The sequence below is a fragment of the Tardiphaga sp. 709 genome, from assembly GCF_032401055.1.
GTDB lineage: Bacteria > Pseudomonadota > Alphaproteobacteria > Rhizobiales > Xanthobacteraceae > Tardiphaga.
The window spans coordinates 3,426,591-3,483,758 of sequence record NZ_CP135529.1 but is presented as its reverse complement, the minus strand read 5'-3'; the positions used below and the strand labels follow the sequence as shown (position 1 = coordinate 3,483,758).

Below are 57,168 nucleotides of genomic sequence, written 5' to 3'. Positions count from 1 at the left end.
TGGTCAAGTTCGCGTCCGACGTCACCGAACAGAAGCTGCGCACGGCGAACTTCTCAGGTCAGATTGAGGCCATCTGCAAGTCGCAGGCCGTGATCGAATTTAGCATGGATGGCATCGTTCTTAGCGCCAACGAGAATTTTCTGGGCGTGCTCGGCTACGCACTCTCGGAAATACAGGGCAAGCACCACAGTATGTTCGTTGTGCCGAGTGAGCGTGATGGTGCGGACTATCGCGAATTCTGGGCGGCGCTCAAGCGGGGTAACTATCAGGCAGCGGAGTACCAGCGGATCGGTAAGGGCGGCAAACAAGTCTGGATACAGGCTTCGTACAATCCGATCCTCGATCTCAATGGCAAGCCCTACAAGGTCGTGAAGTATGCCACCGACACCACGGCGCAGGTGATCGCGCGCATGAAGAGCGAACGCGTGCGCGCGATGATGGAATCGGTCGCCGCCGGCGCCGAGGAACTGAACGCGTCCGTGCGCGAAATCTCTGAAGCGATGATGAAATCAAAGACCACGGCGATGTCTGCCGTGGGCAAGGTCGAGTTGGCGGACGATCAAGCGCAGCGTCTTAGCACGGCAGCGCAGGCGATGAGCGGGATCGTTGAGCTGATTGGCAACATCACCGGACAAATCAATCTGTTGGCGCTGAACGCCACCATCGAATCGGCGCGTGCCGGTGAGGCCGGTCGTGGCTTTGCGGTCGTTGCATCGGAGGTGAAAAATCTGGCCAACCAGGCCAAGCAGGCGACCGATAAGATCGCCAGTGAGATCGGAAGCCTCAATGGCATTTCGAGCGATGTGGTCGATGCGCTGAACGCGATCAAGCAGGAAATCCAGAACGTCAGCGAATATGTCACTGCAACGGCCGCTGCGGTTGAAGAGCAGAGCACGGTGACGAACGAGATGTCATCGAGCATGCAGCGCGCCGCAGAAGAAGCCGCAAGCATCGGCCGCTAAGCGAAGGCTGGTTCCAGAAACGAAAATGCCCGGGATTGTCCCGGGCATTTTTATGTGTCGCGGTGCGACCGAACTTACATCGGGCGGACTTCGACAACGTCAGGCACGAAGTGCTTCAGCAGGTTCTGGATGCCGTGCTGCAGGGTCGCTGTCGATGACGGGCAGCCGGCGCAGGAGCCCTTCATGTTCAGATAGACGATGCCGTCCTTGAAGCCGCGGAAAGTGATATCGCCACCGTCATTGGCAACGGCCGGGCGCACGCGGGTCTCGATCAGGTTCTTGATCGTATCGACCGTCTCGGCGTCAGCCTCGTTGAAGAACTCGGCCTCGTCGTCGGAGATCACGTCGCCCTTCACACTGCCGTCGGCCATCAGCGGCGCGCCGGACATGTAGTGCTCCATGATGGCGCCGAGGATTGCCGGCTTGAGGTGCTGCCAGTCGCTGTCGTCCTTGGTCACGGTGACGAAGTCGGAACCGTAGAACACGCTGGTGACGCCCTTCACGGCGAACAGCTTTTCGGCCAGCGGGGAACGCGTGGCGGCTTCCGGTGAGGTGAATTCCATGGTGCCGCTGTCGAGCACGTCGCGGCCGGGAATGAACTTCAGCGTGGCGGGATTGGGGGTAGCTTCGGTCTGGATGAACATCGGTCTCTCCTGCGTCGCCGGTTCAAGGCCGGCGCGTGAGTATCCCCTAGCAGATGGCGACGAAAAACGCACGATCAAGGCGCCAAATCGCTGAATTCTGCCTATTTCGCAGTCCCTTAGCCGTCCGAAAGGGTGGTTACGACAGGGCGTCGATGTCGAGGTCGCTCAGGGCGCCCGACACGATGACGACCGGCACCGGAAACGAGCCGACTAGCTTGGCCATCATGGTGACGATCGGGCCGGGGCCTTCCGCGCCGGCCGATGCAGCCAGCACCAGCATGGAAATGTCGACGTCCTTGTCGATTACGTCGAGGATTTGCTCGGTGGGATCACCCTCGCGGATCACGCGTTCAGGGGTGATGGCGGCGATGCCATTGGCGCGGCCCGAGGCGCGGTCCAGCGCGGCATTGGCACCTTCTTCGGCTTCCGCTTTCATGACATCGGCAACGCCCAGCCACTGCTGGTTGCGATCTTCGGTGTCGATGATGCGCAGCATTACCACGCCGCCACCGACACGAATGGCCCAGCGACTGGCGTAATACACTGCGCGGTCCCATTCCTCGCTGTCATCGACGACCACGAGGCATTTTGGCTTGTGGCCGCTTTCATAACTACGTCGCTGGGTGCTCATGCATGTCCCGATGCTGTAGCGCGTCTGATGCGCCAGAATGTGAGCGGCTTGGCAATCGCGTCATGCTGCCACGGCGCAGCGGCGTTCGACAAGCGCGACGCAAGGATGACTTGCGTCGCGTCGATTGTGGCGGAGAAAAGGAATGCGATAGCGAATTTACCGCTTGTGGACGAAGCCGATGATGTCCTTCACGGACTTGATGGTTTCGGCGGCAATGACGCTAGCGCGTTCGCCGCCATCGGCCAGAACCTGATCGACATAGGTCAGATCGGATGTCGTCAGCCGCTTCATCTCGCCGGCGATAGGTGACAGTTTTTCGACAGCGAGATCGACCAGGCTCGATTTGAAGCCCGAAAACTGCGCGCCGCCGAATTCTGTGAGAATGTCAGCCTTCGACCGGTTGGACAGTGCCGCATAGATGCCGACGAGATTGTCGGCTTCCGGACGTGGCTCAAGGCCCTTCTCTTCTGACGGCAATGGTTCCGGATCGGTCTTCGCCTTGCGGATCTTCTGCGCGATGGTGTCCGCATCGTCGGTGAGGTTGATGCGCGAATTGTCCGACGCGTCCGACTTCGACATCTTCTTGGTGCCGTCGCGCAGGCTCATCACCCGAGTCGCCGGTCCGGTGATGACAGGCTCCGGCATCGGGAAGTAAGGGCCGTCATGCCCTTGCGCTGCGATGGATTCGGAGAAGTCGTTGTTGAACTTCTGCGAGATGTCGCGGCACAGTTCGAGATGCTGCTTCTGGTCCTCGCCGACCGGAACGTGCGTGGCGCGATACAGCAGAATGTCCGCAGCCATCAGCACCGGATAGTCGTAGAGACCCACGGACGCGTTTTCGCGGTCCTTGCCGGCCTTTTCCTTGAACTGGGTCATGCGGTTCAGCCAGCCGAGGCGGGCGACGCAGTTGAAGATCCAGGCCAGCTCGGCATGGCCGGAAACCTGGCTCTGGTTGAAGATGATCTGCTTCTTCGGATCGATGCCCGAGGCGATGAAGGCGGCGGTCACTTCACGGGTGTTGCGGCGCAATTCATCCGGGCCGCCCCACACGGAAATCGGCACGGTGACGGCATGCATATCGACCACGCAGTAGATGCAATTATGCGTCTCCTGCAGTTTGACGAAATTCACGATCGCGCCGAGATAGTTGCCGAGGTGCAGATTGCCCGTCGGCTGGACGCCCGAAAAGACCCGTTGAGTAAAAGCCATAACCAAGTTCCTGTGCGCCCGTGGTGGAATGCGGGCAAGGGGCGTGACTTGCCATAGGCGCCGGGCGGCGTCCATTGCCAATCTGCCCTAGCCGGCCGCCGGTGATCGCTTGAGGGCGCCGCGGACCTCGGCCCAGCGCACGGCCCCCGTCAGCGTCAGTAACGCGGCGTAGATTGCCAGCCCGCCAACGATCAGGAGGCCGAGCAAGCTCGCTCGTACCAGGCCGTGCGCCTGCGCCGTCCAGGGCAAGACAAGATGCGCGGCGAGCCATAGCAGGCCGCCCATCGCCAGCGACGACAGCACGATGATCGGCAGCCGGCGTTTTGCATCATGGTCGAGTGAGAAGCCGAAAGCTGCTGCACTCCGGACGATCAAAAAGGCCGCGCTGCTCCACGCCGCCAGAGCGATCGCCGCCGCGATGCCGCTCGCACCGAATGGCCTATTCAAAACCAGTGCGGAGATGATCGCGACGAGCAGGCCGACGAGCGTCGCCAGCAGCGGCGTCGTCGTGTCCTCGCGGGCGAAGAAGGCGGGCGACAGAGCTTTCACAAGCACCTGAGCGGGCAAGCCCAGCGCCAACCATATCAGCGCACTTGCAGTCGAGACCGTGTCGCTCGCGCCGAACGCGCCGTGTTGAAACAGGCACTGCACGATGAGATGGCTCAATATCATCAGTCCGAGCGTAGCCGGCAATGCGAGGCCGATCGCGAGTTCAAACCCGCGCGATTCCGCCTGCGCGATGGCGGCTTGATCGTCTGATCGCACGGCGCGCGTCAATGCGGGGACCAGCACAGTGCCCATGGCCGTGCCGACGATGCCGAGCGGCAGTTCAATCAGGCGGTTCGCGAAATACAGCCACGACACGGCAGCCGAAGTCGTCGATGCGATGATTGCGCCGGTGACGATGAGAAGCTGCGGCCCGGAATTGGCGACCATGCCAGGCAACGCCTTGCGGAAGAAGCCGCGCATCTCGCCATCGAGCGACAGCCGCAAAGGCGCCGCAAGATTGCCGCCAGATTTCCGCAAGATCAGCATCAGCAATTGCAGCAGCCCGGCAATGCCCATAGTGGCCGCCATGGCCATAGCGGCAGTGTCTGGCTCTTGCCGCCACACTAGCAGTAGGGCCATGACGGCGATCAGGGCGATGTTGAAGAGCAGCGGCGAAAATGCGGTCACCGCGAAGCGTTGTTGCGCGTTCAGCAGTCCCATCATGACAGTGACGGGGCCGGCAAAGGCCAGATAGGGCAGCATCAATCGCGCATTGTCGACGGCGAGTTGCAGCGTCGGTTGGCCGACGAAACCCGGGGCAAGCAGCGCGATCACGAGCGGCATCGCAAAGCCGATCAGGATCGTCGCGACCATCAGCGCAACGCTGATGGTGCCGAGCACACGACCCGCAAAAGCTGTGGCTGCGACAGCGCCCTGCGTCGTCTGGATGCGCAGCCAGGCCGGAATCAGCGCGGCGTTCAGCGCGCCCTCGGTGAGCAGCCGCCGGATTACATTGACGAGCTGAAATGCGACCAGAAAAGCATCCGCGATCGGGCCTGCACCGAGCAGCGCAGCCACCATTGCGTCGCGGGCAAAGCCCAGCAATCGCGACGCCAAAGTGCCCGTGGAAACGGTCAGGATGGAACGGATCATAGAACCATCGTAAGGGGCTGTCCTTGCTGGCGCGGGGCAGAACGTGATAGTCGCTGCAGCCATCAAACCGGCCTTTACCGACGGCTCAACTTGGGCGACCGCGAGACGAGTTGAAACGGATTTTCAGCCTCATCGCAATTGCCGCAACGGGATATTCTTAATGACCTCAGCAAAATATGACGTGCTCGGAATCGGCAACGCGATTTTCGATGTGCTGGTGCAGGCCGACGACAAGTTTCTCGCCGCGCATGAGATGACCAAGGGCGGTATGTCGCTGATCGACGAAGCCCGCGCCACCGCGATTTACAAGGCGATGGGCCCTGCCACCGAAATGTCCGGCGGTTCGGCCGCCAATACCATCGTCGGCCTCGCCAGCCTCGGCGCCCGCGCGGCCTATGTCGGCAAGGTCAAGGATGACCAGATCGGCACGCTCTATACCCACGACATCCGTGCGGCCGGCGTTGCGTTCGACACCAAACCCGCCACCGGCGGTCCGGCCACCGGCTGTTCCTACATCCTGGTGACGCCCGATGGCGAGCGCACCATGAACACCTATCTCGGTGCTGCGCAGGATCTGACGCCCGACGATATTGACGCCGCTGCGGTCGCGGCCTCGTCGATCGTCTATCTCGAAGGTTATTTGTGGGATCCCGCCAGCGCCAAGGAAGCCTTCGTGAAGGCCTCGAAGATCGCCCATGACGCCAAGCGTCAGGTCGCATTGACGCTGTCGGACGCGTTCTGCGTTGGTCGTTATCGCGCCGAGTTTCTCGACCTGATGCGTTCGGGCACCGTCGATCTCATCTTCGCGAACGAGGCCGAACTGACCTCGCTTTACGAAACCACGGATTTCGATGCGGCGCTCAAGCAGCTCGGCCAGGACATCAAGCTCGGCGTCGTCACCCGCAGCGAGAAGGGCTGTGTCGTGACATCGAGCGATGGCGTCGTTGCAGTGCCTGCACACAAGATCGAGAAGCTCGTCGATACCACCGGTGCAGGCGATCTGTTCGCGGCGGGCTTCCTGTTCGGCCTGGTGCGCAACGCCGGGTATGAGAATGCCGGCAAGCTCGGCGCGATGGCCGCCGCTGAGGTCATCCAGCATATCGGCGCGCGTCCCCAGGTTTCGCTGAAGGACCTGGCGGGCAAGAACGGGTTGCCGGTTTAAGTTTATTTGTCGAACGATGCGGCTCTTTCTATCCCTCCCCCGCTCTTGCGTGGGGAGGGTGGCCGGCCGATAGGCCGGTCGGGTGGGGGTGTCTCCCCACGAACAGTCGTGCGTGTGGCGCCCCACCCGTCACGTTTGTTCGCTGCGCTCTCAAACGCGCCACCCATGGCGGACGAATTCGTCCGCCAGACCCCACTGCGCGGCTACGCCGCTTGAGGGAGGGAGCAGGCGCCGCCTCACGCCGCCTTCTTCGCATGCAGCTCCGCATAAACGGCGCGTTCGAAATCCGAAAACACCTTTAAACAAGTCGAATCCGCAAACGGCAGCACCTGCATCATGATGACGCCGGTGATATCTCGCGCCGGATCTATCCAGTAATAGGTGTTGGCGAGTCCGGCCCAGGCAAGGCTGCCGGCGCTGCGGCCTTCGGCTGACTGCGCCGTATTGATCATGAAGCTGAGCCCGTATTTCTTGTCGATGCCCGGAAGGAAGTCGACATTGTTACTGGCGGTCGGTACCGCTGAAGCCATCGGCGTCATGTTGAGTTCGCCGATGTGGTTTTGGCTCATCAGCGCGACGGTCTCTGGCTTTAATATCCGATTGCCGTTTCCGGTCCCGTTATTCAGCATCATTTGCGTAAACTTGATGTAGTCGGGGGCAGTGCCATAGAGCCCCCCGCCACCGGCGAAGAATTCCGGATCCTGTTTGATCTCGAACGGGATCGGGCTCAGTGCACCGTCGGCGCCGCGGCTGTGCATGGCAACAAGGCGCTTGCGCTGGTCGCCGCCAATCACGAAGGCGGTGTCGGTCATCTCAAGTGGCGCCAGCAAATGGTTCTGGAAATAGGCGTCCAGGCGTTCGCCGCTAACGGCCTCGACGACCTTGCCGACGAAGTCGATATTGGTGCCGTACTCCCAGCGGGTTCCGGGATCGCGCATGATCGGCACCTTCATGGCGGCGTTCAGTCCGGAGCGAAACGGCGGAATGCCGGTTGTCTCAAGATAGCGCACCATGTCGCCGTTCCACATGTCGTAACAGAAGCCGGCGGTGTGGGTCAGCAGATGCCGCAAGGTGATCGGTTGGCGCGGCGGACGTAGTTTCGGAGTGCCTTCGCTGTCGAAACCATCCAGCACCTGCGTCTCCGCGAGATCCCGAAGCACGGTCGCCAGCGGTGCATCCAGCGTCAATTTGCCCTGCTCCACCAGCTGCATCGCTGCAGCAGCCGTAATCGCCTTAGTCATGGACGCGATCCAGAACACGCTGTCTGGTGTCATGGTGGTATCTTTGGATGCGTCACGCTTGCCCAGCGCCCCCTGGTAGATGACCTCGCTCGGCGTCGCAGCCACCGCCACAGCACCGGGAATGGCACCTGTTTCGGTGGCCTGCTGCAGAATCCGGTCAATCTCGACTTGAACTGACATCCGTTTCCTCTCCGATTTTCTTTGATCTTACCGATTTCCGGCGCGGACGTTCAACTTGGGCGCGAGGTCGTCGGTCTCGCGGATGTGATTACATTTGCGCTGGTTTTAACATTTGAGGGGAACCATATCGGGCATGGGAGCGAGTATAACGCGCCCTGGAACGAAATTGGCGCAGCTGTGTTCAAAAAATGACGTGAACGTCAAAGCGCCTTCCGACACTAATCCGTAAGACCATGAGTACCTGATGCAGCGTGTCAGCTGCGGAGACAGACGATGATCGCGAACTGGACCGACTGGAAACATTATCCCCGCGCTTCCCGTGGCGAGAGCATCGAGGCCCCGATCGGTCCAGGAATTTTCGAAGTTCGCGTGGCGCAGACCGGCGCCCTGTTCGCTTTCGATGCGGCTGAAAATCTGGCGCAGGCGCTGGCGAAGATTTCGGCCCCGCCCAAATCGTTTATTTCCTGGTTCGGTCGCAGCGACGCAGCGATGCTGCCGGAGCTGGAATACCGCACGTTCTCCACGACCACCCGTGCCAACGCCCGCATCGCTTTCGAGCGCATGATCGACCGGCGCGAGACCTATATGCGCGGCGCGGCCTGATCGGGCTTGCGGCGTTCTGCGACTGTTGAATTCGGGCGTTAAATACCCCTGCGGGCGATAGCTGCCATTCGCCGCCAAGGGGCGCTTTCGGGCCTATACTCCTCTACAAGTCCGCGGCTATACGTTCGCGACACTTTCCGCAGGAGAACCGCCCATGTCACCGACCTCAGCCGCACGCCAGTCCACCGCCCCTTCGCTGCGCGACCGCCTCAAGGACCCCTCGCTGCTGCGCGACAAGTGCTATATCGACGGCGCTTGGGTCGGCACCGGCGAGACCTCGGTGACCAATCCGGTCAATGAGATTGAAATTGCCAAGGTGCCCAATATGGGCGCCAAGGAAACGACGCAGGCTGTCGAGGCCGCCGAAAAGGCGTTTCCGGCCTGGGCCAAGTTCACCGCCAAGCAGCGCTCCAACATCCTGCGCAAGTGGTTCGAGCTGATCATCGCCAACCGCGAGGATCTCGCGCTGATCCTGACCACCGAGCAGGGCAAGCCGCTGGCGGAAGCGTTGGGCGAGGTCGATATCGGTGCCGCCTATATCGAATTCTTCGCTGAGGAAGCCCGCCGCGTCTATGGCGAGACCATCCCGACCCAGCGTGCCGATGCACGCCTGTTGGCGATCAAGCAGCCGATCGGCGTTTGCGGCGCGATCACGCCGTGGAATTTCCCGAACTCGATGATCACCCGCAAGGTGTCACCGGCGCTGGCCGCCGGTTGCACCGTGGTGATCAAGCCTGCCAACGAGACGCCGCTGTCGGCGCTCGCGCTGGCTGAACTCGCCGAGCGTGCCGGCGTGCCGAAGGGTGTGCTGAACATCATCACCGGCGACGCATCGGCGATCGGCCTCGTGCTCTGCGAACATCCTGCGGTGCGTTTCGTCGGCTTCACCGGCTCCACCAATGTCGGCAAGATCCTCTACAAGCAGGCTTCGGTCGGCGTGAAGAAGCTCGGCCTTGAACTCGGCGGCAATGCGCCCTTCGTGGTGTTCGACGATGCCGACATCGACGCCGCCGTCGAAGGCGCGATCGTGTCGAAGTATCGCAACATGGGCCAGACCTGTGTCTGCGCCAATCGCCTCTACGCTCAGGACGCCATCTACGATCGGTTCGTCGAGAAGCTGGCGAAGAAGGTTGCGGCCATGAAGGTCGGCGACGGCACCGAGCAAGGCATCACCCAAGGCCCGCTGATCAACGAAAAGGCGATCGAGAAAGTCGAGCGTCACATCGCTGATGCCGTGAAGGGCGGCGCAAGGATCGTCACCGGCGGCAAGCGCCATGCGCTCGGTGGTACGTTCTTCGAGCCGACGGTGCTCGCCAATGTGAAGCCGGATGCGCTGGTCTCGCAGGAAGAAACCTTCGGCCCGCTGGCGCCGGTGTTCCGTTTCAAGGACGAAGCCGACGTCATCGCCATGTGCAACGCCTCGCCGTTCGGTCTGGCATCGTACTTCTATTCGCGTGATCTTGGCCGTGTCTGGCGTGTTGCGGAAGCGCTGGAGTCCGGCATGGTCGGCGTTAATACCGGCCTCATCACCACCGAAGTCGCTCCGTTCGGTGGTGTGAAGGAGTCGGGTTTGGGCCGCGAAGGCTCGCATCACGGCATGGAAGAATATGTTGAGATCAAATACATCATGATGTCAGGGATCTGAGGCGTCACCTCCGACCCAATTAAAATTCATTATGCGTCATGCCCGGCCAGCGCGAAGCAAGCTTCGCTAGATGTGCCGGGCATTTGCATTTGGGCTGGCCGAGCCAGCGTCGCTCAGTAGCAGCGACGTACGCGTACGCCATTGACCCAGACGGTGCGGCACGCGACCGCCACCGGGCGGCGCACCACCGCGGCGCCACGATAGCCGGCGCAGCCGGCACGGTAAACGCCGCGTGCGCAGACGACGGCGTTGGCGTCGGTGGCTTCAAACGTCATCGTCGTGCCGAATGCGAGAACGGCTGCAACCATCATCAAGAAAGTACGCATGGTGATCTCCCGGCTGTGTTGGTTGGCAAAACAAACGAAGAAAGGTTCGTGGGCTTCAGTAGGCGGAATTAAGAACGATCAAATGAGAAGTGGCTTCACGCGCAAAGAGTAGTTCGCAGGAGACGCAAAGGCTGAGTGGTCAATGAGAAATCTTGCGACGCCGCCTTGCGTCTCGATCCGACAGAACTTTTATTCAATCTCGTAAATACAAATCCTTGCCGACCAGAAACATGCGATGTGATGATTTCGCCCGGTGTTGATCCCAACAGGAGAAAGCATGTCGGATTTCAGAACCAGGTGGCTTACTTTTCACGGTCGACATATTGAGCCCGCCTCAAAGGAAATATTCAGTCACGTCGAAAAGATGGTGATCGGCACTTTGATCATCTCGGCCGGGGCGCATGTGTCGAGCAATGAGCCCTTGATCGTCCTGTTTGGATATTTGCGCCACGGTCTTGTCGGCCGCGGCGTCATGCTGTTCGGAATTGTTTTGTTGCTGCTGAATTTCCTCGATGGCCTCTACAAGCTCGCAAAGTTGGAATGGCACGTGGCGCTTCAGATCATCATGTCGCTCTGTTACGTCATTCTGTCTGTCCGGTTGATCCAGTTGATTTTGGCCTTCCGTGGAGAGTGATCCCGCCTATTGCCGGGCGCATCGTGTTCATCGTTGAGCGAATGGCGCAAGAACGCTGGTGCAAGCCGGCGAGAGCGATGCGCTGTTGCTGGCCAGGCATTGTACGATGCGGCCGCCACCAGGCGCTATGCCGCCGCAGAGCGATCTGATGTCGCCGCCGCATGCTGATCTCATCACGAGCAATTCTTCGCGTGGCCGCATCGGCCGCAGCACGATGGCTGCAGGAGCAGCGGCGGCGGCAGGCGCCGCGGTTGTGGCTGCCGCAGCAGGTGGCGGGGCTGTGCTTTTCACTGCCGCCTTTGGTGCGGCAGTGGCGGGCGCGGGCTTGGTAGCCGGTGGTGTTGCTTCTGTCTTGGGCGCTGCAGCAGGCGTTGGCGCGGTGGCCTTCGGTGCCGCAGTTGGCGCCTGAACTGCGCGCACCGCGCCCGCACATCCCGCAGAAAGACTAGCCATGTTCTTTTGCAGGCATTGCAGCGAGGCTTCTCCACCAGGAGGAACGCTTGAGCAATGCGCGATGTAATCCGAGCGACACTGCGTCTTGATCGCGTCACGCTGCGCCTGGCTCGGCGCTTGCGCAAAGGTGGGGCTCGCGATTGCGATTAGAATGATAGTAGCCATCGATACGCGATATCGCGCGGCCAAGCCGAACATGAAATTCATCGCTGAAATCCTCGTTGCTACCGCCCGGTTATTCAGGGCAACTGCGTAAAATCTTCAAGAAGCGTGAGTTCTGAAAGGCATTCGCAAAACAACTTCGGTCCGACATCATTTTACGGTTTCGGTTTCACTACAAGTGGATTGTTGCTATTGATGCGGGCGGCTGTCGTTTTTGGCCAAGGATTTTTTTGAGAGTCTTTTGATTGAGGCAGGACAATGCGATTTGTGCGCGCCTGTTCATCTGGACCGAAAACCCGCATTGAGCAGCTGCAGCATGTCACGGTCATGCGTGTTTCAAGCATCGCGCTGGCGAGTCTCTTTTTAAGTGCCTGCGAGCAAAACACTTTCGTGCAGCCACCGCCGCCGAAAGTTGAGGTGGCGGTCCCTGTGCAGCGCGGCATCACGCGCTTTCTCGAAGCGACAGGCAATACAGCACCGATCAAGAATGTCGATCTCGTGGCGCGCGTTCAGGGCGTTCTGCAGTCGATCAACTATCAGGATGGCTCCTTCGTCAAGCAAGGCACCACGCTGTTCACGATCGAGCCGGAGACATACCAGTTGAAGCTGGAACAGGCGCAGGCTGCGGAAGCCGGTGCGCAGGCGTCTGCAAAGCAGGCGGAAGCGGATTTCAAACGCCAGTCGGACCTCGTATCCCGCCAGGTTGTTGCGCAGTCAACGCTCGAGCAGTCGACGGCGACACGAGAGAATTCACAAGCCAATCTGCAGCAGGCGCAAGTCAACACCAAGATCGCGGCCGTCAATTACGGCTATACGAATGTCATTGCGCCGTTTGACGGCATCGTCAGCGCACATCTGGTGTCGGTTGGCGAACTGGTCGGTGTGGCGTCGCCGACCCAGCTTGCGACGATCGTGCAGCTCGATCCGATTTATGTGAATTTCAACGTCAACGAACAGGACGTTCTGCGCATCCGGGATGAAGCCCGGCGACGCGGGCTGACGGTGAACGATCTCAGGCAGCTGCCGATCGAGATCGGACTGCAGACCGAGAATGGTTTTCCGCACAAGGGCCAGATCGACTACATCTCGCCGACCATCAACCAGTCGACGGGTACGCTGCCGGTGCGAGGTGTTCTGCCAAATCCGGATCGCATCCTGTTGCCGGGTTTTTATGTTCGCGTGCGCGTGCCTATCGAACAGCAGGACAACGCCCTGCTGGTGCCGGATGTATCGCTCGGCAGCGATCAGGCCGGGCGTTATGTGCTGGTCGTTAATGGCGACAATGTCATCGAGCAGCGCAAGGTCGTCACCGGCCCGCTGGAAGGTGAGCTTCGCGTAATTGAAAGCGGTCTGAAGCCGGATGATCGCGTCGTCATTGCAGGCCTGCTGCGTGCCATTCCGGGGCAGAAGGTCGATCCGCAACTGAGAAAGATCGAAGCGCCGACCCCGACCAAATAGGACAGGCCATGATTTCGAAGTTCTTCATCGAGCGGCCGGTCCTGTCCAATGTCATCGCGTTGCTGATGATCCTGATCGGCGGCGTCTCGCTCTATGGCCTCGCAGTCGCACAATATCCGGACGTGGTGCCGCCGACCGTCCAGGTGACGACGCGCTATCCCGGCGCCAGCGCCAAGACCATCGTCGACACGGTGGCGCTGCCGATCGAGCAGCAGGTGAATGGCGTCGAGGACATGCTCTATATGCAGTCCTACAGCGCAGCCGATGGTACCTATTCACTTACGGTCACGTTCAAGATCGGTACCGATCTGAATTTTGCGCAGGTGTTAGTGCAGAACCGCGTATCGAGCGCGCTGTCGTCGCTGCCGACCGCCGTGCAGAATCAGGGCGTGACCGTTCAGAAGAAATCGACGGCAATCCTGTTGTTCGTGACACTGACGTCGCCCAAATCGACCTATGACAGCCTGTTTCTGAGCAATTACGCCACGATCAACATCCGGGACGAGCTGTCGCGTCTGTCGGGGGTCGGCAATGTGACGGTGTTCGGCGCCGGCCAGTATTCGATGCGGATATGGCTGGATCCGAGCAAGCTGCAAGTGCGCGGGCTGATGCCGCAGGATATCATCCAGTCCATCCAGCAGCAGAGCCAGCAGGTTTCTGCGGGGCAAATCGGCATGCCGCCGACACCCGCGGGACAGGCCTTCCAGTACACGCTGAACATCAACGGGCGGCTGGATGATCCCGGTGAATTCGAGGACATCATCGTCAAGACCGGCGACAATGGCGATGTCACGCGGGTCCGTGACGTCGGACGCGTCGAATTGGGTGCGCAGACCTACAGCCAGATCTTTTCGCTCAACCAGAAGCCGGCCGTCGGCATCGGCGTGTTCCAGTCGCCAGGCGCCAATGCGCTCGAGGTGGAGAAGGCTGTCGAGAAGAAGATGGCGGCGCTGGCCACGCAATTTCCCGACGACATCAAATACGACACGCCGTTCGACACCACGAAATTCGTCCAGGCATCGATCAACGAGGTCTACAAGACGCTCCTCGAAGCAGGTTTGCTAGTGCTGGTGGTGATCCTGATCTTCCTTCAGGACTGGCGCGCGATGCTGGTGCCGGCGACCACTGTGCCGGTGACGATCATCGGCGCCTTCGCGGCGATGGCGGCGCTCGGTTTCACCATCAATCTGTCGACCCTGTTTGCCATTGTGCTGGCGATCGGCATTGTCGTCGACGATGCCATCGTGGTTGTCGAAGGCGCGGCGTACAATATCGAGCAGGGCATGTCCGGCCACGACGCGGCGATCAGCGCGATGGACAAGCTGTTCGCCCCGATCATCGGCATCACGCTGGTGCTGATCTCTGTGTTCTTGCCGGCGGCATTCCTGCCCGGGCTGACGGGGCGCATGTATGCGCAATTTGCACTGGTTATCGCGGCCACGGCGCTGCTCAGCGCCGTCAATGCGGCCACGCTGAAGCCGACACAATGCGCATTGTGGCTGCGCCGCCCGGTGCCGCCGGAGAAGCGCAATTTTTTCTATCGTGGGTTCAACAGGGTCTACGACCGGCTCGAACGGGGCTATGCCGCTCTGATCGGTCGCATGGTCGCGCACAGCAATCTCTCGGTTGTCCTAGCATTGATCCTGATCAGTATTGGCGGTTACGGCCTATCCCGGATTCCCACCGGCTTCATCCCGATCGAGGATCAAGGTTATCTGCTGGTCGCAGTCCAGTTGCCCGATGGTGCCGCGCTGGATCGGACTCAGCGTGTACTCGATCGGGTCAGTGAATTGGCCGCGAAGACGCCAGCGGTGGAACAGGTGGTTACCATCGCCGGCATCTCCGCGCTCGACAGCAGCTCCAGCCTGGCCAATGCCGGTGTTGCCTATCTGATCCTGAAAGAATGGAGCGAGCGCGGACCGGGACAGGATCTTCGTTCGCTGTTCGTTGGATTGAACGAGAGCCTGTCGGTGATTCCAGAGGCGCGCATTCTAGTGATCCCGCCGCCGCCCATTCAAGGCATCGGCAACGCGGCGGGCTTCGCCATGCAGATCGAACTGCGCGATGGCAATGCCGATTACAGCAAGCTGCAGGCGATCACCGGGGCGATTGTAGCTAATGCAGAGACGCAGAGTGCTTTGCAGCGCGTCAGTTCGCCGTTCCGCTCAATGGTGCCGCAATTCGATATCGAAATCGACCGTATCAAGACCCAGACCCTGCATGTCACGACGGATCAGGTGTTCTCAACCCTGTCGTCCTATCTGGGCTCGTCCTTCGTCAACCAGTTCAACAAGTTTGGCCGCACCTTTCAGGTCTACACACAGGCAGATGCCAAATTCCGGCTGACTGCCCAGGATATCGAGAACCTGATGGTCCGCAACCAGCAGGGCAACATGGTCCCGCTTGGCACCGTGGCAAAGATTACGCCCGCCGTGGGGCCGTCGCTGATCAGTCTCTATAATCTCTATCCGACGGCGACGGTGATAGGCCTGCCAGCACAGGGTTACAGTTCCGGGCAGTCGATGGCATTGATGGAGCAGATTGCGGCGAAGACTCTGCCTCCGGGAACGGGCTTTGAGTGGACGGCGATGTCGTATCAGGAAAAGATCGTCGGTAATCAATTGTATTATGTGTTCGGTCTCGCGCTGCTGCTCGTCTATCTGGTGCTCGCGGGGCAGTATGAGAGCTGGTACGCGCCGATTTCGGTGATCCTGGCCGTGCCGCTGTCACTGCTTGGCCCGATGGCGGTACTCACTGCGCTGCGGATCGAGAATAACCTCTACACGCAGATCGGCATCATCCTTTTGATCGCGCTTTCGGCGAAGAACGCGATCCTGATCGTCGAGGTGGCGATCGAGCTGCATGTGCATGATCGCAAACCACTGCTGGAGTCGGCGGTCGCAGCGGCGCGTGCGCGCTTTCGTCCGATCCTGATGACGTCCTTCGCCTTCATTCTCGGCGTTCTGCCGCTGGTGCTCGCGACCGGCGCCGGCGCCAACGCCCGCAAGTCGATCGGCATCACGGTGTTCTCGGGCATGCTCGCCTCGACCTGCCTTGCCGTCCTGTTCGTTCCGACCTTTTTTGTCGTCGTCCAGAGGTGGGAGAACTGGCGCGCCAGCCGCAAGGCAGCGAAACCCGCCAATTCAACCGTCGGTGCCGGGGGCCCCAACTCGTAGACGATCGTGATGTCCGTTTCAGATGCGTCGTGTCGGCTATTCTTATCTTCGCAGCACCGCGATCATCCGGCTGGCAAAAGCCAGCCTCTCCGCCATCACAGACACGAAATAGGTCAGCAGCTTCTGGCTCAATGCCGGATGATTTTGCTTGATGTCTTCGAAGGCGTCGGCGCGCAGCAGATACAGCACGCTGGCGATCTCTGCCTGGATGGTAGCGCTGCGGGGGGCATAAGCGACGAGGCCCATTTCGCCCACCGTCGTGTAACGCCCGAGGCTGCGCACCCGGGTCAGCTTGCCATCGCCCGCCGGCACCATGATGCCGAGTCGGCCGTCCAGAATGAAGTGCATGGAATCGGCAGCGTCGCCGGCCTGAACGATGATCTCGCCGGCAACGACCTCGACGCGCTGGCAGCGTCGCATCAGTTCTTCGGAATCGTCGGCGGTGCGTAGGATCTTGGTGAACCAGTCGCGCAAGTTGGCTTCTTCTTCGGCGAGCCCGCGATGCCTCACGATCACCTCGTTCTCGCACCATTCCAGCGCGTGATCGAGTTCACCCATGACCTTGACGGCGTCATCGATGAACAGGCTGGCGCGCAAATTGCGATTGGCTGACGGGTGCAGGTTGGCGAGGACCAGCGTGGTGCCGTGGCCTTCGGCGATGCGCTTGATCTGGGCGAAGCTGTGGGCGGCCGACGAGTCGATGCCCGTTACCAACTTGAAGTCGAACACCAGATAGCGGCATTCGGGATGGCGGCGCAGCAGCGCCTTGACGTGCAGATACAGTCGGTTGGCCGAGCCGAAGAACAGATAGCTCTGCAGATTGAGGCCCTGGATTTCGCGGCCATGCGCCGCCAGCGTGCGCTGATCCTCAAGCGACCGATCGAGCGAACTGCGATATTCCGAGCCATCGAAACTGTATTTGATCGAGGACACCCGCGACACACTGAGCGCAAAGGTGGCGCAGCCGATCACGATGCCGATCAGCACGCCGGCCACGAAACCCCATGTGAGAATGATAACGATGATCGCCAGCAGCGACAGGTAGTCGAGCAGCGAAAGCCGCTTGCGGGAGTCGACGATCCAGCGATGAAGTTGTTCGAGGCCAAGATACAGCAGCAGGCCACCGAGCACGAAGCGCGGCATATAGGCCAGCAGCGCGGGGTACGACGAGCATCAGCGCAGCTGCCGCGGCGACGGTGAGTCCCGAAAGCCGTCCTGTGGCACCGCTGTTGCGATTCAGGAGCGAACGGCTGATCGAGATGCAGCCGGCATAGCCTCCGAGCACACCGGCCAGGATATTGGCCGCCCCGGTCGCATTGAGCTCGCGTTCGATATCGGCTTCCCGATGTGCGGCGACTTCGAGGCCCGTCGTATTGAATAGGGTGCTTACGGCGGTCACGAAGATCACGGCAATGAAATTGCCGATGAGTCCGGGCAGCGCCTGCCATGGGTAGCCGTCGCTGAAGAACGCCCAGGGCAGGGTCAGGCTGGCTTTCGGCGGCGATGCGAAAGTCCAGCCGATTGCCTGGGCCTCGATTACCGACACGCCTGAGATACGGAAGGCGAGATGCGCCGCTATGACGCTCCCGAGGAGAATCATCGGCAGGCCTAGTGGGTTACGGGACCGATGCCAGGTCGTATAGATGGTCAGTGCCACGGCTGCCGCGGCCAGCAACTCGTAAAGCGTCATCGGATTGGCGAGTTTTGTCAGGTTCGCCCATTGCAGCTTGTAGCCGGTGATCACCTGAATCGCGCCGGCGACGATCAGGCAGGCGGTGGCGCCCAAAAATCCGCCGATGACCGGATAGGGCACATAGCGGATCGCGCGTCCCATGCGGGTAACGCCGAAGCCGCACAGCACGATGCCGGTGATGATCGTGGCCGAGGACAGAGTGATAAGTACCGGGCCGAGCAAGGCAGACGGCGCATCGGCCGTGACGATGTGCTCGACCAGGGCCGCCGCCAGGATGGCGGTGACGGCTGCGGTGGAGCTCTCGGGGCCAGCGACCGCGAAGGGGAACGAACTGCCGAGCGCGACCACGGCGGCGATGACGCTTGCAGAGATGAAGGTCGCGGCGATGCCGTAGGGCAGCAGCGAGGCGAGCGGCCCGGTGAAGATCAGCACCGAATAGGACAGACCGAAGCTGATGGTGAGGACGCTGGCGATCAGGCCGCCGAACACGTCGTTGCGCCAGGCGCGCAACACGTCCGGGCTGACAAGGGTGTCAGTCATGGGCGGCTACCTTCGCAATGACGGCGATGAGGGGGGCGGGCCGGAAGTATGTCACGCGCGAACCTGTAGGAGCGCTGCGCGACAGGCGCAACCGCCGCCGTCTCTGGTAGACGACGGTGAGATGCACGGACAAGACTATTTTTATGACAGTCCGCGGGAAAGACAGTCAGTTTGTTAGTTGATGACCAGCTCCGTGCCGGTTAGGCGGCGATAGGCCTCCAAATAGCGCTTGCTGGTGGCGTCGATCACCTCAGGGGGCAGCGGCGGCGGCGGGGCTTCGCCGTTCCAGCGGCCGGCGCGGCGCTCGATGTCGAGATAGTCGCGCAGCGGCTGCTTGTCGAAGCTCGGCTGCGGCTGGCCCGGTTTATAGACGTCGGCGGCCCAGAAACGGGAACTGTCCGGGGTCATCACCTCGTCGATCAGGATGATGCGGCCATTGCCTTCCCTGCCGAATTCGAACTTGGTGTCGCCGATGATAATGCCGGCCTCGCGGGCGATCTCTTCCCCCTGGGTGTAGACGGCGCGGGTCATGCTCTCGAGGGTGAAGGCATCCTCCTCGCCGATAATCTCGCGCATCCGGGCGATGGTGATGTTTTCGTCATGGCCGGTCTCGGCCTTGGTGGCCGGGCTGAACACCGGCTCGGCGAATTTCTGACTTTCGAGCAGCCCGGCATCGAGCTTCTCATCGGCCAGCGTGCCTGACGCGGCATATTCCTTCCAGGCCGAACCCGAAATGTAACCGCGAATCACGCACTCGATCGGAAACACGGTGGTGCGCCGGCACAGCATGGCCCGACCGGCCAGCGCTGCGCGGTGACCTTCAAGGGCAGGGACCTGCCTGATGATCTCGTCGGCATCGGCCGAGATCATGTGATGCGGGACCACGCCGCCAAGCTGGTTGAACCACCAGGCGCTGATCTGGGTCAGCACCGCGCCCTTCATCGGGATGGTCTCGTTCATGACTACGTCGAAGGCGCTGATGCGATCGGTGGTCAGCAGCAGCACGCGGTCGTCGCCGACGGAATAGATATCGCGCACCTTGCCGCGACCGATCTTGGGGAGGGGCAGGTCGCTGGTGGCCATCGTGGTCATGTCAGGGTCTTTCGAAAGCAGAGTCGTCCGGCGTCTGGCCGGCGGCGGCGTGATGAAGGAGTGAGCCTATTCCGGCAGCGGGATGAACTCGTGTTCGTTGGGCACATGGGCGAAGCGGCCGGTCTTCCAGTCCTCTTTCGCCTGCTCGATGCGCTCCTTGCTGGAGGACACGAAATTCCACCACAGATGCCTCGGCCCTTCCAGCGCGTCGCCCCCGAGGAACATCATGCGGGTATTGCGCGTCGCCTTGATGGTGATCGCGTCGCCGGGCCGGAAGATCAGCAGTTGCGGCCCCTCATGGCGGTCGCCCGCGATCTCGACCTCGCCATCGACCACATAGACTGCACGTTCCTCATGGTCGGGATCGAGCGGCACACTAGTGCCGGCCTCGACGGCCACTTCGGCATAGAACCATGGCGACACCATCGACACCGGCGAAGCTTTGCCAAACGCCTTGCCGGCGATCACCCGCGCGGTGAAGCCGGTGTCAGTGATGGTTGGCAGGCTGTCTGCGGCATAATGCTGGAACGACGGCGCGATTTCCTCGGAGCCCTTGGGCAGCGCGATCCAGCTCTGGAGGCCCAGCATCTTCTGGCCGTCGCGGCGCTGCACGTCCGGAGTGCGCTCGGAATGGGCGATGCCCTTTCCGGCAGTCATCAGATTCATGGCGCCCGGCTGGATCTCGCGGACATTGCCTTCGCTGTCGCGATGCATGATGGCGCCGTCGAACAGATAGGTGACGGTGGCCAGGCCGATATGCGGATGCGGCCGCACGTCCATGCCCTTGCCGGAGATAAACTGCATCGGGCCGAAATGGTCGAAGAAAATGAACGGGCCGACCATCTGCCGCTTGCCATGGGGGAGGGCGCGGCGGACGAGGAAGCCGTCGCCAAGATCGCGGGTGCGCGGCACGATCACGAGCTCCAACGCGTCGCAGGTCTGCGCGTCGCCGAGGATCGGATCTTCAGATGGTTGCCAGCTCATGAGGGCTCCGTAGGGTTGGGTCCATCATAGCAGCATTTGGCGGGGCGGGTAAAAGGGCCTCAGCCCGGATGGATCGCTCCGTCCGGACTGAGGAATGGCTGTGCTTACAGGGGCTTGATCTGGACCTTGCGGAATTTCACCACGCCGGAGCCGTATTGCAGGGCGATCGGGCCGGCGGCGTGCTTGGTGTCCTCGACGTCGACGGTCTTTTCGCCGTTCAGGATCACGGTGAGCTTCGGGCCCTTGGCGGTGATCTCGTAGGTGTTCCACTTGTCCGCCGCCTTGGGCATCGGATTGACCTTGGCCACATCGACGATGGCGCCGGTGCCATAGGACGGGTCGGGCCGCTTGTCGAAGATGTTGACCTCGTAGCAGGTCTTGCCGTCGATCACCTTCGGGTTATCGCAGCGGATGAAGATGCCGCTATTGGCTTCGGCATCGGTCCAGAACTCGGCCTTGATCTGGAAATCCTTGTAGGGCGTCTTGCTGACGAGATAAGCGAGATCCTTGCCGGAGAGCAGCTTGTCGGCGGCGAGCGCGCCGTCCTTCATCTCCCAATTGGCGTCGCCAACCTTATCCCAGTCACCCATCTTGGTGCTGTCGACCAGCGTGACCCAGCCGTCAGACTGGCTCATGGCAGGCTGGATTGTCGTAAGAGCCGCAACGCCGATAACGAATCCGGCCGCAATCGCTGTAACGCGCAACATAAAGGTCTCCTCCCGTTTGCTTTTTATTGGCGCAACGTTAGCCACGGGAGAATGGGGTTGTAAATCTACTTCACATTGTGCGGTGCGCTAACGCTTGATGTCTTGCGCTTAGCTGCAGGGCTGCGGGTCGTTCGTTCGTCCAGCAGCACTTTTTGCATCGCCTGGACGTTCGGCGAAGCTGCGCCCTTGCGCCAGATCAGCACGGTCTCGGCGTGATTCTCGCCGCGCGGCAGGCGATGCACGGTAAGCCGCTTGCCCTCCGGGAATGTCGACAACACGCTTTCCGGCAGCAGCGCGATGCCCATACCCGCGACTACGCAGCCGAGCATGGCGTGATAGGAGCCGAGTTCGATGGTGCGCTCGGGCATCTCGCCGCGTTTCGCATACCAGTCTTCCAGCCGCTTGCGATGCGGGCAGCCGTTCTCGAACACCAGTACCGAGCGCGGCGCGCTGTCCTTGCGGCCGATCGGCGGATGGCGTGGCGACGACACGATCACCGGCTCCTCGTCGAACGCATGCATACGGTCGAACTGTGCGGCGGCAATCGGCTCGGCCACGAAGGCGGCATCGAGGTCGCCGGCGAGGATGCCCTTCGCGAGGGTCTCCGGGTTGCCGATGCGCATTTCAAGCTGCACGTCGGGATAGCGGCGGTGAAATTCATGGAGCGGTCCAGGCAACCGCACCGCCGCGGTGCTCTCCATGGCGCCAAGGCGGAAGACGCCGCGCGGCCGCGGGTCCTGCACCGCGTCGCGGGCCTCGTCGGCCAGCGCCAGCAGCCGGTCGGCATAGCCGAGCAGCGTCTGGCCCGCGGGCGTCAGATGCAGGCGCTTGCCTTCGCGCACGAACAGCGCCGTGCCGAGATCGTCTTCGAGCTGACGTACCCGCGTCGTCACATTGGACTGCACGCGATGCAACCGCTCCGCGGCGCGCGTCACACCGCCTTCGCGCACAACGGCGCGGAAGATGCGCAGCTCGGACAGATCCATGCATCTCTCCGTGAGATCAAAATGATCTTGATTATTCATTTTATGGGATGAAATGCGCCGGGTAAACCCATCACGGCCAACGGCACCCATAAGCGGAAAGGGGCGGACATGATCGACAATGAACCCGAACCGCACGCGCACGATTCGCGCTACCTGACGCCGCTGCAATGGACCGCGCTGAAGCGATCCATCGTCCGGGGCATCCATGTCGAGCGCGGCCGGATGTTGCGTTCGATCGCGATCGCCGCCGTCGCAGCCCTCCGCCGCGGCTGGCGCTGCCTGCGCGAGCGGCAACAGGCGCGAGACCAACTACGCTCCATGAGCGACTACGAATTGCGCGATATCGGCGTGACCCGCGCCGCCATTGATGCCGTGACCCACCACGGCAACGACGATGCGACGCAGGACGCGCCACAACGATCACATCAAAACTGGAGAGCTATGATGTTGAAAGCCTACTGGATTGTCCGCGTCTCGGTGCGCGACGAGAGCCGTTATCCGGAATATCTCGCCGCGGCCAAGCCGGCGTTCGACAAGTTCGGCGCACGGTTCATCGTGCGCGGCGGCGCCTTCGAAACCATGGAAGGCGACGCCCGTGATCGCAATGTGGTGGTGGAATTCGCCGACCGCGCGACCGCAACGGCCTGCTACCGTAGCCCGGAATACGAAGCCGCCAGATCTATCCGGCAAAAATACGCCGAGGCCGATTTTATCATCATCGACGGCGCCTGATGTCCGTTACCGGCCCAGTGCCGTCGCCGTTGCCACGCGGTCGAAAGTCTCGAGCGAGAGGATCGCATCCGCAAATTTCTCGGCGCGATTGCTCAGCACGGGGCGCGCGAGCTGCAGGAACTTCTGCTGCATGGCGGCGGCATCGGGAAACGATGTCGGCTCGCCCGAGGGATCGGCATAGATGCGCTCATGCACGCCGTCCTCGGTGGTGATGCTGACCCGTGCGCCGAACGGGTGGCGCTTGCCTTCGAGGCGTTCGTCCTGAACCACGTCGAAGCGGTCGGCCAGCGTGTTGATCGCGCTGTCGCCGAGGCGCTTGTAGTCGTCCCAGCCGAAGCTGCCCTGGTCGAGCGCGAGCGCGCCGGTGAAGAACATCGAGAACTGGCCGCCAACGATGGAGGTCGGGTGACGCTTGGTGGCGGCGTCGCCGGTCAGCGTGATGCCGTTGCGATGCAGGCCGATCTCGACGCGCTTGACCTGCTCGGGCGTCAGATTGTGCTCGCGCCGCATCGCCACCAATGCGTCGATGGCCGCATGTGTATAGCGGCAGCTCGGATAGGGTTTGATGCCGATCTTCATGGTCTCATAGACCGAGCCGAGATCGGCCACGGCCCTCTCCGGATGCGCATTATCGCTATAGCCAACCAGGAGGCCGTGCTTGCCTTCGACGGATTCGGTCGCGCCGATGAATTCGTTGCGCGCCAGAGTCGCGGCGATCACGCCGTTCATGGCGGCGGCGCCGACCTGGTAGCGCTTGTTCCAGGCGCCGTTGACAAGGAATTGCAGCGAGCCCGCGGCCTGGCTACCCGACACGCCGAAGGCTGAAATCAGCTGATCCTTTGAGAGCCCGAACAACTTGCCGGCTGCAGCCGCAGCACCATAGGTGCCGGCCGTCGCGGTGGGGTGGAAGCCCTTGGCATAATGCGAGGTCGGGTCGAGGGCGTTGCCGAGCCGGCAGCAGACTTCATAGCCGGCGACGATGGCTGTGAGCACCTGCTTGCCCGATGCGCCGACCATTTCGCCGACGGCGAAGGCGGCCGGAACCACCGGCGCGCTGGGATGCAGCGAGGAATCGGCATGGGTGTCGTCGAAATCGAGCGAGTGGCCGAGCGCGCCGTTGAGCAGAGCGGCCACAGCTGGCGTCCAGGTCTTGCTGTCGCCGAACACGGTGGATTCGCCCTTGCCGTCCAGCGACAGGGCTTCCAGCATCTTCAGCAGTGAGGGGGTGGATTCAGCCTCGCTGCGGGCACGGATGGTGCTGCCGAGATAGTCGAGGGTGAGGACCTTGGCGCGCTCCAGCACGTCCCGCGGAATGGCGTCGAACTTCAGGTCCGCGACATAGGCGGCAAGCGTTGCAGTCTCATTGGCCATTGTGTTTCCTCACTCTTGTTGAAATAGCCTTAGGCGGACCAAATCGGCGTTTCAAGCGGCCATGGCGACGCGTGGATCAGCCATGTTTAAACAGACTTGCTTTAAACAGACTTGCTTTAAACAGTCTCGCCGAAGCCGGTGGACCAAAATTCATTTCAGGGATCAATTTGTGACATGTCCGCATCGAAGCGAATTCTCGGCTTCCTGAAACGGGTGGTTGCTTTCTTTCGGGCGCGAAAGGTCGAACTCGGCCTCGGCGTCCGGGTGACCACAGCGGCGCTTGCGGCGCTGATCATAGCCCTGACCGTCGGGCTGAAACTGCCGCTCTGGGCCGTGCTGACGGCGATCATTGTCACCCAGATGAGTGTCGGGCGGTCGTTGAAGGCAACGCGCGATTATCTGGTCGGGACCATCGGCGGTGCCATTTACGGCGGCGCGGTCGCGATCCTGATCCCGCATTCCAATGAAGGCGCGCTGCTCGCCGTTCTGGTGTTGGCGGTGGCGCCGCTGGCCTTCATCGCGGCGATCAATCCCAGCCTCAATGTTGCAACGGTGACAGCGATCATCGTGCTGCTGCTGCCGATGATGAATCACAACACACCACTGGAATCCGCCATCGACCGCGTGCTCGAAGTGACCGTGGGTGCGATCACCGGCTTGTTAGTGTCGTTCCTCGTGCTGCCGTCGCGGGCGCATAGCCAGGTTCGGGCCAGTTCGGCAGAGGCGCTCGATCTGATCGCGACGGCGCTAACGGAGCTGCTGGCGTCGCTGACGCGCGGGCGCGACAATGAGGCACTGCACCGGTTGCAGGACGGCATCGGTCACGCTCTTACAAGTCTGCAGGCGATTGGAGCCGAAGCCGAGCGAGAGCGTGCGGCGCATTTGTCCCGCGGACCCGATACAGGTCCGTTGCTGCGTACGACGCTGCGGCTGCGGCATGACCTGGTGATGATCGGCCGCTCGACCGTGGTGCCCTTGCCATCTGCGCTTCAGGTTCGTCTTGCGGGCCCACTCTCGCGCGTGAGCGATGCCATGACGACGTTTTTGCATTCGACGGCCGTGGCACTGCGCAGCGGCACCGGCGCGCCGGCGATCTGGCCGGTGCAGACGGCACTACAGGCCTATGCGGGAGAGGTCGCGGCGCTTCGTCAGGAAGGTCTGACGCGCGGATTGCCCGGCGATGTCGCCGAACGCTTTTTTGCCATCGGCTTTTCGCTGGAGCAGATGCGGCAGAACCTGAAGGATCTCGAACGTTGCGTCGCCGAATGGGCGGCCGCGGACGCTGACCCGGTCAGCAAGGAACCTACTGACGTGACTTGAGCAATGCCAAGGCGTGGAGCTGAAGCTTTTCCGGGTCGCGCTCGCCGCGCGACGCTTCATCGAGAATGCTGCTCGAGAGCAACTGCACCGCATCCGATGAAATCCGCAGCGGCAATTCGTCGAGGCAGCGATCCAGCGCCGTTGACATCGCGGTCACCATCTCCGGGCCGAACGCCTGGTTTCGCGGATCGTCAGCCTGAGGTGCCAGATCGGGAGACGCAACGTCCCGAATGCGTGCCGACAGCCGCGCCGCCTCGGCTAGCACACGTAGGTAGATCAATCCGGCCTCGCTGAGCGCCTCTTCATCGGTCTGTCCTGACCGCGCCACGGCGACAATCCGCGCGGCAAGGCGGCGGCGGTTCTCTGGCGTGTCTGCGGACTCGCCTTCATGCGTCACAAAGGGCTGCCAAGCGGCATCAAACGCGTGTGCCAGCGTGACTTTCAACTCGTCGTTCTGCGGATCAATCTCGGTAAATGGCATATGAGCTAACGGGCTGCGATGACCCAGGTTCCCACGGCCACCGCGGCAAATTCAGCGCGTGACCTGCCGCAGCATGGAGCGGACCACCATCCGGTGAAACGGCTTGATGACCGTCAGATAGATACGTCCGAGCCAGTTGTGCATCAGCACTACCGTCGTTGCCGTAACGCGCTGGCCAACGCCGTCTGCTGCGACGTCGATCACGACGCGGAAATCGAGATGGCTGTCGTTGAAGCCTGCGACAAGGCGCTGCGGCGTCTCGTTGAGCACCGGGAAGAAGCCGACCTTGTCGACATCCGAGTGACGCGCGGATTGCGCCGTCTTCAGCCCGAAGGGCGCAACGATCAGATCCCGCAGCCGCATCAAGGCGTCCACCCAGCGCGGGGAACGGCTGAACATGCGGGTGGCGGCGTCGCGGGCGGTCAGGTCTGTCGTCTCGGTGGAGATGCTGAATGCATCGGCGAATTGCGCGCCGGTCAGCAGGCTGTGAGTGTCGATTGTCGGGTGAACCATGGAGATGGTCATCAGGACCTCCGTAGACGTCAAAAAGCGGCACCGCGCGCCGTCGGTTACGCCGCTCTGCAGCATAACATGTCTTTGCGTCCGGCGCCCGATACTCCCTAAGATCACGGAAAAATCAGGCAAGACTTGTTTAGGCAAGACTGGCTTAGCAACACTTGGTCGGGGAGATTCGGGATGGCTTGGCTCAGGCTTGCTCCGCTCTGTCTGGCGCTGTTCGCGCCACTCTCCGCATCTGCGCAGGACTATCCCACTCGCCCCATCACACTCGTCGTGCCATTTGCCGCTGGCGGCAGTTCCGACGTCAATGCACGGCTGATTGCCGAGCAGATGGGCCGGCATCTCGGTCAGCCCATCGTGATCGAAAATATTGGCGGCGCGGGCGGGGCCGTGGCGCTCGCCCGCGTCGCGCAGGCTCCGCCAGACGGCTACACCATCGTGCAGGGTAATAGCGGCACCAATACCGCAGTTTATCTGTTCACGCCTGATGTGAAATTCGCGCCGTCGGATTTTGCAGGCATTGGCATGTTCAACAAGAGCTCGGCGATGGTCGCTATCCGGCGCAATTTTCCGGCGGAGAATCTCGCGCAATTCATTGCCCATGCGAAGCAGAATCCCGGCAAGCTGAATATCGGTCACTCCGGCGTAGGCTCGCAGAACTATCTGTTCTGCAAGGCTTTCGCCCAGGCCGCGGGTATCGACGTCACGCTGGTCGGCTATCGCGGCGGCGGTCCGGCATTGAACGATCTGATCGGCGGGCAGATCGACGGCATCTGCGATTCCTCGGCCTCCGTGACCCCGGCCATCCAGGGCGGTCTCATTCGCGCCATCGCGCTGGCATCCAGAACGCGTCTGCCGCATTTGCCTGACGTTCCGACTGCCAGCGAGGCCGGATTGCCGCAATTTGAAATATCCGGTTGGTATGCGCTGTTCGCGCCGAAGGGCACGCCCGCGCCGATCATCGGGAAGCTCAATGCCGCGATGCGCGCTGCAGTTGCCAATCCCGATTATCAGAGGCGGCTCGACGATCTCGGTTCCATGCCCGCCGGCGACGCTGAAATGGCGCCGGCCTATCTCACGGCCTTCGTGCCGCAGGAGATCGAGCGGTTTCGGAAGATGCTTGGTGACAGCAAGTGATTCAAAGTCGGATGACCTATGCAACGGTACAGTATGGCCGTCATCGCTTTGATGTTATAAGGGTTCCAGTGCGGCTACCGGTGGGGGAATGCGTTGGCTTACGATCGTTCGACCGTTGAAGCGGTCATCCAGCATTATTTCGATGGCCTCTACGAGGCTGATGCCGAGAAGCTTGGCGCGATCTTTCATCCGAGTGCAGATCTGCGCTGGGTGGAGAATGGCGAGCTGAAGGTGCTGGCCATGCCTGACTGGATGGCCATGGTCCGCAAGCGCAATTCGGGCAAGGTCGAGGGCAAGTCGCGCGAGGACTTTATCGTCACGGTCGATCGCTCCGATGACAAGACAGCCTTTATCAAGGTGCGCTGCCAGCTGCCGCCGCGTTACTTCACCGATTACCTGATCGCGATGAAGCTGGCTGATGGCTGGCAGATCGTCTCGAAATCCTATCGTTACGACGTGAAGGACTAACAGCGCGGGTATCCTGCCTGCTCCTGCAGACGCAGCGAGCCAGGTTCGGTTGCGCGACGTTGATTAGAAGTATCAAAAATTGCGATTGATCCCGGTCGGAATCCGTTCGCGGGCTTGACCTAAGTCAATCGCTGTGGCGGCGGAGTGAGCTACTCTTGATGGTGTGGGGATGCTCTGTGCCGATCGGGCGCTGCGCGTCTTGCCTGACGAGCCGCCGCGAGACGAGCAGGGGATGACCGGATGATCGCGCAATTGACCAAATCGGAGCGGCAGCTTGCGCTGATCATCCTGCTGGTCTTTACGACTTGCGGTCTCGCGATGGCGATCGCCGGCCGTCAGGACCCGCTCGGCGTCCATGGTGCGATTGTCATGCTGGCTGGGATCGCCGGCATCTTCGGTGTCATCTATGTCTATTACGAGCCGGAGCCGGACGAGGCCCGGCTGGCGCTGTATTACGATGACCCCACCAAACTTGCGATCATCCTGGCAATGATTTGGGCCGTGATCGGCATGTTTATCGGCGACTGGGTTGCTTGGCAGCTGGTGTTTCCCAATCTGACGTTCGATGCCGGCTGGTCGAGCTTCGGCCGCATCCGCCCCGCGCATACCAGTGCAGTGATCTTCGGCTTTGGCGGCAATGGGCTGATCGGCACCTCGCTCTATGTGCTCCAGCGCACCTCGCGCGCGCGATTGCCGGATCAGATCAGCCCGTGGTTCGTGCTGCTCGGTTACAATCTGTTCTGCCTGCTCGCCGCCACCGGCTATCTGATGGGTGTCACCCAGTCGAAGGAATATGCCGAGCCGGAATGGTATGCCGACCTTCTGCTGGAAATCGTCTGGATCGTCTATTTCGTCATCTATATGCGGACGCTGGCACGGCGGAAGGAGCCGCATATCTACGTCGCCAACTGGTACTACATGGCCTTCATCTTGGTGGTGGCGATTCTGCACACCGTCAATAATCTGGCGATGCCGGTCTCGTTCGGTCACGCCAAGAGCTATTCGGCCTTTTCCGGCGTGCAGGATGCGATGACCCAATGGTGGTATGGCCACAACGCCGTCGCCTTTTTCCTCACCTCCGGTTTCCTCGGCATGATGTATTACTATCTGCCGGTGCGCGCGGGTCGGCCGATCTATTCCTACCGGATGTCGATCATCTCGTTCTGGGGCATCACCTTCATGTATATGTGGGTGGGCTCCCATCACCTGCATTACACGGCGCTGCCGCAATGGGTGCAGACGCTCGGCATGACTTTCTCGCTGATGCTGCTGATTCCGTCTTGGGGCTCCGCCGGCAATGCCCTGCTTACGCTGAACGGCGCATGGTACAAGGTGCGCGACGATGCGACGCTGCGTTTCATGATGGTGGCTGCGGTGTTCTACGGCCTCACCACGTTCGAGGGATCGTTCATGGCGATTCGCTCGGTGAATTCGCTGTCGCACTACACGGATTGGACCGTCGGTCATGTCCATGCCGGCGCGCTCGGCTGGGTGGCCATGATCACCTTCGGCTCGATCTATGCGTCGGTGCCGTGGCTGTGGAAGCGCGAGCGGATGTATTCGCCGGCGCTCGTCGAATGGCACTTCTGGCTCGCTGTCGCCGGCCTCTTCACATACGTCTTCGCGATGTGGAATTCAGGTATCATCCAGGGCTTGATGTGGCGCACCTATAATAGTAACGGCACGCTGTCTTATTCCTTCATCGAGACAGTGATCGCGATGAAGCCTTATTACGTTGCGCGCGCGGTCGGCGGGTTCTTCTTCCTCGCTGGCGCGGTGATCGGTCTCTACAACATCGTCATGACCATCCGCACTGCTGGTCAGCCGGCCGATGAACGCGCCGCAGATCGTCCGGTGGCACAGCCCGCTGGCGTGCCAGCGCTGCAGCCGGGAGAATAGCGATGGGTTTCCTCGGTCTGCACTACAAGCTCGAACGCAAGACGATGAGTCTTGCCATCGGCATTATCGTTGCCGCCAGCATCGGTGGCCTCATCGAGATCGTGCCACTGTTCACGATCCATCAGACGGTGGAGGATGCGCCGGATATGCGCGTCTATACGCCGCTCGAAATCGCCGGCCGCAACATCTACATCCGCGAGGGCTGCTACGCCTGTCATTCGCAGATGATCCGCACATTGCGCGATGAGGTCGAGCGTTACGGGCCATATTCGCTCGCGGTTGAATCCAAATACGACCATCCGATGCTGTGGGGCTCGAAGCGTACCGGACCGGATATCGCGCGCCTCGGCGGCAAATATTCCGACGAATGGCACGTCAAGCATCTAATCAATCCACGTGACGTGGTGCCGGAATCCGTGATGCCACCTTATGCCTATCTCACGCGCGCCAAGGCGCGGATCGACGATCTCGGTCTGCATCTGGCCGCGCTGCGCAAGGTCGGCGTGCCGTATACGGACGAGATGATCGCCAACGCATCCAACGATGCCTATGGCCAGACCTCGCCGGATACGCCCTTCGCCGAAGGCGTCACCAAGCGCTATGGCGAGGCAACCAATGTGCGCGCCTTTGACGGTCAGCCCGGCGAGCCGACGGAGATGGATGCGCTGGTCGCTTACTTGCAGATATTGGGCAAGCTGACCGATGCGGCTCACAAGGCCAAAACGGCTGCGGTGGGAGAATGACGATGGAGCATGAGACCACCGTCTGGTTCGCGAAATCCTTCGGACTGTTCTACCTGATCGCCATGTCGGTCGGCGTGGTGGTCTATGCCTATTGGCCGAAGAACAAGACGTCGTTCGACTCTGCCGCGCAATCGATTCTCGACCCCTCTGTTGAGGACAAGCCGTATGAGGCGAAGCGATGGCAGTAGAGGAACGCGATCCCGTCTCCGGCTATCTCACCACCGGCCACGAGTGGAACGGCATCAAGGAGCTGAACACGCCGGTGCCGCGTGCGGTGGTCTTCTTTCTTTGGGCGACCTTTCTCTATTCGGTCGTGTACTGGATCCTGATGCCGGCCTGGCCGCTGGGCGTGACCTATACCAAGGGCCTGCTCGGGATCGACCAGCGCAACATCGTGGCCGAGCAGATCAAGGACGCGGCCTCGGACCGCGCCAAGTGGAGCAAGCTGGTCGAAGCCGAAAGCTTCGAAGCTATCCAGGCCGATCCGAAGTTGATGAAGATCGTGAAGCAGACCGGCGCGACGTTGTTCGGCGACAATTGCGCGGCCTGTCATGGCCGCACCGCCGAGGGCGGCAACGGCTTTCCGACGCTGGTGTCGCAGGCCTTTCTGTGGGGCGGTACGCCCGATGCGATCGCCGAGACGATCCGCGTTGGTATCAATTCGCCGCACAAGGATTCGCGGACGTCGCAGATGCCGGCTTTCGGCCGCGACGGGATGCTGAAGCGCGAGCAGATCGACGATGTTGTCGACTATGTCCGCAGCCTGTCGAATCCCGCAGTAGCGAAGGCGATCGCGCCTGCGAAACTTGCCAGCGGCAAGGCGGTGTTCACCGACAATTGCGTCGCCTGCCATGGCGAGAACGCGACCGGCAATATCGAACTCGGTGCGCCGAACCTGCGCGACAATTTCTGGATCTATAGCGGCGACGCCCAGTCGGTCTTCACCACTGTCTGGGGTGGCCGGCAAGGTCACATGCCGAGCTGGGATTCCCGGCTGTCGGCGCTCGATCGCAAGATCCTCGCGCTCTATCTCGTCAACCTCAGGGCTGCCGGGCCATGAATGTAGCAGCGATGAAGCACGTCAACGCGAAGGTCTGGGTCTGGATGGCGATTACTGCCGGTCTGCTACTGGTGCTGATGGCCAATGCGCACATGGTCTATGTGGCGTTCTCGTCGCAGCCCGACTGTATCGATCACGTCAAGCGCGGCGCCAGTGTCGCGGAAGCCGGCAAATTCAGTGCGGCGTCCTCGTCATGCACGCCGCGTCATTGAGATTGCGAGGTCGAAGATGAATCTTCCAGCCGTTGCTCCTCCGCTGCCACCCTCGGTGTCATGGGATCGCCATGTCGCGCCATCCGTCGCCTTTGACTGGCTCAAAGCGGGCTGGCGCGATCTGATGATTATCCCGTCGGCGAGCCTCAGCTATGGCGTGCTGGTTTTCGCGGTCTCGGTTGTCCTGGTGGGTGGATTGTTCGCCTTCGGCTGGGACTACATCCTGTTTCCGGCCTTTGCCGGCTTCATGGTGGTCGGGCCGGTGTTCGCCATCGGACTCTATGAGAAGAGTCGCCGGATCGCCGCGCATGAGCGTGTCTCGCTGTTGCAGATGATCCTCGTCCGGCCGAAGTCGGGCGGGCAGCTGCTGTTCGCGGGCCTCTTGTTGTGCTCGCTAATGCTGGTCTGGATCCGCGCCGCGGTGATCATCTATGCGCTGTTTTTCGGCATGAACCCGTTTCCCGGCCTCGATGGCGTCGCAGCCATGCTGTTCACCACGCCCGTTGGCTGGGCGATGCTGATCGCCGGCACTGCAGTCGGCGGCATCTTTGCGGCATTCTCCTTTGCAATCAGCGTGTTCGCCATTCCCATGCTGCTCAACGAGCGCGTCGATGCGCTCACTGCCATGGGCACCAGCATGGGGATGGTCTGGGCCAATCTGCCGGTCATGCTGACTTGGGCGGGAATCGCGCTGGCTTTGTTCTTGATCAATGTCATGACCGGCCTGCTCGGTATGATCGTCGTGTTTCCCGTGCTCGGTCACGGGACATGGCACGCCTATGTGGCGATGAAGCCGGGTGTCGAGGTGACTGGCTAGAGCATGATCCGGAAAAGTGGGAACCGGTTTTCCGAAAGGATCATGCGCAAAGTGAGAAGCGAGGTCTCCGATGAGTTGCTGTGGCTCAGGAGCAGAATTGGCCATGCTGGCGGCGCCGAACCCGCGCGAAGTGCTGCTGGTCAGCCGTATCATTGCCGGCGGTTTGAGGCAGACCGATCTCTCGGTGCCGGACATTCATTGCGGCGCCTGTATTCGCACGGTCGAACAAGCGCTCGGTGCGCTTGACGGCGTGACATGGGCGCGGGTGAATCTCTCGACGAAGCGCGTCACCATCAAATGGCGCGCCGATGTCGCACCGCCGCCTTTCATCGAAACGCTGCGCAAAGTCGGCTATGAAGCGCATCTATTCGAAGTCGATGGCGACGCCACGGATACGACGCTGTCGGAATTGATCCGTGCGCTCGCGGTGTCGGGCTTTGCGGCGAGCAATATCATGCTGTTGTCGGTGTCGGTGTGGTCCGGTGCCGAGCCTGCGACGCGCGATCTGTTCCACGGCATCTCTGCGCTGATCGCGTTGCCGACGCTGATCTATTCCGGCCGGGTATTCTTTCGCTCGGCCTGGCAGGCGCTGCGTCACGGTCGCACCAATATGGATGTGCCAATCTCGCTCGGCGTGTTGCTGGCCTTTGGCATGAGCCTGTATGAGACCGCGATTCATGGTCCGCATGCCTATTTTGATGCGTCGGTGACGCTGCTGTTCTTCCTGCTGATTGGCCGCACGCTCGATCACATGATGCGTGAGCGCGCACGCGTCGCAGTCAAGGGGCTAGCGCGTCTGGCGGCGCGCGGCGCGCTGGTTCTGCAGAATGACGGTGCGCAGATCTATCTGCCGGTCGGCGAAATCACGCCGGGTATGACCATGATGCTCGCTGCCGGCGAGCGCGTGCCGGTCGACTCCAAGGTGACCAAAGGTCTGTCGGAACTCGACGTCTCGCTGGTATCAGGCGAGAGTGTGCCGCAGCCGGCACTGCCGGGGTCGATCCTGCGCGCCGGCACATTGAATCTGACGGGGCCGCTGACGATTACCGCGACGGCCTCTGCCAACGAGTCGTTCCTGGCCGAGATGCTGCGGATGATGGAAGCCGCAGAGCAGGGTCGTTCGGTCTATCGCCGCATCGCGGATCGTGCAGCCGGGCTTTATGCGCCGGTGGTGCATCTCACCGCGGCTATCACACTCGTCGGCTGGCTCATCGTGTCCGGCGATGTGCATCGCGCGATCACGATTGCCGTCGCGGTGCTGATTATCACCTGTCCCTGCGCGCTCGGCCTCGCGGTGCCGATGGTGCAGGTGGTTGCTGCGCGGCGGCTGTTTGAGAGCGGCATCATGATCAAGGATGGCGGCGCGCTGGAGCGTCTCGCCGAGGTCGATACTGTGGTGTTCGACAAAACGGGTACGCTAACGCTCGGCAATCCCCGCGTCGTCAATGCGGGCACGATCGCGCCCGCAATGCTGGCGCTGGCCGGCGCGATCGCCGCGCATTCACGTCATCCCTATTCGCGTGCACTCGCTGCTACCGTTTCAACAACGACGACTCCGATTGCGCTCGATGATGTCTCCGAACATCCGGGCTGCGGCATGGAAGCGCGTTTCGGCGGCAGCGTGCTGCGCCTCGGGCGGCCGGAATGGGCCCTCACCGATACCAGCGGTATGGATCTCGATGACTCGTCCGTCGTGCTGTCGCGCGACGGACGATGCGTGGCGGATTTCCGCTTCGAGGATCGGTTGCGCGCGGGCGCGGCTGAAACCGTCGGCAACTTGAAGCACGATGGGCTCGCCGTCGAGGTTGTCTCGGGCGATCGCGAGACGCCGGTGCGGACACTCGCTGCAGGCATGGGCGTGCCATATCTCGCCGGCGTACTGCCGGGCGGCAAGGCGGCGCATGTGGCGAAGCTGGCATCCGCCGGCAAGAAGGTGCTGATGGTTGGCGACGGCCTCAATGACACGCCGGCGCTGATGGCCGCGCATGCGTCGATGGCGCCGGCATCGGCCGCCGATGTCGGGCGCAACGCCGCAGATCTCGTCTTTCTGCGCGAGGATTTGTCGGCCGTGTCTCAGGCCATCGCGGTCTCGCGCGAGGCTGGGCATCTGGTGCGGCAGAATCTCGCGCTGGCAGTCGGCTACAATCTCATTGCGGTGCCGATCGCGATCATGGGCCATGTCACGCCGCTGGTCGCCGCGATTGCGATGTCCGGTTCGTCCATCGTGGTGGTCGCCAATGCGCTGCGGCTGCGTGGCCGCGGCAAGTCCGACAAGTCCCAGGGCACAAGCGCATCAACACCGCGTATGTCAGTCAGAATGGAGCCGGCGGAATGACGGATTATTTCTATCTGATCCCGATCGCCATCGGGCTTGGCCTGTGCGGCCTCGCGGCGTTCCTGTGGTCGTTGAAGTCAGGTCAGTATGACGATCTGCAGGGCGCTGCCGAACGCATCCTGCACCAGGATGATGTGCCGCTGTCGCATTAGCGAAGCAGATGCCGGTTTGCGTCAGGGAAACGAGCCAGAACAAAAAGAAAGAGCCCCGGTTCTGTTCAGAACCGAGGCTCTTTCTTTAGCGGCAGTGTTGCTTATGGCTGGATCGCCGAGGCGTCGCGGCTGGCGAACTGCCGGTTGATCGAGATCGCAAGCAGGGTCACGACGGCGCCCGACAGCAGATACACGCCCGACGAGGACAGGCCGAAGCGGCTCGACATCACCAGCGCCACGAATGGCGCGAAGCCGGCGCCGAACAGCCAGGCAAGGTCGGTGGTGAGCGCCGAACCGGTGTAGCGGAAACGCTTCGAGAAGCTCGATGCGACCGAGCCCGACGACTGACCGAGCGACAGGCCGAGCAGGATGAAGCCGGTCACCATGAAGGCCAGTTCGCCGACGATGCCGCCGTCCAGCATCTGCGGTGCGAAGCCGCTGAATACGGCGATGGCAATCGCCGAACCGGTCAGCAGCGTGCGGCGACCGACCTTGTCGGCGACATAGCCCGACACGATCATGGCGATGATGCCGAACACGGCGCCGATACATTCGACGATCAGGAAGCGGCCGGGTGCTTCGCGGGTGAACAGAAACACCCATGAGAGCGGGAACACCGTGACCATGTGAAACAGTGCGAAGCTCGCCAGCGGTGCGAAGGCGCCGATGACCACGGTGCGGCCCTGCTGGGCAATCGTCTCGGTGATCGAAGACGGCTCGAGTTCGCGGGCTTCGAACAGTTCGGTGTAGCCGGGCGTCACCACCATGCGCAGGCGCGCGAACAGGGCGACGACGTTGATGGCGAAAGCAACGAAGAACGGATAGCGCCAGCCCCAGTCGAGGAAGTCATCAGCGGACAGTGTGTCGACGAAGAAGGCGAACAGCGCGCTCGCCACCAGAAGGCCGATCGGGGCGCCGAGCTGCGGGATCATGGCGTACCAGCCCTTCTTGCCTTCCGGCGCATTCAGCGCCAGCAGCGAAGCAAGACCGTCCCAGGTGCCGCCCCAGGAAATGCCCTGGCCGATACGTGCAGCAGCCAGCAGCCAGGCCGATGCGACGCCGATGGATTCGTGACCGGGCAGGAAGGCGATGGCGACGGTGGCAACGCCGAGCAGAAACAGCGCGATGGTCAGCTTGGCGCCCTTGCCCTGGCTGCGATCGATAGCTGTGAAGATCATTGTGCCGATCGGGCGGGCGATGAACGCCAGCGAAAAGATCGCAAAGGAATAGAGAGTGCCGGTCAGAGGATCGAGATAGGGGAAGACGAGCTTCGGAAACACCAGCACCGAGGCGATCGCATAGACGAAGAAATCGAAGAACTCGGAAGTTCGGCCGATGATCACGCCGATGGCGATCTCGCCCGGGTTGACCTCGCCGTGGCCATCCGCGAGCAGAAGGCGTGCGTCCCGTTCCATCGTCGATGACGTCTGCGCCATTTTCTCTATCCGTCGGTGGTGTGTTGAAAGTAATGCAATCGACGCCCAAAGGGCGACGCGAGGTTGACGATTTGTCGCGAACCGCGTCTTCGGACCATTGGACAAATTGTCCAATGTTGCCCTGCAGCAAATGCGCCTAACCGTGCGCGCGAACGAACATTATCGAATGGGTAACACCTTGAGCCGCCTACGGATACTCCTTTTGCTGCCCTTGGTTGCCTTGCTGGGCGGATGCAATTTCGTCGTGATGAATCCTGCGGGCGACATCGCAGTGCAGCAACGCGATCTCGTGGTCATTTCCACGGTGTTGATGCTGCTGATCATCGTGCCGGTGATGGCCCTGATTGTGTTCTTCGCCTGGAAGTACCGGCAGTCGAATGCTGACGCGAAATACGAGCCGGACTGGGATCACTCGACCCATCTCGAGCTCGTCATCTGGTCGATGCCCCTCCTCATCATCATCTGTCTCGGCGCGGTGACCTGGTCCAGCACGCATCTGTTAGACCCGTATCGTCGGCTCGACCGGATTGCGCCCGGCAATGCTGCGAGCCTTCTTGAGCCGCTGCAGGTCGAAGTCGTCGCGCTCGACTGGAAGTGGCTGTTCTTCTACCCGGAATACGGCATTGCTACGGTCAATGAACTGGCCGCGCCGGTCGATCGTCCGGTGCGCTTCAAGATCACTGCTTCGTCGGTGATGAACTCTTTCTATATCCCCGCGCTCGCCGGCCAGATCTATGCGATGCCCGGCATGGAAACCAAGCTGCACGCGGTCATCAACAAGGCTGGCGTTTATGACGGCTTCTCGGCGAACTATAGCGGCGCTGGCTTCTCCGGCATGCGCTTCAAGTTCCATGGCGTCGATCAGGCCGGCTTCGATGCCTGGATCGCCAAGGCCAAGGCGAGCAATGAGACGCTGAGCCGCGAGGCCTATCTGGATCTCGAAAAGCCCAGCGAGAATGTGCCGGTTCGTCTCTACAAGGAAGTCGCGCCTGACCTCTACAAGGCGATCCTCAACATGTGCGCCCAGCCCGGCAAGATGTGTATGAGCGAGATGATGGCGATGGATGCGAAGGGTGGTCTGGGCCTCGCCAGCGCCCGCAATATCCTGCCGCTGAAGTACAATATCTCGATGCTCGACGGCACAAGCTCGACCAAGAACTACGTCGCCAGCGTCTGTACCCTTGCCGAAGCCGCACGCGAAGCAGCCGATCACCGCTCGACGACGACTCCGCTCGACCCGACGCCGGTCACCGGTGCCGGTCTCGCGCGCCCCGGTGCCGCCCCCGCGCCGTTCAATTTCACGCCTGCGCCGTCGCCTGCCGAGCGGCGCGCTTCTAACACCTGATCGGGTCGATCTAATGTCTGATACAGCCGTAGTGGCAAATACCGGGCTTGCGAAGTTCATCTTCGGCCGCCTGACGCTTGAGTCGTTTCCTTATCATGAGCCGATTCTGGTCGCGACTTTCGCGATGGTCGCACTCGGCGGCATCGTGCTGCTGGCTGCGCTGACCTATTTCAAGCTGTGGGGCTATCTCTGGAAGGAGTGGTTCACCAGCGTGGACCACAAGAAGATCGGCATCATGTATATGGTGCTCGGCATCATCATGTTGCTGCGCGGTTTCGCCGACGCCATCATGATGCGCGCCCAGCAGGCCATGGCCTTCAATGGCTCCGACGGTTTCCTGCCCGCCCATCACTACGATCAAGTGTTCACGGCGCATGGCGTGATCATGATCTTCTTCGTGGCGATGCCACTGGTCACCGGCCTGATGAACTACATCGTGCCGCTGCAGATCGGCGCACGCGACGTGTCGTTCCCGTTCCTGAACAATTTCAGCTTCTGGATGACCACCGGCGGCGCCATCCTCGTCATGATGTCGCTGTTTGTCGGTGAATTCGCCAAGACCGGCTGGCTGGCTTATCCGCCGCTGTCGAATATCGGCTACAGTCCGGATGTCGGCGTCGACTATTACATCTGGGCGCTACAGGTCGCCGGTGTCGGCACGACACTATCGGGCATCAACCTGATCGCGACCATCGTGAAGATGCGCGCGCCCGGCATGACCATGATGAAGATGCCGATCTTCACCTGGACCTCGCTCTGCACCAACGTCCTGATCGTCGCGTCCTTCCCGATCCTGACCGCCGTACTCGCGCTGCTGTCGCTGGATCGTTACGTCGGCACCAACTTCTTCACGAACGATCTCGGCGGCAACCCGATGATGTACGTGAACCTGATCTGGATCTGGGGCCATCCGGAAGTCTACATCCTGATCTTGCCGCTGTTCGGCGTGTTCTCGGAAGTGACCTCGACCTTCTCGGGCAAGAAGCTGTTCGGCTACACTTCGATGGTTTACGCCACGCTGGTCATCACGATCCTGTCCTATCTCGTCTGGTTGCACCACTTCTTCACCATGGGCTCGGGCGCCAGCGTGAATTCCTTCTTCGGCATCACGACCATGATCATCTCGATCCCCACGGGAGCGAAGATATTCAACTGGCTTTTCACGATGTATCGCGGCCGCATCCGGTTCGAACTGCCGATGATGTGGACAATCGCGTTCATGCTGACCTTTGTGATTGGCGGCATGACCGGCGTTCTGCTCGCAGTGCCCCCGGCCGACTTCGTGCTGCATAACAGCCTGTTTCTGATCGCTCACTTCCACAACGTGATCATCGGCGGTGTGGTGTTCGGTATCTTCGCGGCCATCAATTTCTGGTTTCCGAAGGCCTTCGGCTTCAAGCTCGATCAGTTCTGGGGCAAGGTATCTTTCTGGGGCTGGGTCCTCGGCTTCTACTTCGCCTTCATGCCGCTCTATGTGCTTGGTCTGATGGGCGTCACGCGCCGCCTGCGCACCTTCGACGATCCGTCGCTGCAGATCTGGTTCGTCATCGCCGCTTTTGGTGCGGTTCTGATCGCCATTGGCATCGGTGCTTTCCTCGTCCAGATCGCCGTCAGCATCTGGAATCGCGAGAAGCTGCGCGACACCACGGGAGATCCCTGGAACGGGCGTACGCTGGAATGGGCAACCTCGTCGCCGCCGCCGGATTATAACTTCGCTTTCACCCCGGTCATTCACGACAATGACTCGTGGTGGGACATGAAGCGCCGCGGCTATACGCGTCCGCTGGAAGGCTTCAGGCCCATCCACATGCCGAAGAACACCGGTACCGGCGTGATCCTCTCTGTCCTGGCCACCGCGATGGGCTTCGCTCTGATCTGGTACATGTGGTGGCTCGCGGCCTTGAGCTTTATTGCCATCGTAGGCGTCGCGATTTTCCACACCTTCAACTACAACCGTGACTTCCACATCCCGGTGGAGGACGTCATCCGTACCGAAGGCGAGCGTACGAAACTTCTCGCAGTACAGGCCGCGTCATGAACGTAACGACTCAAACGATAAACGGCACCGAAGTCCCTGTCTTCTACGTCGTCGACGAACACGATCATCCGGCCGGCTCCAGCACCATGCTGGGCTTCTGGCTCTACCTGATGAGCGATTGCCTCATCTTCGCGATGCTGTTCGCCACTTTCGGCGTACTCGGTGGCAGCTATGCGGCGGGACCCGGGCCGAAGGATCTGTTCGACCTCAACCTGGTCGCGCTTAACACCGCGATGCTGCTGTTCTCATCGATCACTTACGGCTTCGCGATGCTGGAGATGATGAAGGGCAGAGTGAAGTCGACCCAGATGTGGCTCGGCATCACCGGCCTGTTCGGTCTCGCATTCCTGTGCATCGAACTCTATGAGTTCCATCACATGATCCATGAAGGTGCTGGCCCTTGGCGGAGCGCCTTCCTGTCGTCCTTCTTCACGCTGGTCGGCACCCACGGTCTGCACGTCACCTTCGGCATCATCTGGCTGGTCACGCTGATGGTGCAGGTCGCTCGCTTTGGCCTGATCGAGGCGAACCAACGCCGGCTGATGTGCCTGAGCATGTTCTGGCATTTCCTCGACGTCGTCTGGATCGGCGTCTTCACCTTTGTTTATCTGCTGGGAGTGCTGCGATGAGCGCCGATGCACATGCCGCGCACGGACATGGTCACGATGACCACGGCCACGATGACGGCCGCGACCATGGTTCGTTCAGGTCGTATATGACCGGCTTCGTCCTCTCGGTCATCCTTACCGCCATTCCGTTCTGGCTGGTGATGACGGGTGCGATCGGGAACAAGAACTGGACCATCGCGATCATCGTTGCGTTCGCTGTGGTGCAGATCGTGGTTCACATGATCTACTTCCTGCACATGAACGCGACGTCGGATGCCGGCTGGACCATGATGGCGCTGATCTTCACGATCATCATCGTCGTGATTGCGCTGAGCGGTTCGCTCTGGGTGATGTATCATCTCAACGTCAACATGATGCCGGTTCACGACATGAGGAATATGCCCTGATGGCCATGGTGCGTGCCAACGACGGGATCGTCGTGGGCCGCCCGGCCAGACAGGAGTCGTCTGAATCGAAAGTTGAGTCTGGGCGGTCGCCGCGTCGCGCGACGACGCTCACGGTGCTGGGTCTGCTGGCACTGCTCGGCATCGCGGGATTGACCGCGCTGGGCATCTGGCAGGTCGAACGCCGCGCCTGGAAACGGGATCTGATCGCACGTGTCGATCAGCGCAGCCACGCCGCGCCCGAAGCTGCACCCGGGCCTGCGGCGTGGCCTGCGATCAATCGCAGTGACGATGAATATCGCCGCGTCAGCGTCACCGGGCGGTTCATACCGAGTGCCGATACTCTGGTGCAGGCGGTCTCGGATCTCGGCGCCGGCTTCTGGGTGTTGACCCCGTTGCGCGCCGAAGCCGGCTACACCGTACTGGTGAACCGGGGTTTCGTCAGCCCGGATGAGCGCAAAGCCGGCGCATTCGCGGCGCCCGCGACGCCGGTGTCGGTAACCGGACTGCTGCGCGTCACCGAACAGAAGGGCGGGTTCCTGCGCTCAAATGATCCCGCTGCCCAGCGCTGGTATTCCCGCGATGTCGAGGCTATTGCCGACAGCCAAAAGCTCGGCGCCGTCGCACCCTACTTCATCGATGCCAATGCCGCACTGGACGCACCGGGTCAGCCCCATGGCGGCCTGACTGTGATCGCCTTCCCGAACAACCACGTGGTCTATGCCATCACCTGGTTCGGCCTCGCTTTGATGCTGGCCGGCGCTGCGCTGTTCGTCGCCCGCGACGAGTGGCGGATTCGGAAAAAATCACTACCTCGCGTATGACGTCATGGATGGCGCGCCGGCTCGATTGAGGCCGGCCGATCGAGCTGACGGGGCGCGATGCCGGGTTTGGGAGCAGAGAGCAAGGTGGGCACACCAGACGTCACTGGCGTCAGTGCGGTTGCCGCGTCACCAGTCGACGCGACGGGTGTCACCACACCCGTTGCAGTCGCGGCTCTGCCGCTCGACGAGACCACCAATATCAAGAACATCAATCTGCTGATCCAGTTGCGCTGGATCGCAGTGGTCGGGCAGGTTCTGACTATCGGCTTCGTGCATCTGGTGATGGGAATTGCGTTGCCGTGGATGGCCATGGTGGCGGTGCTGTGTGGCTCGGTATTCCTCAATGTCATCAGCCAGGAGTGGCTGCGCCAGCAGACCGACGCGCGTGACCGCGAACTACTTCTGCTCCTGCTGCTCGACGTGGCGGCGCTGACGATGCAGCTCTATCTGAGCGGTGGTGCGACAAATCCATTCGTATCGCTCTATCTGCTGCAGGTGACGCTCGGAGCAATGCTGTTGAACGGTCGCTCGACCTGGGTTGTGGTCGTTGTCGCCTGTCTGTGTTTCGCCGGACTGATTGTCTTTCATCGCCCGTTGGAGCTACCGGACACGCTGCGTGACAACCTGTTCCAGTTGCACATTATAGGCATGCTGATCTGTTTCGTGCTGGATGCGGCGCTCATCGTCGTTTTCATGACGCGCATCGCAAAAAACCTGCGCGAGCGGGACGAGGGTCTCGCAGCGCTGCGCCAGCAAGCCGCGGAGGAAGATCATATCGTGCGCATGGGCCTGCTCGCCTCTGGTGCCGCGCATGAACTCGGTACGCCGTTGGCGTCGCTGTCGGTCATCCTCAGCGACTGGCGCCGCATGCCGGCGCTCGCCAAAGATCCCGAGCTGATGGAAGAGATCGCTGAAATGCAGGCCGATGTGCAGCGCTGCAAATCGATCGTCACCGGCATCCTGATGTCTGCGGGCGACATGCGCGGTGAAGCGCCTGCAGTTACATCCGTGCACGATTTCTTCAGTGAGCTGGTCGAGGAATGGCGCATCGCGCGCTCGAGCAGAACTCTGGTTTATGAGAACCGGTTTGGCGAAGATATGCCGATCGTTTCGGATTCCGCGTTGAAGCAGATGATCTTCAACGTACTCGACAATGCGAATGAAGTATCGCCGCTCTGGATTCGTCTTGCCATCGAGCGGGATGAAGACCAACTGGCGCTGAAGGTCAGCGACATGGGACCGGGTTTCGCCAAGGAGATGCTGGCGAATCTCGGAAAACCCTACAATTCAAGCAAGGGTCAGTCCGGGCGGGGACTCGGTCTGTTTCTGGTGGTCAATGCCGTCCGCAAACTGGGCGGTGCAGTGGTGGCGGAGAATCGTCCCGTAGGCGGCGCCCTCGTGTCGTTGTCGCTACCACTGTCCGCCCTCGCGATTGGAGCGCGTAAACATGTCGGATGAACGTCTGCTGATCATTGTCGAGGATGACGAGGGTTTCGCGCGTACGCTGAAGCGCTCGTTCGAGCGCCGCGGCTATACCGTGCTGCATGCCGCCGGCTTCGAGACGTTGACCGAGGTTCTTGGCGACAAGAGACCGGGCTATGCGGTGGTCGATCTCAAGCTCGCGGGCGCCTCGGGCCTCGCCTGCGTCGAGGTGTTGCATGCGCTCAGTCCGGAGATGCTGGTCGTCGTGCTCACAGGCTATGCCAGCATCGCCACGGCTGTGGAGGCGATCAAGCTCGGTGCGTGTCATTACCTTGCCAAGCCCTCGAACACCGACGACATCGAGGAAGCCTTCCAGAAAGCGACCGGCGATGTGCAGGTGGCGCTCACGGAGCGCCCGACCTCTATCAAGACGCTGGAATGGGAGCGCATTCACCAGACGCTGGTGGAAAGCGACTTTAATATTTCGGAGACCGCGCGTCGTCTCGGCATGCATCGCCGCACGTTGGCGCGAAAGCTTGAAAAGCGTCAGGTGAATTGAAAGATCCCACTGTTCAGTGGGCTGGTAGCATCCTTGCTGCTAGCAACACCCCTGTTGCCGGAACCAGTGCGATACGGCGCTTTCGAACGGCGCCCAGGCACGTTCGAAAGCCTTGAACTGCGGCACGCTCTTGCGATAGAGCCCGCGCAACTCGGTCTCCATAGCCTCCAGATCGACGCCGGTTGGCTTGCCATCGCGGCTGATGATGCGGCCATTCACGACGACATCGCGGACGCAACTCGAATTGCCGCGGGCAAACAGCATGTCGATCGGATCGCCCGGCATGATGGCATCGCGGTCGAGCTGGCCGATGTCGAGCGTCACGAAATCCGCGACTTCTCCGGCCGCGAGTGTGCCAGGGCCTGGTGCGCCGATCGACTTGCGGCCGTTGCGGATGGCGAGCGCGAGAAACTCCGCCCGGCTCCAAGTGCGGTCGAAGCCGAGGCCGTCATGCGCCATCTGCACGAGGCGCATCTCGCGGATCGCATCGTCGTCCTCGTCGAGGGCAACGCCGTCGATGCCCACAGCAATCGGGCAGCCGCGGCGATGGGCATCAGCAATCGGCGCAAGACCGGAATGCAAATGGAGATTGGAGCTGAAGTTCGTCACGATGGTCGTGCCGGACTCGGCGATCATGTCGAGTTCGTCCGGACGGGCATGAATGCAATGCGCCAGCGTCAGTCGGTTCGACAGCAGGCCGATCTCCTTGAGAAAGCGCACCACGCCGCCGGGAAATGCCCGGTCCGCCCATTGCCGTTGATAGATGGTCTCGAGCAGATGCATATGGACGCGCCGGCCCGTGGTGGCAGAGCGTTCGGCAATCGCTTCGAGCAAGGCAGGCGAGCACCACTGGACGCCGGCCGGGCCGAATTGCACATCGATCATCGGCCCGGCAATGGCGGCCTGAATGGCTTCGACGCGGTCGAGATATTCTGATGGTGTCGGGCTCGGGCGGACGAACAGTTCCTGGATGGTGCTGCGATCGTTCTCGGGCAGTGCGGCAAGCACGTCTGTGCCGTCGCCATAGACGATTGGATTCTGGTCGCGCACGGCCAGCGCGAAGGCTAGCCGGATGCCAACATCGCTGGCGGCTTTTGCGATCGCGATCGACTCGTCGAGGATCGGCATTTTGCCGCTCGGGCGGGTGTAATGAATCATCGCTCCGCCGCAGCCTGCTCGCGCCGAACGGGCGAGCGATACGGCGGCGGCGAGATAGGGATCGGGCGGTGTGCCGAAGGCTGACCGTGCGATCCATGATTCCAGCGGCATATTTGACGCGCCGAAGGACGTCATGGACGGTCGTGCGTGGTCGTGGGCATTGACCAGTGCGGGAATGATCAGGTGGTTCGTCTGCGGCGAAATGCTTGCACCGGTTGAGATACTCGTGATCAGGCCATCCGCATGATGGATGCTGGCCTGAGGCACGAGACCCCGATCTATGCCGGTGAAGATATGAGCCGCAGACAGAACCTCAGTCATGGACGTAATCAGTTCTTCGTATAGATGAGCTCGCGCTCGGCGCGCGGCGGCAGGAATTCGCGGGAGAAGATTTCCTGTGGGGTCGGCGTGCGGCTGAGGCCGTAGCCCTCCACAACCATGCCGATGGCGCGGGCCATGCGATCGTCCTTGATGTCGCCGGTGCCGATTTCCTTCATCTCCGGCGTGACGATCAGCTTCTCGAAGGCATATTGCAGGCGGCGCTTTTCGACAGGGATGTCGATGAGGTTATCAAAGGTGGCGATCGCCTTGAGGGCTTCGTTTTGGTCCTTGGCGACCGCGAGATGCCCCTTGTTGATGGCGCGCACGAGGCCGGCAACGGCCTTCGGATTCTCCTTCAGCAGCTTCTTCGACACCATCACGCCGTTGGAATACAGGTCGAGGCCGTAGTCACCGAAGGTGAACCACTTGAAGTCCTTCTCCGGATCCTGACGGTTCAGCACTAGGTTGAAGTAACTGGTGATATTGAAGACGAGGGCGGCGTCGATGTCGCCCTTGATCAGCATCGGCTCCTGCAGATTGGGCGCCATGTTCGATACTTTGATCTTGTCGCCAGCGAGGCCGTTCTTCTGGATGAAGACCGGCAGCAGGCGGGTCGTCGGCGTGCCCTGCGCGCCGCCCAGCGTGCGGCCTTCGAAATCCTTGATGCTATTGATGCCGCTGGTGTTCTTGGTCACGATGGCGAAGGGTGGCTGGTTCCACATCTGATACACCATCACCGGCGAATCCTGCGGACGCGTCGAGGCGTTCTGGATAATGGCATTGACGTCGCCGAAGCCGGCATCCCAGGCGCCGGACATAATGCGCGTCACCGTCGCGCCGGAGCCTTCGCCCTGGTCGATCACCACGTTGAGGCCCTCTTCCTTGAAGAAGCCCTTCTCCTTCGCATAGAGGAAGGCGGCGTCGGCGCCCTGGGTCTTCCAGCCCAGCGTGAACTTGATGGTCGTCTCCTGAGCGAAGGCGGAGCCTGTGAGCAGGACGCTGCCCACGGCGAGGGCGGTCAATCTCTTCAACATGACGTTCTCCTGGTTGGTGAGAGGTGATTAGGTCGCAACGAGATCGTTCTTGCGCGTGGCCCAGCCGGTCACGCGCGCCTCGATCAGAGAGAAAATGACGTAGAGCGCCACGCCAAGGATCGCGAGAATGAACAGGCAAGCGAAGACGAGCGGGACGTTGAAGTTCGACGATGCGCTCATCATCACATTGCCGATGCCGCGATTGGACGCGACAGTTTCTGCCAGAACGGCGCCAACGAAGGCGTAGCTGACAGCGACTTTGAGCGAGGCGAAGAAGAACGGCATGGTGCGCGGCAGGCCGACATTCCACAGAATGTCCATCTTGCTTGCGCCAAGGGCCTTCAGCACGTCCTCGAGTTCCGGCTCGGTGGTGGCGAGACCGGTCGCGATGTTGACGACGATGGGGAAGAAGCAGATCGACAGTGCAGTCAGAATCGCAGGCACGGAGCCGGAGCCGAACCACAGAACGAAGATCGGCACGACGGCGACTTTCGGGATCGACGAGAAGCCGACCAGCAGCGGATAGGCGGTGTCATAGGCGACTTTCGAGACGCCGATGATTGCACCGAGCACCACGCCGAGGCCGACGCCGAGCGCGAAGCCGGCCATGGTGGTGCTGAGGGTCTGGATGATATGCGGCCACAACACCGGGAGGCGCGCGATCAGTGTCGCGAGAACATCGGTCGGGCGTGGCAGGATCAGATCGGACATGCCCGAGACGATGCAGAACAGCTGCCATCCCGCGAAGAATGCGACGATTAGTCCGAACGACCAGAGTTTCTGACGGAGGCCGAGATTCATTTATGCCTCTTGCGTGGCCGGAGCATTGCTCCGCGCATTGACGATGAGGTCGCGCAGACGCTGGTTCAGCGCAACGAAGTCGGGCTCGAAGGTCATCGGGATGGTGCGCGGGCGCGGAAAGTCCACCGCGCTGTCGTCGAGGATACGGCCTGGGCGCGCGCTCATCACGCAGATGCGGCTGGCGAGGAAGCCGGCCTCGCGGAGATCGTGCGTTACGAGCAGCACTGTTGGTTTGTGTTGCAGCCAGAGGCTCTGGAGGATCGACCAGAGCTCTTCCTTGGTGAACTGGTCGAGTGCGCCGAACGGTTCGTCCAGCAGCAGCATGCGCGGCTCATGAATCAGCGCGCGGCACAGATTGGCTCGCTGCAGCATGCCGCCGGACAACTGCCAGGGATATTTGTTGCCGAAATCCTTGAGGCCGACCTGGGCCAGCAATGCATGGGCCTTGTCGCGAAATTCGCCTTTGCGCTTCTGCCGATACTCGGACCGGAACGGCTCCACGATCTTGAGCGGAAGCATGATGTTCCGCTCAATGGTCAGCCAGGGCAGCATGGTCGGGTTCTGGAACGCCATGCCGATCCGCAGCGCCTTGGCAGCGACCTCGCGGCCGCCGACGATGACGACGCCGGTGGTGGGGCGGAGCAGATTGCTGACGAGCTTGAGGATCGTCGACTTGCCGCAGCCGGAGGGGCCGACAAGGGCAAGGAATTCGCCATCGGGAATGCTAAGGTTGGTCTCGGCGAGCGCCGGCGTGGCGGTCGGGCCGCGGCCGAACGTTACGGAGGTTGCGGACAGCTCAACGGCGGTCGGTCTGCGTTGGCCCTCGGCGGGCCCATTTTCTTGCATACTTGTCATAGCAATAAGTGCATGCAATTGGGGTGCCACTTGAGTCCGGGGCGAAACGTTGTCATTTTACGTTCGCTCGCCATTCCATGCGGAATTATTGGGCATCTACTCTCTTAGATTGCATGCACTTCGGGCAAAGCTCACGTGCAGCGATCACGATAGGTCTGACTGAATGCCAGAAGCGCCGAATTCAAAAGACAAGGTTGGGATGATCTGCCGCGCGCTGCGGCGGGCGATCATCGAGCAGGCTCTGGAACCCGGCGCCAAGCTTCCCGAGGACTCTCTGGGTGAGCGCTTCGGCGTTAGCCGCACCATTGCGCGCTATGCACTCGGGCAACTGGCGTCCGAGGGGCTTGTGGAGCTGCGACGTAACCGCATCGCGGTGGTGGTGACGCCGAGTTGGCAGGATGCGCGGGACATCTTCGACATCCGGATGGATCTCGAACGGCTGATCGTCCGCAAGATCGCCGGCAAGCTCAGCAGCAGCCAGATCGCGCGCCTCAAGGCGCATGTCGAGGCGGAGCGCGAGGCGCATGACGGGCCGAACGCCGTGTCTATTCGCCTGGCGACTGAATTTCACATCATGCTGGCGTCGATGACCAACAGCCCGGTGCTGGTCCGTTATGTCAGCGAGATCGCCTATCGCTGCTGTCTGACACTGTCGCTGTTCAGCCGGCCGCATTCGTCGGAATGCGGCATCAGCGAGCATATCGCGATCATCGAAGCGCTGCAGGAGGGCGATGCCAACAAGGCGATGTCGCTGATGCATTCGCATCTGGACTCGGTCGCCAACCGCGCGCTGGTGGAGCCGACCCCGGCGCGGGGCCGGGATCTGCTGGATGTGCTGGCTCCCTATACCGAGGAAGCGACCTGAAGGCGTCGCGGCGTCTATTGCAGCCGGCGCAGCAGAAATTCGTAGAATTTCGGATTATCCGCCCGCGACACATTGATCCTGATCGCCCGCGCCAGCGGGCTGTTCTTGTCGAGGCAGAACAGGCTTCCCGGCGCGATGAAGATGCTGTCCTTCGCGCCTTCGCGCGCCAGCGCCATGTCGTCGATTCCGTCCGGCAGCAGCAGATACAGGTAATAGCCCGTGCGTGCGTCGGCATAGAGATGATGTCCGCCGCGCACGAGATTGGCGCGCACCTGACCCATGGCGGCTTCACTCCGCTGTCCCAGCCGCTTCAGGTGCCGCTCATAGTGGCCGTCCGCGAGCAGCCGGTGCAGCAGCCGCTCCACATGGCCGGAACTGTTGACGGTGGTGAGCATCTTCAGTTCGGCCAGCGTCGCGATGCGGTCGCTGCGGGCCGCAATGAAGCCCGATCGCAGGCTCGCCGACAGTGTCTTCGAAAAGGTCCCGATCGAGATCACATTGTTCAACTGATCGAGCGTCGCCAGCCGGCTGTTCACCGCGATAGGCAGATCGGCAAACGGGTCGTCCTCGACGATCACGAGGTTCGATCGCATCGCCGTCTGAAGCACCGCATGCGCCACGGGCAGCGTGATCGATCCTCCGGTCGGGTTGTGGCCAAGCGACTGCGTGAAAAACAGCTTCGGCCGCTCCGACTGGATCTTTGCGGCGAGGTCGTCGACATCCGGCCCATCCGCCAGGCGGCGAACGCCGACGATGCGAACCTGCGCCAGCGTGAGCTTTGCGAACAGAGGATAATAGCCGGGCTCGTCCACCAGCACCGTATCGCCAGGCGACAGCATCGCGCGGATGATCAAGTCGAGCGCGTGATTGGCTCCGAATGTGAGCAGAAGCCCGTCTTCCTTCACCGCGATTTGCTGGGCTTGCAGCCGCAATGCAATCTGTTGTCGGAGCGGCAGGAATCCGAGTGCGGAGCCATAGGCGTCAGCGGCGACCGGCAGGATCCGTCCGGTCCCGCTCAGATGGCGCTTGATCTCCGATTGCTCCGTCCACGAAGCCGGCGGCCGTCCGTCGCCGACGCGGATCTCGAAATTCTGCGAGAGCTGGGCGCTCAGCAGCGATGCGATGTCGACGGCTTCGCTCACGTGTTTCGGTCGCCCGCCATCATCGCCGCGGTAGATGACCACGAAACCGGAGCCTGCCTTTGCCGCGACGAGATTGCCAAGCACCAGTCGGTCATAGGCTTCGACCACGGTGTTCTTCGACACGCCAAATTCCCCCGCGGCCTTTCTGATCGAGGGCAGGCGGTTGCCTTCCGGCAATGCGCCGGAGAGGATTCGTACACGCAACCGGCTGGCCAAAGTCTCGGCCAGCGTTGTGCTGCGATCGGACGGCTCACGAGAAGTGGTCAAGCAATGCCTCCAGGTGCAGTGCTGGACGGTCCATCGGAACCGTACCTTTCTCCAAGAGCGACAAGATTGAATTCAATCGTCCAGTCTCATGTCTTCGCGCAGATGAACCTGGTCTGCGCTCCATTTGCGCGGAAGGATGCTGCATCGGCGAATAGAGAGGTCAAATCGCCATGGGTACAGTCTAGGACAATATTTCAGAACTGTCTCTTTCGGACGGCATCCGCGGATGCCTAACGTGCCGCCAACAGAAGACCCTGTATGGGAGGCGCCGCAATGGCCGGTTCAAAGTCGGGCGAACAGCCCGGAAAGATCAATTCGCGTTTGGAAAACCTGCGCAATCTCGCGCCTGCCGAAAGGCTGGACCGTGTGATCGACGCGACCTTACTCGGTGACACCGAGCGCGCGGCCTTCGGCCCCGGCGCGCTGCCGCTCGAACTCGCCAATGGCATGATCGAGAATGTCATCGGCACGTTCGAACTGCCGGTCGGTATCGCCACCAATTTCACCGTGAACGGCCGCGATTATCTGATCCCGATGGCCGTCGAAGAACCTTCGGTGGTGGCCGCGGCGTCCTATATGGCACGCATCGTGCGCAAATGCGGCGGTTTCCAGACCTCAAGCTCCGCGCCGATCATGCGTGCGCAGGTGCAGGTACTGGGTGTCACCGATGTGCATGGCGCCCGCGCCCGCGTATTGCGTGAGCGCGATGCCATCATCGAGGCGGCCAATGCCAAGGACAAGGTGCTGATCTCGCTCGGCGGCGGCTGCCGCGACGTCGAGGTGCATGTGTTCGAAGACACGCCGGTGGGGCCGATGATGGCCGTGCATCTCATCGTCGACGTGCGCGACGCCATGGGCGCCAACACCGTCAACACGATGGCCGAGACGGTCGCGCCGATGATCGAGAAGATCACCGGCGGCGAGGTGCGTCTTCGTATTCTATCGAATTATGCGGATCTGCGCATTGCGCGCGCCATGGTGTCGGTGACGCCGGAAGCGTTGAAGACCGACGAATATAGCGGCGAGCGTATCGCCCGCGGCATCGTCGAGGCCTGCGCGTTTGCAATCGTCGATCCCTACCGCGCCGCGACCCATAACAAGGGCATCATGAATGGTATCGATCCCGTCGTGGTCGCCACCGGCAATGATTGGCGTGCCATCGAGGCCGGCGCCCATGTCTGGGCCTCGCGCTCCGGCCGCTACACCTCGCTCACCAATTGGGAAATCGATGGCAAGGGCAATCTCGTTGGCACCATTGAGATGCCGATGGCGCTCGGCCTTGTCGGCGGTGCCACCAAGACCCATCCCGCCGCGCGAGCGGCCCTGAAGATACTTGGCGTGCAGAGTGCGCAGGAACTGGCGGAAGTCGCCGTTGCCGTCGGTCTGGCGCAGAACATGGGCGCGCTTCGTGCGCTGGCCACCGAAGGCATCCAGAAGGGGCACATGGCACTGCATGCGCGCAACATCGCCATCGTCGCCGGCGCCACCGGTGACGAGATCGAGAAGGTCGCGGCCGCGCTCGCCGCCAATCACGACGTGCGTGTTGATCGCGCCAAGGAAGTTCTCGAGAAGCTGCGTTCGTAAAAAGTGGAGGCGTTTTAACGCCACTTTGTGCAACGCAACTTCGTGCAGGCGTCACGGCCTGCACGGCCGCCGGGTATGAAAATGTATCTTCGATACTCATGCTCTTGTACGAAAATCATGCGTGCCGATGTTGTCGGCGGACATTCGTATGGACTGGGAGGATGATGTGAACACAGCAGAAAAGATAGATGGGCTCAAGGAGCGCAGCGGTCCTCTCAAGGGCGTGACGGTGCTTGACATCACACGTGTTGTCGCAGGTCCATTCTGCTCGATGTTGTTCGCAGACCTGGGTGCCACCGTGATCAAGGTGGAGCATCCCGGAGAGCCGGATTATGCGCGGACCTTTCCACCCTTCGTCGGCAACGACGATGAGCAACTCAGCGCCTTCTTCACACAGTTCAACCGCAACAAGAGGGGCATCACGCTCAATCTCAAATCCGATGATGGCAAGGCCCTGCTGAAGAAACTGGTGCAGAAGGCCGACATCCTCGTCGAGAACTTCCGCCCTGGCACAATGGACAAGCTTGGCCTCAGCTACGAGGTGCTGCGCGAGATCAATCCCAGGCTCGTCTACACCGCGATCAGTGGCTTCGGCCGCACAGGTCCAAATTCATCCAAGCCGGCCTATGACAATACGGGGCAGGCGGCCGGCGGGCTGTGGTCGATGAATGGCTATGCCGACATGCCGCCCGTTCGCGTCGGCACGATCATCGGCGACCTCGCCGCTTCCCTCTATGCGGCTATCGGAACGCTCGCAGCATTGCGAGAAGCAGAGAAGACCGGCGTCGGTCAGGTGGTCGATGTGTCTCAGCAAGACTCCGTGCTGACACTGACCGAGAACGCCGTGGTCCGTTACACCGCGCAGAAAGAGATAGCTTCGCCACTGGGCAACGATCATCCGTTCGTTCGGCCCTATGGCCAGTTTCCCTGCAAGGACGGCTACGTTTTCTTCGGCGGTTACACCGACAAGTTCTGGGCGATTACCTGCGCGCTGTTCGGCGAGCCGGAACAGGCCAAAGATCCGGCCATCGATACGATGGAGAAGCGGTTCGATCACGCGGTGGCAGAGACCAGGGTCAAGCCGCTGCTGGAACGCTGGTTCGCGAACTACACCAAGGCCGAACTCGAGGAGATGGCGGGCGACAAGATCCCGCTCAGCGCCATCAAGACCATCGCCGAGGTCGTCGAAGATCCGCATATCGCCGCACGCAACATGATCGTCGACGTTCCGATCGCCGGAAAGCTGATCGGCATGTTCGGTCTGCCGATCAAGCTATCCGGTGCGGGGCAGATGTCGTTCGAAAAAGCGCCGCTGCCTGGCGAGGACAATGCAGAGGTTCTCTCCCGGTTGGCGGATGTCACGGCGACCGAACTGGCGCGTCTCAAGGCGTCGGGAGCGATCTGATGGCGATTGATTTCACCAAGGACAGTCACGTCGCAACGGTCCGGATCAACCGGCCGGACAAGATGAATGCGCTGACGCTCGCCATGTATGATGACCTCGGCCGGGCATTCCACGCCATCAAGGATGACGATGAGATCCGGGCCGTGGTGCTGACCGGTGCGGGCGATCGCGCCTTCTGCGTCGGTGCTGACCTCCGGGAGTCTATTCCTGCACTCGCCGCGGACACGATCGACATCTCGGCCTGGGATCCGGCCCATATCAAGTTTCGCGGATTCTATAAGCCGGTCATCAGCGCCATTCGCGGCATGTGCATGGGCGGCGGGTTCGAGATCATGCTGGCGACGGACATCCGGATCGCGGCGCGCGACGCTGTCTTTCAACTGCCCGAACCGAAGCACGGTTTCGTACCGGCGGGAGGCACGCTCGTGCGCCTGGTCCGGCAGATCGGCTACGCGCATGCCATGGAGATCATGCTGACGGCGGAGCGCTTTTCCGCGGATGACATGCTTGCCAAAGGCGTCGTCAACCGGGTTGTCGATTCCGATCAAGTCGAACTGCTGGCCTATGAGATGGCAGCCAGGATTGCGGCACTGAGTCCGATCGCCATCCAGACCATCAAGGAAGCGGCGCTGACGCTTCAGGATCTGCCGCTCGCAGAAGCATTTCGCGTGGAGGCCGCGCTCGGTCAGCGCACCTTCACAAGTGCGGATGCCAAGCGTGGTCTGGCTGCGTTTGCGAACAGAGGAAACGAGAAGTGACGATGCGATAGGTCCCTGGAGAGATCGCGCGTCGCAGGCGTATTGAAAAATCAAAAACGTAAAAGGGGTGGATGATATGAAACGATCTGAACTGGGTGCGTGCTTTACGACGGTGATTGCCAGCGTTTTTCTTTGCACCGCCTCTGCTTCGGCGCAGAACGCACAGGTCTCGGATGGCGTCGTCCGTGTCGGCGTGATCGAGGATATGTCGGGCGTCTATGCCGACATTACCGGCAAGGGTGCCGTAACTGCGGCGCAGATGGCGGTGGAGGATTTCGGCGGCAAGGTCCTCGGCATGCCGATCGAAGTCGTATTCGCAGATCACCAGAACAAGCCCGATATTGCTGCCAACGCTGCACGCAAATGGTTCGATACCGACAAGGTTGATGCCATTCTCGACGTTGCGTCGTCGTCGCCTGCCTTGGCTGTGCTCGAGATCGCCAAGGAGAAGAAGAAGATCATCACGCTGAGCTCGCCGGGGTCGACCCGGATCACGAATGAGGTGTGTGGACCCTATGTGGTTCATTGGGCCTACGACACATTCGCGATCGCGAACAGCACCGGTAAAGCGCTTGTCAGCCAGGGTTTCGATACCTGGTATTTCGTGACGGCGGACTATGCGTTCGGTCAAGGCCTCGAGAAGGACACCGGCGATGTCGTCAAGGCATCGGGCGGCAAGGTCGCCGGTGCGACGAAACACCCGGTCGGGACCGCGGATTTCGCCTCCGTCCTGCTGCAGGCACAGTCGTCCAAGGCCAAGGTGGTGGCGCTCGCCAATGCCGGCGGGGACACCATCAATTCGATCAAGCAGGCGGCAGAGTTCGGCTTGACGGCAGGCGGCCAGAAGCTCTCGGCACTGGCCGGATTTATCAACGACGTTCACGGTCTCGGGCTGAAGGAGGCCCAGGGGCTGACGATCACCGAAGCGTCGTATTGGGACATGAACGACGAGACGCGGAAGTGGTCGAAGCGCTTCTACGGGAAGGTGAACGCCATGCCGAACATGCTTCAGACCGGCACATATTCATCGGTACTGCATTATCTGAAGGCCGTTCAGGCCGCCGGCACCGACAGCACCGAAGAGGTGATGAAGAAGATGCGTGAACTGCCCGTCGATGACGTGTTCTACAAGAACGGCAAGATCCGCGAAGACGGTCGTATGGTCCACGACATGTATCTGTTCGAGGTGAAGAAGCCGAACGAGTCCAAGGCGCCCTGGGATTACTACAAGCTGCTCGCCACGATCCCCGCAGATCAGGCCTTCCAGCCGTTGGAGCAGTCGCGCTGCCCGCTGGTAAAAAAGTAGGATAAACGCAAAAAGGCCCGCCAAGAATGGCGGGCCTTTTCAATCTTATCTCCGGGTACGATCGGCTTACACGTCCACATTCGCGCTGAGCGAATTGTCCTGGATAAATTCGCGGCGCGGTTCGACCACATCGCCCATCAGTTTGGTGAAGATGTCGTCGGCCTCGTCGACTTCCTTGACCCGGACTTGCAGCAGCGAACGCTCATTGGTGTCGAGCGTGGTTTCCCAGAGCTGGCCGGGGTTCATCTCGCCAAGACCTTTGTAGCGCTGCAGGGCCACGCCCTTGCGGCCGGCGTCGGTCACGGCCTCGAACAGGCTGACAGGGCCGTGGATCGGGAATTCGATGTCCTTGCGGCGCAGGACGCCGGATTTCGGGTAGGCCTCCTGCAGGCTGCCGGCATATTCGTCGAGCTTGCGCGCATCGGCGGAGCCGAGCAGGGCGTCGTCGATGAAGGAGACGTCCTTCACACCGCGAATCGTGCGTTCGAAGAAGAAGCCCTGGCCTTCGCGGAATTCACCGATCCAGCCACGCTCGACTTCGTCGGCCAGCGCGTCCAGTCGCTTCGCGATGTAGTCGGCAGCGGCATTGGCGGTGGCGAGATCAGCGGTGACCCGCGGATTGAGCACGCCAGCGATTGCAGCCTGCTCGACGACTTTGCGATTATAGCGCGAGTGCAGATTGTTGAGCGTGCCGCGGATGATGCGGGCATCTTCCACCAGCGCCAGCAGATCGCGGCCTGTGCGATCCTCGCCCGAAGCGAGCTTGAAGATGCAGTCGTCGAGACCGGTATCGATCAGGTAATCTTCCAGCGCCCGCTCGTCCTTGAGGTATTGCTCGGACTTGCCGCGCGTCACTTTGTAAAGCGGCGGCTGAGCGATGTAGAGATAACCGCCTTCGATCAGCGTCGGCATCTGGCGGAAGAAGAACGTCAGTAGCAACGTGCGGATATGCGCGCCATCGACGTCGGCGTCCGTCATCAGGATAATCTTGTGATAACGCAGTTTCGACAGGTCGAAGTCGTCGCGGCCGATGCCGGTGCCGAGCGCCGTGATCAGCGTGCCGATCTGTTCGGAGCCGAGCATCTTGTCGAAGCGGGCGCGCTCGACATTGAGGATCTTGCCGCGCAGCGGCAGCACGGCCTGGAATTCGCGGTTGCGGCCCTGTTTCGCGGAGCCGCCTGCCGAGTCACCCTCGACGATGAACAGTTCGGACTTGGCGGGATCGCGCTCCTGACAGTCAGCCAGCTTGCCGGGCAGGGAGGCGATATCCAGCGCGCCCTTGCGCCGGGTCAGTTCGCGGGCCTTGCGGGCGGCTTCGCGGGCAGCGCCGGCCTCGATCACCTTGCTAACGATGATCTTGGCTTCGGTCGGATGTTCCTCGAACCACGAGGCGAGGGCTTCGTTGAGAACGTTCTCGACCACCGGACGCACTTCCGAGGACACCAGCTTGTCCTTGGTCTGCGACGAAAATTTCGGATCGGGCACTTTCACTGACAGCACGGCAGTGAGACCTTCGCGGCAATCGTCGCCGGTCAGAGCGATCTTTTCCTTCTTGGCGACAACTTCGGCATAGCCGTTGACCTGACGCGTCAACGCGCCGCGGAAACCGGCCAGATGCGTGCCGCCGTCACGCTGCGGGATGTTGTTGGTAAAACACAGTA

The 57,168-nt window shown here is 61.4% G+C and carries 52 protein-coding genes and 2 pseudogenes (2 of these 54 running past the window's edge); 33 read left to right on the top strand and 21 right to left on the bottom strand.

From position 1 onward, the window contains the following. Positions 1-962 carry the 3' portion of a PAS domain-containing methyl-accepting chemotaxis protein gene (locus RSO67_RS17010; protein WP_315839826.1) on the top strand. The gene continues 718 nt to the left of window position 1, outside the view, so the window shows 962 of its 1,680 coding nt (coding positions 719-1,680); the start codon falls outside the window, past its left edge; its stop codon occupies positions 960-962. 74 nt (positions 963-1,036) lie between these two features. On the opposite strand, the gene RSO67_RS17005 is transcribed toward RSO67_RS17010, so the two are convergent. The 4 genes from RSO67_RS17005 to murJ form a co-directional block, all read right to left on the bottom strand. Further along, positions 1,037-1,606: a NifU family protein gene (locus RSO67_RS17005; protein ID WP_315839825.1), complete on the bottom strand. Its 570-nt coding sequence runs from the start codon at positions 1,604-1,606 to the stop codon at positions 1,037-1,039. A gap of 136 nt (positions 1,607-1,742) precedes the next feature. Then, positions 1,743-2,237, bottom strand: coding sequence for a universal stress protein (locus RSO67_RS17000; RefSeq protein WP_089263331.1), 495 nt, complete (start codon positions 2,235-2,237; stop codon positions 1,743-1,745). Positions 2,238-2,393: 156 nt separating this feature from the next. Continuing rightward, entirely contained in the window at positions 2,394-3,446 is a 1,053-nt protein-coding gene (trpS, locus tag RSO67_RS16995; protein ID WP_315839824.1) for a tryptophan--tRNA ligase, read from the bottom strand. 87 nt (positions 3,447-3,533) lie between these two features. Continuing rightward, positions 3,534-5,087, bottom strand: coding sequence for a murein biosynthesis integral membrane protein MurJ (murJ, locus tag RSO67_RS16990; protein ID WP_315839823.1), 1,554 nt, complete (start codon positions 5,085-5,087; stop codon positions 3,534-3,536). 160 nt (positions 5,088-5,247) lie between these two features. Between murJ and RSO67_RS16985 the strand changes: the two genes are divergently transcribed. Further along, positions 5,248-6,249: an adenosine kinase gene (locus RSO67_RS16985; protein WP_315839822.1), complete on the top strand. Its 1,002-nt coding sequence runs from the start codon at positions 5,248-5,250 to the stop codon at positions 6,247-6,249. Positions 6,250-6,485: 236 nt separating this feature from the next. On the opposite strand, the gene RSO67_RS16980 is transcribed toward RSO67_RS16985, so the two are convergent. After that, positions 6,486-7,670 carry a serine hydrolase domain-containing protein gene (locus RSO67_RS16980; RefSeq protein ID WP_315839821.1) on the bottom strand — a complete coding sequence of 395 codons (1,185 nt, stop codon included), beginning with the start codon at positions 7,668-7,670 and terminating at the stop codon, positions 6,486-6,488. A 273-nt stretch (positions 7,671-7,943) separates the two neighbouring features. Between RSO67_RS16980 and RSO67_RS16975 the strand changes: the two genes are divergently transcribed. Next, the gene (locus tag RSO67_RS16975; protein WP_093757725.1) at positions 7,944-8,273 is read left to right on the top strand and encodes a hypothetical protein; all 330 of its coding nucleotides are present in this window, start codon (positions 7,944-7,946) and stop codon (positions 8,271-8,273) included. A gap of 154 nt (positions 8,274-8,427) precedes the next feature. Further along, positions 8,428-9,918 (top strand): NAD-dependent succinate-semialdehyde dehydrogenase, encoded by a 1,491-nt coding sequence (locus RSO67_RS16970; protein ID WP_315839820.1) that lies wholly within the window; start codon positions 8,428-8,430, stop codon positions 9,916-9,918. A gap of 113 nt (positions 9,919-10,031) precedes the next feature. Here the strand turns inward: RSO67_RS16970 and RSO67_RS16965 are convergent, their stop codons facing one another. Next, a complete protein-coding gene (locus RSO67_RS16965; RefSeq protein WP_089263345.1) occupies positions 10,032-10,244 on the bottom strand; it encodes a hypothetical protein in 213 nt (70 codons plus the stop codon). A gap of 277 nt (positions 10,245-10,521) precedes the next feature. On the opposite strand from RSO67_RS16965, the gene RSO67_RS16960 reads away from it, so the two are divergent. The 4 genes from RSO67_RS16960 to RSO67_RS16945 all read left to right on the top strand — a co-directional run bounded on the left by RSO67_RS16960 (position 10,522) and on the right by RSO67_RS16945 (position 16,127). Further along, positions 10,522-10,878, top strand: a complete 357-nt coding sequence (locus RSO67_RS16960) for a hypothetical protein (protein ID WP_089263347.1) — start codon at positions 10,522-10,524, stop codon at positions 10,876-10,878. Positions 10,879-10,984: 106 nt separating this feature from the next. After that, positions 10,985-11,287 (top strand): hypothetical protein, encoded by a 303-nt coding sequence (locus tag RSO67_RS30505; protein ID WP_410001751.1) that lies wholly within the window; start codon positions 10,985-10,987, stop codon positions 11,285-11,287. Between the two features lie 533 nt (positions 11,288-11,820). Further along, positions 11,821-12,951 (top strand): efflux RND transporter periplasmic adaptor subunit, encoded by a 1,131-nt coding sequence (locus tag RSO67_RS16950; RefSeq protein ID WP_315839819.1) that lies wholly within the window; start codon positions 11,821-11,823, stop codon positions 12,949-12,951. Between the two features lie 8 nt (positions 12,952-12,959). After that, the gene (locus tag RSO67_RS16945) at positions 12,960-16,127 is read left to right on the top strand and encodes an efflux RND transporter permease subunit (RefSeq protein ID WP_315839818.1); all 3,168 of its coding nucleotides are present in this window, start codon (positions 12,960-12,962) and stop codon (positions 16,125-16,127) included. 42 nt (positions 16,128-16,169) lie between these two features. Here the strand turns inward: RSO67_RS16945 and RSO67_RS16940 are convergent. The 5 genes and pseudogenes from RSO67_RS16940 to RSO67_RS16920 all read right to left on the bottom strand — a co-directional run bounded on the left by RSO67_RS16940 (position 16,170) and on the right by RSO67_RS16920 (position 22,129). Beyond that, positions 16,170-18,360 (bottom strand): annotated as a pseudogene (locus RSO67_RS16940) (SLC26A/SulP transporter family protein). A gap of 174 nt (positions 18,361-18,534) precedes the next feature. After that, positions 18,535-19,452, bottom strand: coding sequence for a phosphoribosylaminoimidazolesuccinocarboxamide synthase (locus tag RSO67_RS16935; protein ID WP_315839817.1), 918 nt, complete (start codon positions 19,450-19,452; stop codon positions 18,535-18,537). 66 nt (positions 19,453-19,518) lie between these two features. Continuing rightward, positions 19,519-20,436 carry a pirin family protein gene (locus RSO67_RS16930; protein WP_315839816.1) on the bottom strand — a complete coding sequence of 306 codons (918 nt, stop codon included), beginning with the start codon at positions 20,434-20,436 and terminating at the stop codon, positions 19,519-19,521. A 104-nt stretch (positions 20,437-20,540) separates the two neighbouring features. Beyond that, a complete protein-coding gene (locus tag RSO67_RS16925; protein WP_089263360.1) occupies positions 20,541-21,143 on the bottom strand; it encodes a DUF1080 domain-containing protein in 603 nt (200 codons plus the stop codon). A 65-nt stretch (positions 21,144-21,208) separates the two neighbouring features. Next, positions 21,209-22,129 (bottom strand): LysR family transcriptional regulator, encoded by a 921-nt coding sequence (locus RSO67_RS16920; RefSeq protein WP_315839815.1) that lies wholly within the window; start codon positions 22,127-22,129, stop codon positions 21,209-21,211. 108 nt (positions 22,130-22,237) lie between these two features. On the opposite strand from RSO67_RS16920, the pseudogene RSO67_RS16915 reads away from it, so the two are divergent. Both RSO67_RS16915 and RSO67_RS16910 read left to right on the top strand, forming a co-directional pair. Continuing rightward, positions 22,238-22,447, top strand: a pseudogene (locus RSO67_RS16915) (hypothetical protein); the annotation flags it as partial. Positions 22,448-22,573: 126 nt separating this feature from the next. Beyond that, the gene (locus RSO67_RS16910; RefSeq protein ID WP_315844280.1) at positions 22,574-22,861 is read left to right on the top strand and encodes a DUF1330 domain-containing protein; all 288 of its coding nucleotides are present in this window, start codon (positions 22,574-22,576) and stop codon (positions 22,859-22,861) included. 6 nt (positions 22,862-22,867) lie between these two features. Here the strand turns inward: RSO67_RS16910 and RSO67_RS16905 are convergent, their stop codons facing one another. Then, positions 22,868-24,232: an MmgE/PrpD family protein gene (locus tag RSO67_RS16905; RefSeq protein WP_315839814.1), complete on the bottom strand. Its 1,365-nt coding sequence runs from the start codon at positions 24,230-24,232 to the stop codon at positions 22,868-22,870. Between the two features lie 174 nt (positions 24,233-24,406). On the opposite strand from RSO67_RS16905, the gene RSO67_RS16900 reads away from it, so the two are divergent. Beyond that, positions 24,407-25,552, top strand: coding sequence for an FUSC family protein (locus RSO67_RS16900; protein WP_315839813.1), 1,146 nt, complete (start codon positions 24,407-24,409; stop codon positions 25,550-25,552). Here RSO67_RS16900 and RSO67_RS16895 read toward each other — a convergent pair. Together RSO67_RS16895 and RSO67_RS16890 are read right to left on the bottom strand one after the other, a co-directional pair. Further along, positions 25,536-26,033 carry a hypothetical protein gene (locus tag RSO67_RS16895; RefSeq protein WP_315839812.1) on the bottom strand — a complete coding sequence of 166 codons (498 nt, stop codon included), beginning with the start codon at positions 26,031-26,033 and terminating at the stop codon, positions 25,536-25,538. The two genes, RSO67_RS16900 and RSO67_RS16895, sit on opposite strands and share 17 nt — an antisense overlap. Positions 26,034-26,084: 51 nt before the next feature. Further along, a complete protein-coding gene (locus RSO67_RS16890) occupies positions 26,085-26,558 on the bottom strand; it encodes a DUF2867 domain-containing protein (protein ID WP_315839811.1) in 474 nt (157 codons plus the stop codon). A 171-nt stretch (positions 26,559-26,729) separates the two neighbouring features. Between RSO67_RS16890 and RSO67_RS16885 the strand changes: the two genes are divergently transcribed. The 10 genes from RSO67_RS16885 (at position 26,730) to ccoS (ending at position 35,375) form a co-directional block, all read left to right on the top strand. Beyond that, positions 26,730-27,689, top strand: coding sequence for a tripartite tricarboxylate transporter substrate-binding protein (locus RSO67_RS16885; protein ID WP_315839810.1), 960 nt, complete (start codon positions 26,730-26,732; stop codon positions 27,687-27,689). 93 nt (positions 27,690-27,782) lie between these two features. Next, positions 27,783-28,157 carry a nuclear transport factor 2 family protein gene (locus RSO67_RS16880; protein WP_315839809.1) on the top strand — a complete coding sequence of 125 codons (375 nt, stop codon included), beginning with the start codon at positions 27,783-27,785 and terminating at the stop codon, positions 28,155-28,157. A gap of 240 nt (positions 28,158-28,397) precedes the next feature. After that, positions 28,398-30,056 carry a cytochrome-c oxidase, cbb3-type subunit I gene (gene ccoN, locus RSO67_RS16875; protein WP_315839808.1) on the top strand — a complete coding sequence of 553 codons (1,659 nt, stop codon included), beginning with the start codon at positions 28,398-28,400 and terminating at the stop codon, positions 30,054-30,056. A gap of 2 nt (positions 30,057-30,058) precedes the next feature. Then, positions 30,059-30,799, top strand: coding sequence for a cytochrome-c oxidase, cbb3-type subunit II (gene ccoO, locus RSO67_RS16870; protein WP_315839807.1), 741 nt, complete (start codon positions 30,059-30,061; stop codon positions 30,797-30,799). 2 nt (positions 30,800-30,801) lie between these two features. Next, positions 30,802-30,987 (top strand): cbb3-type cytochrome c oxidase subunit 3, encoded by a 186-nt coding sequence (locus RSO67_RS16865; RefSeq protein ID WP_315839806.1) that lies wholly within the window; start codon positions 30,802-30,804, stop codon positions 30,985-30,987. Then, on the top strand, positions 30,978-31,859 hold the full coding sequence (gene ccoP, locus RSO67_RS16860; RefSeq protein WP_315839805.1) for a cytochrome-c oxidase, cbb3-type subunit III: 882 nt from the start codon (positions 30,978-30,980) through the stop codon (positions 31,857-31,859). The genes RSO67_RS16865 and ccoP overlap by 10 nt, the downstream gene beginning before the upstream one ends. Further along, positions 31,856-32,071 (top strand): hypothetical protein, encoded by a 216-nt coding sequence (locus RSO67_RS16855; protein WP_315839804.1) that lies wholly within the window; start codon positions 31,856-31,858, stop codon positions 32,069-32,071. The genes ccoP and RSO67_RS16855 overlap by 4 nt, the downstream gene beginning before the upstream one ends. 16 nt (positions 32,072-32,087) lie before the next feature. Continuing rightward, entirely contained in the window at positions 32,088-32,888 is an 801-nt protein-coding gene (locus RSO67_RS16850; RefSeq protein ID WP_315839803.1) for a DUF2189 domain-containing protein, read from the top strand. Between the two features lie 70 nt (positions 32,889-32,958). Continuing rightward, the gene (locus tag RSO67_RS16845; protein ID WP_315839802.1) at positions 32,959-35,223 is read left to right on the top strand and encodes a cation-translocating P-type ATPase; all 2,265 of its coding nucleotides are present in this window, start codon (positions 32,959-32,961) and stop codon (positions 35,221-35,223) included. Beyond that, positions 35,220-35,375, top strand: a complete 156-nt coding sequence (gene ccoS, locus RSO67_RS16840) for a cbb3-type cytochrome oxidase assembly protein CcoS (RefSeq protein ID WP_089263381.1) — start codon at positions 35,220-35,222, stop codon at positions 35,373-35,375. The genes RSO67_RS16845 and ccoS overlap by 4 nt, the downstream gene beginning before the upstream one ends. A 101-nt stretch (positions 35,376-35,476) precedes the next feature. On the opposite strand, the gene RSO67_RS16835 is transcribed toward ccoS, so the two are convergent. Further along, complete coding sequence (locus RSO67_RS16835; protein WP_315844279.1) at positions 35,477-36,790, bottom strand: MFS transporter; 1,314 nt, start codon at positions 36,788-36,790, stop codon at positions 35,477-35,479. 199 nt (positions 36,791-36,989) lie between these two features. Between RSO67_RS16835 and cyoA the strand changes: the two genes are divergently transcribed. From cyoA to RSO67_RS16800, 7 genes are all read left to right on the top strand, one after another. Beyond that, entirely contained in the window at positions 36,990-38,156 is a 1,167-nt protein-coding gene (gene cyoA, locus RSO67_RS16830; protein ID WP_315844278.1) for a ubiquinol oxidase subunit II, read from the top strand. Between the two features lie 13 nt (positions 38,157-38,169). Then, the gene (gene cyoB, locus RSO67_RS16825) at positions 38,170-40,194 is read left to right on the top strand and encodes a cytochrome o ubiquinol oxidase subunit I (protein ID WP_315839801.1); all 2,025 of its coding nucleotides are present in this window, start codon (positions 38,170-38,172) and stop codon (positions 40,192-40,194) included. Further along, a complete protein-coding gene (gene cyoC, locus RSO67_RS16820; protein WP_315839800.1) occupies positions 40,191-40,823 on the top strand; it encodes a cytochrome o ubiquinol oxidase subunit III in 633 nt (210 codons plus the stop codon). The genes cyoB and cyoC overlap by 4 nt, the downstream gene beginning before the upstream one ends. Then, positions 40,820-41,209 carry a cytochrome o ubiquinol oxidase subunit IV gene (cyoD, locus tag RSO67_RS16815; RefSeq protein ID WP_315839799.1) on the top strand — a complete coding sequence of 130 codons (390 nt, stop codon included), beginning with the start codon at positions 40,820-40,822 and terminating at the stop codon, positions 41,207-41,209. Before cyoC ends, cyoD begins: the two co-directional genes overlap by 4 nt. Further along, on the top strand, positions 41,209-42,030 hold the full coding sequence (locus RSO67_RS16810; RefSeq protein ID WP_315839798.1) for an SURF1 family protein: 822 nt from the start codon (positions 41,209-41,211) through the stop codon (positions 42,028-42,030). Before cyoD ends, RSO67_RS16810 begins: the two co-directional genes overlap by 1 nt. An 84-nt stretch (positions 42,031-42,114) precedes the next feature. Next, positions 42,115-43,488, top strand: a complete 1,374-nt coding sequence (locus RSO67_RS16805; protein WP_315839797.1) for an ATP-binding protein — start codon at positions 42,115-42,117, stop codon at positions 43,486-43,488. After that, the gene (locus tag RSO67_RS16800; protein WP_315839796.1) at positions 43,478-44,011 is read left to right on the top strand and encodes a response regulator transcription factor; all 534 of its coding nucleotides are present in this window, start codon (positions 43,478-43,480) and stop codon (positions 44,009-44,011) included. The genes RSO67_RS16805 and RSO67_RS16800 overlap by 11 nt, the downstream gene beginning before the upstream one ends. Before the next feature lie 39 nt (positions 44,012-44,050). Here RSO67_RS16800 and RSO67_RS16795 read toward each other — a convergent pair whose 3' ends face one another. Genes RSO67_RS16795 through RSO67_RS16780 form a run of 4 tightly spaced genes read right to left on the bottom strand, consistent with a single transcriptional unit; the run spans position 44,051 to position 48,180 of the window. After that, entirely contained in the window at positions 44,051-45,490 is a 1,440-nt protein-coding gene (locus RSO67_RS16795) for an amidohydrolase family protein (protein WP_315839795.1), read from the bottom strand. A gap of 8 nt (positions 45,491-45,498) precedes the next feature. Then, positions 45,499-46,524, bottom strand: coding sequence for an ABC transporter substrate-binding protein (locus tag RSO67_RS16790; protein ID WP_315839794.1), 1,026 nt, complete (start codon positions 46,522-46,524; stop codon positions 45,499-45,501). 27 nt (positions 46,525-46,551) lie between these two features. After that, a complete protein-coding gene (locus RSO67_RS16785; RefSeq protein ID WP_315839793.1) occupies positions 46,552-47,325 on the bottom strand; it encodes an ABC transporter permease in 774 nt (257 codons plus the stop codon). Then, entirely contained in the window at positions 47,326-48,180 is an 855-nt protein-coding gene (locus RSO67_RS16780) for an ABC transporter ATP-binding protein (RefSeq protein WP_315839792.1), read from the bottom strand. It lies immediately after the preceding gene. A gap of 163 nt (positions 48,181-48,343) precedes the next feature. On the opposite strand from RSO67_RS16780, the gene RSO67_RS16775 reads away from it, so the two are divergent. Then, positions 48,344-49,045, top strand: coding sequence for a GntR family transcriptional regulator (locus RSO67_RS16775; RefSeq protein WP_093757697.1), 702 nt, complete (start codon positions 48,344-48,346; stop codon positions 49,043-49,045). A 14-nt stretch (positions 49,046-49,059) separates the two neighbouring features. Here RSO67_RS16775 and RSO67_RS16770 read toward each other — a convergent pair whose 3' ends face one another. Then, on the bottom strand, positions 49,060-50,454 hold the full coding sequence (locus RSO67_RS16770; RefSeq protein ID WP_315839791.1) for a PLP-dependent aminotransferase family protein: 1,395 nt from the start codon (positions 50,452-50,454) through the stop codon (positions 49,060-49,062). A 273-nt stretch (positions 50,455-50,727) separates the two neighbouring features. Here RSO67_RS16770 and RSO67_RS16765 point away from each other — a divergent pair, with 273 nt between their 5' ends. The 4 genes from RSO67_RS16765 (at position 50,728) to RSO67_RS16750 (ending at position 55,507) form a co-directional block, all read left to right on the top strand. Further along, positions 50,728-52,038, top strand: a complete 1,311-nt coding sequence (locus RSO67_RS16765; protein WP_315839790.1) for a hydroxymethylglutaryl-CoA reductase, degradative — start codon at positions 50,728-50,730, stop codon at positions 52,036-52,038. A 166-nt stretch (positions 52,039-52,204) separates the two neighbouring features. Further along, complete coding sequence (locus RSO67_RS16760) at positions 52,205-53,443, top strand: CoA transferase (protein ID WP_315839789.1); 1,239 nt, start codon at positions 52,205-52,207, stop codon at positions 53,441-53,443. Beyond that, positions 53,443-54,201 carry an enoyl-CoA hydratase/isomerase family protein gene (locus RSO67_RS16755; protein ID WP_315839788.1) on the top strand — a complete coding sequence of 253 codons (759 nt, stop codon included), beginning with the start codon at positions 53,443-53,445 and terminating at the stop codon, positions 54,199-54,201. The genes RSO67_RS16760 and RSO67_RS16755 overlap by 1 nt, the downstream gene beginning before the upstream one ends. Before the next feature lie 76 nt (positions 54,202-54,277). After that, positions 54,278-55,507 (top strand): ABC transporter substrate-binding protein, encoded by a 1,230-nt coding sequence (locus tag RSO67_RS16750; RefSeq protein WP_315839787.1) that lies wholly within the window; start codon positions 54,278-54,280, stop codon positions 55,505-55,507. Positions 55,508-55,573: 66 nt separating this feature from the next. On the opposite strand, the gene gyrB is transcribed toward RSO67_RS16750, so the two are convergent. Beyond that, positions 55,574-57,168 carry the 3' portion of a DNA topoisomerase (ATP-hydrolyzing) subunit B gene (gene gyrB / locus RSO67_RS16745; protein ID WP_089263407.1) on the bottom strand. Its footprint extends 847 nt past the window's final position, so 1,595 of the gene's 2,442 nt are visible here — the last part of the coding sequence; the start codon falls outside the window, past its right edge; the stop codon is at positions 55,574-55,576.

Coding starts and splice junctions, on each gene's coding strand:
- RSO67_RS16930 (WP_315839816.1), bottom strand. CDS start 20,436: ATGAGCTGGCAACCATCTGAAGATCCGATCCTCGGCGACGCGCAGACC.
- RSO67_RS16895 (WP_315839812.1), bottom strand. CDS start 26,033: ATGCCATTTACCGAGATTGATCCGCAGAACGACGAGTTGAAAGTCACG.
- RSO67_RS16945 (WP_315839818.1), top strand. CDS start 12,960: ATGATTTCGAAGTTCTTCATCGAGCGGCCGGTCCTGTCCAATGTCATC.
- RSO67_RS16865 (WP_315839806.1), top strand. CDS start 30,802: ATGGAGCATGAGACCACCGTCTGGTTCGCGAAATCCTTCGGACTGTTC.
- RSO67_RS16750 (WP_315839787.1), top strand. CDS start 54,278: ATGAAACGATCTGAACTGGGTGCGTGCTTTACGACGGTGATTGCCAGC.
- ccoN (WP_315839808.1), top strand. CDS start 28,398: ATGATCGCGCAATTGACCAAATCGGAGCGGCAGCTTGCGCTGATCATC.
- RSO67_RS16785 (WP_315839793.1), bottom strand. CDS start 47,325: ATGAATCTCGGCCTCCGTCAGAAACTCTGGTCGTTCGGACTAATCGTC.
- RSO67_RS17005 (WP_315839825.1), bottom strand. CDS start 1,606: ATGTTCATCCAGACCGAAGCTACCCCCAATCCCGCCACGCTGAAGTTC.
- RSO67_RS16795 (WP_315839795.1), bottom strand. CDS start 45,490: ATGACTGAGGTTCTGTCTGCGGCTCATATCTTCACCGGCATAGATCGG.
- cyoD (WP_315839799.1), top strand. CDS start 40,820: ATGAGCGCCGATGCACATGCCGCGCACGGACATGGTCACGATGACCAC.
- RSO67_RS16810 (WP_315839798.1), top strand. CDS start 41,209: ATGGCCATGGTGCGTGCCAACGACGGGATCGTCGTGGGCCGCCCGGCC.
- RSO67_RS30505 (WP_410001751.1), top strand. CDS start 10,985: ATGCGGCCGCCACCAGGCGCTATGCCGCCGCAGAGCGATCTGATGTCG.
- RSO67_RS16755 (WP_315839788.1), top strand. CDS start 53,443: ATGGCGATTGATTTCACCAAGGACAGTCACGTCGCAACGGTCCGGATC.
- RSO67_RS16985 (WP_315839822.1), top strand. CDS start 5,248: ATGACCTCAGCAAAATATGACGTGCTCGGAATCGGCAACGCGATTTTC.
- RSO67_RS16975 (WP_093757725.1), top strand. CDS start 7,944: ATGATCGCGAACTGGACCGACTGGAAACATTATCCCCGCGCTTCCCGT.
- RSO67_RS16855 (WP_315839804.1), top strand. CDS start 31,856: ATGAATGTAGCAGCGATGAAGCACGTCAACGCGAAGGTCTGGGTCTGG.
- RSO67_RS16790 (WP_315839794.1), bottom strand. CDS start 46,524: ATGTTGAAGAGATTGACCGCCCTCGCCGTGGGCAGCGTCCTGCTCACA.
- RSO67_RS16775 (WP_093757697.1), top strand. CDS start 48,344: ATGCCAGAAGCGCCGAATTCAAAAGACAAGGTTGGGATGATCTGCCGC.
- RSO67_RS16780 (WP_315839792.1), bottom strand. CDS start 48,180: ATGACAAGTATGCAAGAAAATGGGCCCGCCGAGGGCCAACGCAGACCG.
- RSO67_RS16980 (WP_315839821.1), bottom strand. CDS start 7,670: ATGTCAGTTCAAGTCGAGATTGACCGGATTCTGCAGCAGGCCACCGAA.
- ccoS (WP_089263381.1), top strand. CDS start 35,220: ATGACGGATTATTTCTATCTGATCCCGATCGCCATCGGGCTTGGCCTG.
- RSO67_RS16765 (WP_315839790.1), top strand. CDS start 50,728: ATGGCCGGTTCAAAGTCGGGCGAACAGCCCGGAAAGATCAATTCGCGT.
- RSO67_RS16905 (WP_315839814.1), bottom strand. CDS start 24,232: ATGGCCAATGAGACTGCAACGCTTGCCGCCTATGTCGCGGACCTGAAG.
- RSO67_RS16845 (WP_315839802.1), top strand. CDS start 32,959: ATGAGTTGCTGTGGCTCAGGAGCAGAATTGGCCATGCTGGCGGCGCCG.
- cyoC (WP_315839800.1), top strand. CDS start 40,191: ATGAACGTAACGACTCAAACGATAAACGGCACCGAAGTCCCTGTCTTC.
- RSO67_RS16960 (WP_089263347.1), top strand. CDS start 10,522: ATGTCGGATTTCAGAACCAGGTGGCTTACTTTTCACGGTCGACATATT.
- RSO67_RS16920 (WP_315839815.1), bottom strand. CDS start 22,129: ATGGATCTGTCCGAGCTGCGCATCTTCCGCGCCGTTGTGCGCGAAGGC.
- RSO67_RS16850 (WP_315839803.1), top strand. CDS start 32,088: ATGAATCTTCCAGCCGTTGCTCCTCCGCTGCCACCCTCGGTGTCATGG.
- trpS (WP_315839824.1), bottom strand. CDS start 3,446: ATGGCTTTTACTCAACGGGTCTTTTCGGGCGTCCAGCCGACGGGCAAT.
- RSO67_RS16925 (WP_089263360.1), bottom strand. CDS start 21,143: ATGTTGCGCGTTACAGCGATTGCGGCCGGATTCGTTATCGGCGTTGCG.
- ccoO (WP_315839807.1), top strand. CDS start 30,059: ATGGGTTTCCTCGGTCTGCACTACAAGCTCGAACGCAAGACGATGAGT.
- murJ (WP_315839823.1), bottom strand. CDS start 5,087: ATGATCCGTTCCATCCTGACCGTTTCCACGGGCACTTTGGCGTCGCGA.
- RSO67_RS16935 (WP_315839817.1), bottom strand. CDS start 19,452: ATGACCACGATGGCCACCAGCGACCTGCCCCTCCCCAAGATCGGTCGC.
- RSO67_RS16800 (WP_315839796.1), top strand. CDS start 43,478: ATGTCGGATGAACGTCTGCTGATCATTGTCGAGGATGACGAGGGTTTC.
- RSO67_RS16835 (WP_315844279.1), bottom strand. CDS start 36,790: ATGGAACGGGACGCACGCCTTCTGCTCGCGGATGGCCACGGCGAGGTC.
- cyoB (WP_315839801.1), top strand. CDS start 38,170: ATGTCTGATACAGCCGTAGTGGCAAATACCGGGCTTGCGAAGTTCATC.
- RSO67_RS16950 (WP_315839819.1), top strand. CDS start 11,821: ATGCGTGTTTCAAGCATCGCGCTGGCGAGTCTCTTTTTAAGTGCCTGC.
- RSO67_RS16900 (WP_315839813.1), top strand. CDS start 24,407: ATGTCCGCATCGAAGCGAATTCTCGGCTTCCTGAAACGGGTGGTTGCT.
- RSO67_RS16910 (WP_315844280.1), top strand. CDS start 22,574: ATGTTGAAAGCCTACTGGATTGTCCGCGTCTCGGTGCGCGACGAGAGC.
- ccoP (WP_315839805.1), top strand. CDS start 30,978: ATGGCAGTAGAGGAACGCGATCCCGTCTCCGGCTATCTCACCACCGGC.
- RSO67_RS17000 (WP_089263331.1), bottom strand. CDS start 2,237: ATGAGCACCCAGCGACGTAGTTATGAAAGCGGCCACAAGCCAAAATGC.
- RSO67_RS16885 (WP_315839810.1), top strand. CDS start 26,730: ATGGCTTGGCTCAGGCTTGCTCCGCTCTGTCTGGCGCTGTTCGCGCCA.
- RSO67_RS16965 (WP_089263345.1), bottom strand. CDS start 10,244: ATGCGTACTTTCTTGATGATGGTTGCAGCCGTTCTCGCATTCGGCACG.
- RSO67_RS16970 (WP_315839820.1), top strand. CDS start 8,428: ATGTCACCGACCTCAGCCGCACGCCAGTCCACCGCCCCTTCGCTGCGC.
- RSO67_RS16890 (WP_315839811.1), bottom strand. CDS start 26,558: ATGACCATCTCCATGGTTCACCCGACAATCGACACTCACAGCCTGCTG.